Origin of the sequence: Plantactinospora sp. CA-294935 (assembly GCF_050936445.1) — a bacterium.
Lineage (GTDB): Bacteria > Actinomycetota > Actinomycetes > Mycobacteriales > Micromonosporaceae > Plantactinospora.
The window spans coordinates 4,969,797-5,025,568 of the sequence record NZ_JBNJMU010000001.1; the positions used below are offsets into that span (position 1 = coordinate 4,969,797).

Consider the following 55,772-nt stretch of genomic DNA (forward strand, 5'->3'; position numbering starts at 1 on the left):
GTAGGCGACGAGCAGCACGAGCCGTGCCGGTTGGCACGGCCACTTCGCGCCGCACTCGCGGCACAGGAACAGCGGCCGGGTGTGCGTGTGCGCGCGGAACCGGGGGCATGCGGCCGGAACATGAGTACCCGGGCGGGGCGGCCGGTCACGCCCGCTCGACCTGCCGGGCGCGGTGCCGTCGCGCGGGGGTCAGCGCGTCCACCCGGCCGATCTCGTACCGTCCGGCCGTCGAGTTCCCCGACGCATGCCGCTCGTTACGCGGATGCCTGTCGTTACGGGCCCAGTGCCGGACGGCTGGGGGAGGAGGCTGTGGGGCGCCCGGGTACGAGGGCTCGGAAACGACGGCCGTGCGGTGGGCGGTGCGGTCGAGCGGCGGCACCGTCGGCGCGTACGGCATCGGCACGAGGTCGATCGAGTCGGGGCAGCGCCAGCGCCACCCGCATCGGCAGTGCCGCCAGAGTCGGCGCCAGTCGCGGCGGTGGCGTGGCGTGTCTCGCCGGGGAAGCCATGCGGGCGGTAGCCCTGCCCACCGGGCAGACCCTCAGCTTGATTAAGGAAGTAGCGGCGACATGGCAGACCTGAGTGGTGCCATCTGGCGGAAGTCGACCCGCAGCGGTAATGGCGGATCCACCTGCGTCGAGGTGGCGAAGAACCTTCCCGAAATCGTCGGCGTACGGGACAGCAAGGACCCGGCCGGACCGGTGTTGACCTTCGGCCCGGCCGCCTGGCGCGCGTTCGTCCAGGACGTCACGACCCGCTGACCCGACTACGCACAGCGCCCCGTAACCCTCGCGGGTATACGGGGCGCTTCGCCTTCGGTCAGTCGTTGAGTACGTGCGCCAGCTCGTCGCGGAAGCGTCGCTCCGACTCGGTCACCTCGTCGCCGCCGAGGCCGAGTACCCCGCCGGTCGACGCGGCGGTCACCACCTGCTCGGCGATGGTCAGCAGCCAGTGCCGGTACGCCCCGGCCTCGCCTTCGGAGACCCTGCCGGCGAGCAGCTTCGACGCGCTCTGCGCCCGGCTCAGTACGTCGGCGATCAGTGCCTTCGGGTCGTCCGGTTCGATCGCCGGCAGTTCCTCGCCCACCTCCGGGTCGCCGACCCGGGTGATCAGCTCCCCGGCGACGGCGGCGACCAGCGGGCTGGCCGACTCCCGTCCGGCGGCGATGCTCTCCAGCCCGGCGGCGTTCTCCGTCCGGGTCCGGCGGCCGCCGTCCGACTCCGCGGCACTGGCCGCGGTCAGCACCGACTGCGGCAGGCCCACGAGCAGCCCCCACTCGTCGTCGGAGAATCCGAACTCGCTCGCGTATAGCGGTTGCTCGGTCACGGCAACCTCCCTCCACTGAGAACAAACCATCACATCCCACGGCACGGCGTGGCCGAGGGCAAACCGAATCGCCGTACGGCGTCCTGTGACCCGTACCCCGGGACACCGTAGATCAGTCGTCTACCGGCTCCAGCAGGCCCTGCTCGCTGACCACCGGTACCGAGAGGGTCTTGTAGCCGACATCGTCGAAGAGCACCGTCATCCGGTCGTCCTCGTAACCGAGCACCATCCCGGAACCCCACTCGGTGTGTCGGACCGTGCTGTGCACGGGAAAGGGCTCGTCGGCCTTTGGCCCGTTACGGCGACCTTGCCGACCGGAGCCGCCGCCCCGGGTCGTACCGGTGCCGGTCGACGGCGCGGCGGCGTCCAGTCCGGCGTGGCAGTTGTCGCAGTGCCCGCAGGGTTTCGGCAGCCGCTCGCCGAAGTACGCCAGCAGGGTCTGCCCCCGGCAGCTCCGGGTCTCGGCGAACGCCCGCATCATGTCGGTGCGGGATCGCTGCACGGTCTGCTGCCGTTCCGCCTCGGCCAGCGCGGCGGTGGCCGCGTCGACGGGCTTCGGGGCGTACCGGGGGCTGCCGAGCCGGTTGTCCGGTCGGGTGTCGGCGGCGCCGACCCGTTCCAGCAGGGCGAGGAGTTGGCCGAGCTTGCGGGCGCCGAGCCCGGTCCGCTCGCGCAGCGCGGTCCGGGTGGTCGGCCCGTCCCGGAGCAGCGCGGCGAGGTCGCGCAACTCCTCGGGGTCCGGGGCGCCGCCGGTGAAGTAGCGGCGCAGCCCGACGTCCTCGGCCCGCCACAGCAGCAGCGCGCGGGCCGGTTCGCCGTCCCGGCCGGCCCGGCCGATCTCCTGGAGGTAGCTGTCCGGCGCGTCCGGCAGCGCCATGTGCGCCACCCAGCGGATGTTCGACTTGTCGATGCCCATCCCGAACGCCGAGGTGGCGACCATGATCGGTACCCGGTTGGCGAGGAAGTCCTCGTGCAGTTCCTCGCGGGCACCGGATGGCATCCCGCCGTGGTAGTGCTTCGCCGGGAAGTCGGCCGCGGTCAGCCGTTCGGCGAGTTCTTCGGCGGCCCGCCGGGTCGGCACGTAGACGATCCCGGGGCGGGACTCGGCGCGGAGCAGCGCGAGCAGCCGCCGCCACCGGTAGTCCTCGGTGGCGCAGTTCGCCACTTCCAGGAACAGGTTTGCCCGGTCCAGCCCGGCGACCACCACTCGGGGCCTGCGCAGGCCGAGCCGGCCGACGATGTCGTCCCGGACCGGCGGCGACGCGGTGGCGGTCAGCGCGACCACCGGCGGGCGGCCCAACTCGCGGATCAGGTGTCCCAGTGCCAGGTAGTCGGGGCGGAAGTCGTGCCCCCAGGCGGAGATGCAGTGCGCCTCGTCGACCGCGACCAGAGCAGGGCGCAGCGCGCGTACCTCGGCCAGCCGTTCCGGGTTGCTGAGCTGTTCGGGGGTGGTGAAGAGGAATCGGGCCCGGCCGGACCGGATCTCGTCCAGGGCGGTGGCCTGCTGCCCGGGGCTCTCCGCCGAACTGATCCGTACCGCGCGCAGTTCCGGTCGGCCACGGTCGTTGAGCGCGGCGACCTGGTCCTGCTGGAGGGCCAGCAGCGGCGAGATCACCACCGTCGGTCCGGTCAGCAGCGTCGCCGGTACCTGGTAGACAGCCGATTTTCCGGCCCCGGTCGGCAGTACGACGAGAGCGTCCCGGCGGCGCATCACCGCACGCATCGCCGTGAGTTGGTCGGGGCGCAACGATCGCCAGCCGAATCGGTGCCGGGCGGTACGGCGGAGCCGAGTGGCGTGCAGGGGTGGCAGCTTCATCGGTCGCCGGAGGTACCCCGTGGGGCCCACCCCGAAACGGCGGCGCGCGCGGCGCGAGCGGGTCGAGGTCGAGCCGGCGTACCCCGTGCCGGGCGACCAGGCCGGCCAGGCCATCCCGGCTGGTGACCACGGTCCGGCACCGACCGGTTCCGGGCAGCAGCGGGCGTACCTGGTCCACCGAGCCGGCGTTGTCCAGCACCACCAGCATCCGCCGGTCGGCGAGCAGGGCGCGGAACCGGGCGGCCCGGCCGGCCAGCCCGGGCGGCAGGGTCGCGGCGTCCTCGCCGAGCGCGCCGAGCAGTCCGGCGAGCGCGTCGGTCGGCCGGGTCGGCGGTTCCGGGGGGTGGCCGCGCAGGTCCAGATAGAGCTGTCCGTCCGGAAACCGGTCGGCGACCCGGTGCGCCCAGTGCACGGCGAGCACGGTCTTGCCGACCCCGGACGGCCCGGTCAGAACCATGATCATCGTTGTGCCGGATCCCTCGCTGGCGCCGAGCACCGCGTCGAGTTCGGCCAGTTGCCGCTCGCGGCCGGAGAACGTCCGCAGGTCCGCCGGCAACTCGCGCGGCAGCGGGCCGCCCGATCGGTCTGCCGGGCCGCGTCCGGCCGCCGGCCCCGATCCACCAACCATTTTCGGGTACGCCCCGAGCACCGTCCCCGGCAGCACGTCCGCGCTCAACTCCCGGTGCCGGGCCTGCTGCCACAGCTCCGCGAACTCGCCCACGTCACCGTCGAGCAGCCGAACGATTTCGCTGACCACGTCCCACCGCGCCAGCCGTGGCCGGGCGAATGCGGCGTGGATCGAGGTCGCGTTGATCCCCCGGGGGCGGGTGGCGGTGCGGGTGCCATGGTGCAGGGCGCGCATGCTGGGTTGGCCCGCCACCTGGTGCAGTGCGTGCAGCCGTTCGTAGAACTCCTGGATCGGCCCCTCCGGCAGGGAGGGAATGCTGAGCCTCCCCATCAACGCTCCAATGCAGCTCGACGAACGCACGGTCAGACTGGCGTCACTCGCCGTCGCCGTCTTGGAATTCTCGACTCCTGGAGTGGGCGGGGTCAACCATCGGCTCGGCGCGGCATCTCATGCCACCATCTCTGGCGCTGAAGTGGTCGTGAGCTGCGACGTCGCCTGCTGATGCCACGATGATTGTCGATGTTAGTGTGCGCAGCGGAACCGCGCTTATCGGAAATCCGACCGGTCGAGACGGCCTTGGTTGCCCGCGCCCGTACTACCTCCCGACGAGACTGTCGAGCTGCCCCGTTCCTGCACCCACCCCGCATGGTCCAGCCATCCCCGCCTCTGCGCCGTCTCCGCGACACGCATCTGCCGCCCGTTTGCGCTTCGCGTTCGTGCCGCGTGTCTGTGCCGCGTTTGCGCTTCGCGTTCGTGCCGCGTGTCTGTGCCGCGTTTGCGCTTCGCGTTCGTGCCGCGTGTCTGTGTCGCGTGTGCCGCTTCATGTCCGCGTTCGTCGCGCTGATCGCGCTGTGGGGGTCTCGATCCGTGCCCCGTTCGTGCACCCAGCTCGACAGTCCGCCGCACAGGTCATGCCGGGGAGCCCCGGGCGGGCGCGGCGGAGGGGCCGTGCGTCGGCGGCGCCGTGCGTCGGCGGTCGTCCGCCCGACTGCGACCGAAGATCGGCCACCGGATTGCGAGCGAAGATCGACCGCCTAGCGGCGACCGAACATCGACCGGAGGGCGGCGACCAGGAGCACGGTGCCGAGGATGGCGCCGACGATTCGGACGCCCGGAATGTCGAACCAGCTCGTCTCCTCGGCGGCGAGCAGGCGGTGCGGCAGGTCGGTGAGGCGCGACGCGGTCTCCCGGATGCTCGACTGCATTCCAGCACTGTCGCACGTCATCGGCGGCCATGTCGCACGTCCGGGCCCGTTCCGGCTAATAGGAAGGTTTATTGACTATTTGCTGAGGTGGTGTGACCATGGCAGCACCCGCCGCTACCAGGGCGGCGGCTGTCCACTGTAGATGCGGGGGAACCGGCGGGATGAGCGGAACGACGGACAACCTGTCCAGCCTGGCGGCGGCGGTACTCCAGCCCGGGTTCGTCGGCACCACCCGACCGCCGGACTGGGTGCGCCGGTGGCTCGGTGAAGGGCTCGGCGGGGTGGTGCTGTTCGCCCGTAACGTGGTCGACGCCGAGCAGGTCACCGCGCTGACCGACGCGATGCGGGCGGAACGGCCGGACGTGCTGGTGGCGATCGATGAGGAGGCCGGCGACGTCACCCGGCTGGAGTCCCGGCTCGGCAGCTCCCGGCCGGGCAACCTGGCGCTCGGCGCGGTCGACGACCCCGAGCTGACCGAGGCGGTGGCCCGCGACCTCGGTGCCGAGCTGGCCGCCGCCGGCATCGCCCTGAACTACGCCCCGGACGCGGACGTCAACGCCAATCCGGACAACCCGGTGATCGGCGTACGCGCCTTCGGCGCCGATCCGGGGCTGGTCGCCCGGCACACCGCCGCCTGGGTACGCGGTCTCCAGTCGGCCGGGGTCGCCGCCTGCGCCAAGCACTTCCCCGGACACGGGGACACCAGCGTCGACTCGCATCTCGACGTACCCCGGATCGCGGTCTCCCGGGCGCGGCTCGACGCCTGCGAGCTGCCGCCGTTCCGGGCCGCGATCGACGCCGGGGTGCAGGCGGTGATGACCGGCCACCTGCTGGTCCCGGCGGTCGACGAGGAGTGGCCGGCGACGCTGAGCCGGCGGGTGCTGACCGACCTGCTGCGCGAGGAGTTGGGCTTCCAGGGTGTGGTGGTGACCGACGGCATCGAGATGCGCGCGGTCGCCGACCGGTACGGCTTCGCCGGGGCGACCGTCCGGGCCCTGGTCGCCGGGGCCGACGCGATCTGTGTCGGCGGCGAGCACGCCGAGGAGGCGGACGCCCTGCGGCTGCGGGACGCGATCGTCGACGCGGTGCTCGCCGGGGTGTTGCCGGAGGAGCGCCTGGTCGAGGCGGCCAAGCGGGTCGGCCTGCTGGCCGCGTGGAGCGGTGCCGCCCGGGCCCAGCGCGCCGAGTGGACGCCCGCCGGCCCGGACGGCTCCCCGCTGGGCCTGGCCGCCGCACGCCGGGCGGTCCGGCTGACCGACGGTGCCGGCCCGGCCGTACTGCCGTTGACCGGTCCGGCCCACGTGCTGGAGTTCGAGCCGCCTCGCAACATCGCGATCGGCGCCGAGACGCCGTGGGGCGTGGGTGCCCCGCTGGCCGCCCTGCTGCCCGGCACCACGACCGTGCGGCTGGCCGCCGCCGACCTGGCCGCCGACCATGTCCCGCCGGCCGGGGCGCTCGCCGGGGCGGCCGGCCGAGCACTGGTGTTGGTGGTCCGTGACCTGCACCGGCACGACTGGATGGCGGGCGCGGTACGCCGGCTCCTGGCCGACCGCCCGGACGCCGTGGTGGTGGAACTCGGGGTACCATCGATCATCACCGGCCGGGTGCACCTGGCCACCTACGGCGCCACCCGGGCCGCGGGCCGGGCCGCCGCCGAGGTGCTCGCCGGACGGTCCTGATCGGACCATCGGGACGACATCCGATCCGTACCGTGGCTGTCACCAAGGGTGCCCCCACGTTCACGGCGAGTCGCGGTATCGTTCGTCCGGTGACCCCTCGCTGGCAGCGGGCCGCCCTTACCCCGTCCTGGATCAGGTGGCTTCCCTGCGCCTTCGTCTACCTCACCGTCGTACCCGGGGATTCCCGGTTCCGCCGGTCGGCCTGGTCGACGATCGTCCCGTGGGAGGGCTCGGCGTGGTGTGATCCCGGCAGCGTCGACGAGTGGGTGGACCGGGCCCGGCGGCGCCGCACCGGCCGGGACGCCGAGGACGCCGAGCTGAACGCCCGGCAGCACTACGCCTGGATGGTCCGGATCCGCGCCACCCGGATCGAGCTGTTCGCCGAGATGTGCCGGCGGCGCGACGTGCCGGTTCCGCACACCGTCGGCGAGCTGCTGCTCTGCCTGGCGGAGTTCGGCCTCTTCGAGCTGACCGAGGCCGACGGCGACGATCCGTGGGTCACGCCCCGGCTGGACCGCGATCCGCTGGACGTGCTGCCGCTCTCCGAGGCGGAACGGGAGTTGGAGGCCCGGGCACAGCGGGACGACCAGGCCGTGCTGGTGGCCATCGCGATCCGCCGGCTGGCTGCGCGCACCCGGCGGCGATGGCGGCGCCGCGTGGTCAGCACCAGCCTGACCAGCCTGGCCGGCGCGGCCGGCGTCACCGAGGAGCAGGCCCGGCGCTCGCTCGCCGATCTCGGTCAGATCGCCGAGCTGGGCGTCGACGCCGGCCGCGGTGGCGACTGGCTCAGGCTCAGCGTGCCCTGGCCCGACTTCCGGCTCCGCTTCCCGTTCACCGAACTACCCGCACCGGAACACGCGATCTAGGCCCGCCGGTAGCCGGGTCCGCCGGGCCGGTCAGGGGAGCAGCCGGAGGATGCGGTCGTCGTCGTCCTCCGGCGAGCCGCGCCCGTCGCGGTTCGAGGTGAGCACCCACAGCGACCCGTCCGGCGCCGGGGCGACGAGCCGGAGCCGGCCGTACTCGCCGGTCAGCAGCGCCTCGGCGCCCTGCCCGTCGATGCCGATCCGATAGAGCCGCTGCCCGCGCAGGCAGGCGAGCCAGACCCGGTCGCCGACCACCGCCAGCCCGCTCGGGGACGCCTCGGCGGTACCCCAGGTGGCGACCGGGGTGACGAACCGGGAGTCGTCGGAGTCGCCCTCGACCTCCGGCCAGCCGTAGTTGCCGCCCGACGTGATCCGGTTGAGTTCGTCGTAGTGGTTCTGGCCGAACTCGGCCGCGTACATGGTCCCGTCGGCGTGCCAGCCGAGCCCCTGCACATTGCGGTGGCCGTAGCTGTAGACCAGGGTGTCGCCGAACGGGTTGCCCGGAGCGGGCCGGCCGTCCGGGGTCAGCCGCAGGATCTTGCCCGCCAGGCTGTTCCGGTCCTGCGCGGCGTCGCGGTTCCCGGCGTCCCCGGTGCCGACGTAGAGCATGCCGTCCGGCCCGAAGGCGATCCGCCCGCCGTTGTGCGTACGCGAGCCGCGCGGGATACCGCTCAGCACGATCTCCCGAGCCGGCTCGCCGAGGCGCAGCCGGGCGACCCGGTTGTCGTCGGCGGCGGTGTAGTAGACGTACACCCAGCGGTCGGTGGCGTAGTCCGGGGAGACGGCGAGGCCGAGCAGGCCGCCCTCGCCGGCCGGTGCGGCCTCCTCGATCCGGGCCACCTCCCGGGCTGTACCGCCGGAGACCTGGAGGACCCGCTTGCTGTCCCGCTCGGTCACCAGTGCCGAGCCGTCGGGGAGGAAGGCGAGTCCCCAGGGCGCCTCGAGGTCTGCCACCAGGGTCTGCACGGTGCCGGCCCGGGCCCGGGGTGCGTCCGACACCGACGGGTCGGCGAACCAGCCCCGCCACAGCCCCACGCCGACTCCGGCGGCGGCCAGCGCCACCACCACGACCACCACGGTGATCCACCGACCCGCCCGGCCCGTCGTGCGCACTTCCGGCTCCGCCACGGGTACGACGGTAGCCCGTCGCCGGGCCCCGGCCGACGTACCCCCGGGCGGGAATCAGTCGTCGGCGACCACCGATGCGTACTCGGGATGGCGCTCCAGGAAGGAGAGCAGGAAGGGGCAGGTGACCCTGACCCGCTCGCCCCGGTCGCGGAGCTGGTCGAGGGTGCCCCGGGCCAGCGCGCTGCCGACCCCCTTGCCCTCGAACTGCTTGTCGACCTCGGTGTGCACCAGCACCATCGTCCCGGACTCGACCCGGTAGCCGATGAAGCCGGCCAGGGCGTCGTCGACCAGGATCTCGAAGCGGCGGCGGGCGGGATTTTCTTCGACGAGTGAGCTCACCGGAGCAATTCTCCACTCACCAGCCCGGCGCTGTCGGTGACCCCGCCCACCACCAGCCGGTCGAGTTCGGCGAGCAGCCGGTCGACCTCGTCGGCAGTGTTGTAGTGGTAGACGCTGGCCCGGACCGCCCCGCCACTGTCCCGCAGGCCCAGCGCGGAGAAGTACTCGTACGCGTAGTAGTCGCCGGCCGAGACGCAGACCCCGCGCTCGCCGAGCGCGGCGGCGGTCTGCTGCGGGGTCTGGCCGGCGAGCCGGAACGAGACGGTCGGGCAGCGGTGCCGGGGCGAGCCGTAGACGGTCACCCCGGGCAGTTCGGCGAGCCCCCGGTGCAGGCGGGCGAAGAGCTGGTTCTCGTGCTCCAGTGCGGCGGCGAGACCGGCCCGTACCCGGGCTCCGCGGTCGCCGGTGGCGTCCGGGTCCAACCCGGCCAGGTGGTCGACGGCGGCCCGGATCCCGGCGAGCAGCGGAAAGCTCGGCGTGCCGAGTTCGAACCGCTCCGGCGCCCGGTCGGGCGAGGGCAGCAGCTTGGCCGGGCGCAGTTCCGCCCAGCGGGCCGGGTCGGCGACGACGGCGGCCACGTGCGGGCCGGACCACTTGTACGCGCTGGTCACATAGAAGTCGGCGCCGAGCGCGGCGACGTCGGTGGGCCCGTGCGGGGTGGCGTGCACCCCGTCCACGTAGACCAGCGCACCGGCCGCGTGCGCGGTCGCGGCGATCCCGGCCACCTCCGGCACGGTGCCGATCGCGTTGCTGCCGGCGGTGAGCGCCACCACCCGGGTGCGCGGGCCGACCAGGTCGGCGTACTGCCCGGCCGGCAGTTCGCCGGTCTGCGGATCGAACTCGGCCCACCGGACGACCGCGCCGGCCGCCTCGGCAACCTGCACCCAGGGCCGCACGTTGGAGTCGTGGTCGAGCCGGGAGACCACCACCTCGTCGCCGGGGCGCCACGCCTGACCCAGAGTCCGGGCCACCTGGTAGGTCAGCGCGGTCGCGCTCGGCCCGAAGACCACCCCGTCCGGGGCCGCCCCGACCAGGTCGGCGACCGCCGCCCGGGCCGCCGCCACCAGCTCGCCGGAGCGCTGCCCGGGGACGTGTGCGCTGCTCAGGTTGGCGACCGCGGTCCGCATGGTGCCGGCCACCGCGTCGGCGACCGGGGCGGCCACCTGGGTGCCGGCGGCCCCGTCGAAGTGCGCGAATCCCTCGGCGAGGGCGGGGTAGGCGGCCCGGACCCGGGCGATCTCGAACGGCATGGCAGGCACGATATCGGCCGTTGCCGGAAACCCGGCCAGGCCGTTGCCTGGATCACTCCAGGTATCCTTGGTGGGGTGACGAATCCCCCGTACCGCCAAAAGACCACTGTCCGTCGTGCCGCCGGTCTCCTCGCCGGCCTGGCCCTCGGTGTGGCCGTCCTGGCCGGCTGTAGTTCCGAGGGCGCCACCACAGACTGCGGGCTGGACGCCTGCACCGTGACCTTCGACCGGGGCGTCGACGCCAAGGCCAGCATCCTCGGCGTCGAGGCCAAACTGATCGGCGTCGACGGAGACAAGGTGACCCTCGAAGTCGCCGGTGAGCAGTTGGCGCTGACCGTCGGCCAGCAGGCCACCGAGGTCGGCGGCCTGTACGCCACCGTGCAGAGCGCCGACCAGGAGCAGGTCGTGGTGCGGATCGGCCGCAACGCCGGCTGAGCGGTGACCCGGGGCGGCGGTGGCGGGGCGACCCGCCACCGCCGGCCACCGCCCCGGTGGAGCCGCCTCCGGGACCCGGACGTTTGGAGATCTTCCCGTTCGGTCATTGACACGCCCATGTCAGCGACTTCTACCGCCGGAGCGAGCGCGGCCCGTGCCGCCAACAGCAAGCCCCTGGAAATCCTCGCCCGGGCCGGCTTCGTCGGTTACGGGCTCGTCCACCTGCTCTTCGCCTGGCTGGCATTGCAGATCGCCTTCGGTCGGCCGGCCGACGACGGCGACCAGTCCGGCGCACTGCGCACCCTGGCCGCGCAGCCGCTCGGCGGGTTCCTGGTCGGTGCGATCGGTGTCGGCCTGCTCGCGATGGCGATCTGGCAGGCGTTCGAGGCGGCGATCGGCCATCGGGAATACCGGGGTCGGGAGCGGGTCTTCGAGCGGCTCACCTCGCTCGGCCGGACCCTCGTCTATTTCTACTTCGCCTGGACCGCCTATCAGGTGGTGCAGCAGGCGAACTCGTCCAGTGCGGACAAGCAGCAGGCGCTGACCGAGGAGCTGATGGCCTCGTCCGGGGGCCGGTTGCTGGTCGGGTTGATCGGCCTCGCCCTGGCCGCCCTCGGTGTCGGGCTGGTCTGGTACGGCGCGGTCAAGAAGTTCGAGCGGCACCTGAAGACCGGTGAGATGAGCCCGCAGACCCGCAAGCTGGCCCGCCGGCTCGGTGTCGCCGGTTACGTCGCCAAGGGCGTCGCGTACGGCATCGCCGGGCTGCTCGTGGTGACGGCCGCGGTGAACTACGACCCGGACCAGGCCCGGGGCCTGGACGCCGCCCTGCATACGCTGCGGGAGCAGGCGTACGGGTCGATCCTGCTTACGCTGGTGGCGCTCGGCATCGCCGCGTTCGCCGTGTTCTGCCTGGTGCAGGCGAGGTACCGGAAGGTCTGACCTGGATTCATCGGGCTCTCTGGGGCATTCTACGTATTTGGCCCCGCGCGTTCGTGGCCCCGCCGGGTGCGGCTCGGGAGACATCCCGCAGCGGCACCCGGCTTCGGCGTGGAAGGAAGAACATTGGTGGACAGCTATCTGTGGACGGTCATCGCGACGGTGGGCGCGGCGCTGCTCGCGCTCGCCGTGGTGGAGGTGGTGCACCGGACCGTACGCCGGCTCGGCCGACGGTCCGTGCTGCTCAGCGAGCTGTCCGAGCACTCGCACCGGCCCTTCCAGGTGGCCGCGACCGTGCTGGCGATCCAGTTCGGCGTGCGGTTCAGCACCGGCTACGGCATCGGTACGCCGTGGCGGCGGACCCTGCTGCACCTGCTCGTCCTGGCGGTCATCGGCACCACCGCCTGGCTGGTCGCCTCGCTGCTGCTGGTCAGCGAGGACACCGCGCTGGCCCGGTTCCGGCTCGACGTGCCGGACAACCGGCAGGCCCGGCGGATCAAGACCCAGATCGTCATGCTGCGCCGGGTCACCATCGCGGTCATCGTGGTGCTGGCCGCCGGGGTGATGCTGATGACCTTCCCGAGCGTGCGCGGGGTCGGCGCCAGCGTGCTCGCCTCGGCCGGGGTGATCGGGGTGGTCGCCGCGCTGGCCGCGCAGAGCGTGCTCGGCAACGTCTTCGCCGGGCTGCAACTGGCGTTCAGCGACGCGGTCCGGCTGGACGACGTGGTGGTGGTCGAGGGGGAGTGGGGCCGGATCGAGGAGCTGACCCTCAGCTACGTGGTGGTGCAGATCTGGGACGACCGGCGGCTGATCCTGCCGACGTCGTACTTCACCACCAAGCCGTTCCAGAACTGGACCCGTACCCAGGCCGCCGTGCTGGGCACCGCGGAGTTCGAGGTGGACTGGTCGGTGCCGGTGCAGGCGATGCGGGAGGAACTGCGCCGGCTGGTGGAGGGGACCGAGCTGTGGGACGGGCGGACCTGCGTACTCCAGGTCACCGACGCGGTCGGCGGGATGGTCCGGCTGCGCGCCCTGGTCAGCGCCGCCGATGCGCCGAGGCTCTGGGACCTGCGCTGCCTGGTCCGGGAGCACCTGGTCGGCTGGGTGCGGGACCAGCGGCCGACCGCGCTGCCCCGGCTGCGAGCAGAGGTCGGCGACGCCTCCGGCCGGCTGCCCTGGCAGTGGGTCGAGCCGAGCGGGCCGGTGCCCGGTGCCGCTGCCGACGGCCGGCCGACCGAGCACGAGCCGCCGGACGACGCCCGGCTCTTCGGCGGTACCGACGACGGCGAGGCCCGGAGCAGTGCCTTCGTCGGCCCCGACGAGCCGGCCGAGGCGCCGCCCCGCTGAGTGCCGCGAGCCGGGCCGCTGACCTGCCGGATCGGCCGCCATCGGGGCGCCCGGTGGCGGACACTAACCACAGCGGGGGCGGGACGCCTCTCCGCCTCCGCCGCACCGGCCAGCCGTCCGCCCGGCCCGGGACGGGCGCGACGAACGGACACCGGGCGCGAACGGACCGTCGGCAGGATTGAACCACCGGCGACCGGGGCATACAGCCCAGGAACCGGGATAGGAGGACAGCATGGCCGATGTCGTACGCGACTCCGCTCGACCGGTCGCGGAGCAGTCCACCGCGGAGCTGGTGCAGCGCGCCACCGAGCAGGTGTCGCGGCTGGTACGCGACGAGCTGGCGCTGGCCCGGATCGAGCTGGCCGAGAAGGGCAAGCACGCCGGTATCGGGGTGGGCCTCTTCGGCGGCGGCGGCGCGCTGGCGCTCTGCGGACTCGGCGTCCTGGTGGCCGCCGCGGTGCTGGGACTGGCAGTGGTGATTCCGGCCTGGGCCGCCGCGCTGGTGGTGGCCGGGACACTGTTCATCCTGGCCGGGATCTTCGCGATGGTCGGCCGGGGGCAGGTACGCCGGGCGGTGCCGCCGATGCCGAAGGCGACGGCGGACAGCCTGCGCGCGGACGTGCGTACGGTGGCCTCGGCGGTCCGGGACAGGGGACAGGGATGACCCGCAGCAACGGCTTCGGCAACCCGGAGGCGCTCCGGGCGGAGATCCGGCAGACCCGGGCCGAGTTGGGCGAGACGGTGCAGGCCCTGGCGGCCAAGGCGGACGTGAAGGCCCGGATCAAGGGCTCGGCGGCGCAGACCCGGGACCGGGTGAAGCAGCGCGCCGGGCAGACCACCGCGAACGTCCGGTCCTCCGTGCACGATGCCGGTTCGGTAGCGTTGCGCCATCCGGTGTCCTGGGCCGTGTTCGCGGCCGGAGCGTTGGCGCTGGCGGTCGTGGTGCTGGTGGCACGAGGGAGACGTGGGTGAGCAGGACAGTCAGCAAGGTGGCCTACCGACCGGTGGGCATACTTCTGGGCATGGCCGCCGGGGTGGCCGCCGGCGCGGTCTTCCGGCAGGTCTGGAAGTTGACCGCCGGTGACGGCGAGGCGCCGGACGCCATCGACGAGGACCGGGGCTGGGGCGAGATCCTGGCCGCCGCCGCGTTGCAGGGAGCCATCTTCGCGGTCGTCCGGGCCGCCGTGGACCGGGGCGGCGCGATCGGCGTACGCCGGCTCACCGGGCGCTGGCCCGACTGAACCGGTGGAATCCGGCGCCTGAGTCGGCGGACTCCGGCGCCGTCCGGGGCGGATCGCCGTCGACGGCCCACCGGTCGTGAGTACGCTTCGGGTCATGCGTCGATCCCTCGTGCTCGCCGGTGCGCTGAGCCTGCTGCTGGCCGTCTCCGCAGGCTGTACCGACCGGGGCGCCGATGACCCGGCCGGGGGCGCGGAGAACTCCGCGACCCTGCCCGAGGCGGCCGAACTCCTCAAGGGTGCGGCGACCGAGCTGGGCACGGTGCAGACCGCCCGGTTCGCGATCGCCACCGAGGGCGCGGCCGACAGCCTCGGCATCAGCGCCGCCGAGGGCGTGATCACCGCGGCCGGCGAGGCACAGGGGACCGCCAAGATTGAGCAGGGCGGGCTGCCGCTGGAGCTGTCCTTCGTGGTCAAGGACGAGACCCTGCACGTCAACGGGCTGACCGGCGGCTGGCAGCGGCTGCCGCTGGCGACCGCTGCGGCGATCTACGACCCGACCGCGATCCTCTCCCCGGACCGTGGCGTCGCCAACCTGGTCGGCAGGGCCACCGGCACCACCGAGGGCCGGGAGAAGGTCGACGGGGTCGACACGTACCGGATCGAGGGGACGCTGCCCGGCGCCGCGCTCGGCAACCTGGTGCCGGGCGTCAGCACGGACGTCATTGGCACGCTCTGGATCGGTGCCGACCGGCGGCTGCTGCACCGGGCCCGGTTCCCGGTGCCCGGCCAGACCGGGACCGTGACGGTGACCTTCTCGGAGTACGACGCTCCGGTCACCATCCGTGTCCCCTGATCCCGTGGCGCGGGCCGGTCGCCGGCTCGCGATCGGGGTGGGCACCGCGGCGGTGCTGCTCGCCGCGCTCGACGCGTACGTCGTGGTGACCCTGCTGGTCGAGATCCTCGGCGACCTGCGGGTCCCGGTCAACCGGCTGGAACGGGCCACTCCGGTGGTCACCGGCTACCTGCTCGGCTACGTCGCCGGGATGCCGCTGCTCGCCCGGCTCTCCGACCGGTACGGCCGGCGCGTGGTCATCGAATGCTGCCTGGCCGGCTTCGCCGCCGGTTCGGTGCTGGCGGCCCTCGCCGACAGCCTGCCGCTGCTGGTCGCCGGGCGAGGGCTACAGGGCCTGGCCGGTGGCGCACTGCTGCCGGTGACGATGGCGCTGGTCTCCGACCTCGGCTCGGCCCGGCGCCGGGCACTGTCGCTGGGGCTGGTCGGCGCGGCCCAGGAGTTGGGCAGCGTGCTCGGTCCGCTCTACGGCGCCGGGCTCGCCGCGCTGGTCGGCTGGCGCGGTGTCTTCTGGGTGAACCTGCCGCTCGCGGTGCTGGCGATCGCGGTGGTCCGGCTGACGCTGCCGGGCCGGGACGTCCGGTCGGACGCGGCCCGGCAGCGGGTCGACGTCGTCGGCGGGCTGCTGCTGGCGGTGGCGCTCGGGCTGCTGGTGGTCGGCCTCTACAACCCCGATCCGGCGCGTTCGCTGCTGCCGCCGTGGGGTCCGGTCACCGTCGGGGCCGGGGTGGTGGTGTTCGGCGCGTTCCTGCTCTGGCAGGCCCGGGCCCGGACCCGGCTGTTGGATCCGACCGGGGTACGGATGCGGCCCTTCCTGGTCGCCCTCGGGGTGAGCGCCCTGGCCGGTGCCGCGTTACTGGTGACCCTGGTCGACGTCCAACTCTTCGCGCAGACCGTACTCGGGCGCGACGCGGTGCAGGCAGCGCTGCTGCTCACCCGGTTCCTGGTGGCGCTGCCGGTCGGCGCGGTACTCGGCGGGCTGCTCGCCCGGCGCCTCGGCGACCGTGCCGTCACCGTCGGCGGCCTGACGCTGGCCGTACTCGGCTATCTGCTGATCGCCGGCTGGCCGGTCGACCCGCTGGCGGCCCGGTACCCGATCGGGCCGGTCGGGCTGCCCCGGCTCGACACCGATCTGGTACTGGCCGGTTTCGGTCTCGGGCTGGTCATCGCACCGCTGAGTTCCGCCGTACTCCGCGCGGTGCCGGCGGCACAGCACGGCGTCGCCTCCGCCGCTCTGGTGGTGGCGCGGATGGTGGGCATGCTGCTCGGGGTCGCCGGCGTAACCGCATGGGGGCTGCACCGGTTCCAGCAACTCACCGCCGACCTGGTGACCCCGTTGCCGTTCGGTGTGGACCGCGCCGTCTACCAGCAGCGGGTCGCCGACTACACGGCCGCGGTACGCGACGCGCTCCGGGTCGAGTACGCCGAGATGTTCACCGGTGCGGCACTGTTCTGCCTGTTCGGCGCCGTCCTGGCGGTCGCCCTGGGCGGCCGGGACGGTGCTGTCGAACCGTCGGCGACGGTGCGCGACGAGTCCGCGGAGAGTTCCCGGGCTGATCCGGTTTCGTCCGGTTAGCGGGAGCTGTCGCCGGCCCGTACCGTCGATGTCTCCGGGCCGTCGGACGCGTTCTCAGGTCACATGTCGGAGAATTTCGTCGGGTAGGCTATGCGAAGTTTTTGCGTACGTGGTTTGCTGTTCCACGCTGTTGAGAGATGGCGTGGTCGAGGGAAGTCCTCCTTCGTGGGGGCCGACTCAAGGCGCCGCTGCTCGAAAACGGCCAACCGGCCGCACGGCGTGCTCGGCCGCCAGTTTTAGAAGGAGATACACATGGCGCAGGGAACCGTGAAGTGGTTCAACGCAGACAAGGGCTTCGGCTTCATCACCGTCGACGGCGGGGGTGCTGACGTGTTCGTCCACTTCTCGGCCATCCAGACCAGCGGCTACCGCACGCTGGAGGAGAACCAGCGGGTGGAGTTCGAGATCGCTCAGGGCCAGAAGGGGCCGCAGGCGGAGCAGGTTCGCCCCCTCTGATTCCGTGACGGCCGGCCCCCGCCGGCCCGAGTTCCGATTGCTTTGGGATCCACGTCGAGCCCCGCGCCCCGCGGGGCTCGACGCGTATCCGGTGCGACCCGGCGGCACCGGTCCGCCGGTCAGGAGGGCCTGCCCCGGCCGCGGGCGCGCAGGCCCAGCACCACCAGCACCAGCCCGGCGACCACCACCACCGGCCCGATCACGGCCCAGAGTGGTTCGCCGGTCATCACACTGCCGCCGAGCCGACCCAGCCCCTGCAATGTCCACACGGCGCCGACGACGACGGCCAGTAGCCCGAGCGTGAGCGGTAGCCACCCCTTCATCAAGAGCCGCCCGAGAAACCCCTGGCTTCGGCCATGGGGAGGGGAGGGCGGTCGGGCGTGGTGGTGGTTGTCGGCATGGCGTCGCCTCCTCTGTCTGGGCGGAACTGTCGGACGCGGCTGGGATGGTTGCGGGTGTGGGCGAGACGGTGCGGCACACCTTCCGGTTGCGTCCCTCGTTGCTCCTCGCCGCCGCCGCGGCGAACCGGGCACGTCCGCTGCGTGACGGCCCCGTCGCAGTCAGCCAACCGCACGACGGGCCGGAACGCACGTCGCCACGCTCCGGCAGATCGTGTTACCAGCGGTCGTGCACCTGCGGGCGGACCAGTTCGGCGTAGACCGCGTCCACCGTGGCGGTCGCCTCGGCCGACAGCGGCGCGAGCGCGGCGGCGGCGACGTTCGAGTGGGCCTGTTCGGCGTTGCGGGCGCCGGGGATGACCACCGTGACGCCGGGCTGGTCGAGGATCCAGCGGAGCGCGAACTGCGCCATCGTTGCCCCCGGCGGCACCGCCGGACGCAGCCGCCGTACCGCCTCCAGCCCGGTCTTGTAGTCGACCCCGGAGAACGTCTCCCCGACGTCGAACGACTCCCCGTGCCGGTTGTAGTTGCGGTGGTCGTCGCTGGGGAACGTGGTGTGCTCGTCGTAGCGGCCGGAGAGCAGGCCGCTGGCGAGCGGCACCCGGGCGATGATGCCGACCCCGGCGGCGTGGGCGGCCGGGAGCACCCGCTCGACCGGCTTGTGCCGCAGCGCGTTGAGGATGATCTGCACGCTGGCCACCCCGGGGCGGGCGATCGCGGCCAGCGCCTCGTCGCAGGTCTCCACGCTGACTCCGTACGCCGCGATGCGTTCCTCCGCGACCAGGGTGTCCAGGGCGTCGTAGACGGCGTCGGCGGAGAAGACCGGTGTGGGCGGGCAGTGCAACTGCACCAGGTCGAGCACGTCGACCCCGAGGTTCGCCCGGGACCGGTCCGTCCAGGCCCGGAAGTTCTCCAGCACGTACGCGTCCGGCGTCTGTGGCACCCGGCGCCCCATCTTGGTGGCGACGGTGAGCCCGGCATCCGGCCGCTCGCGCAGGAACCGGCCGATCAGTTGCTCGCTGCGCCCGTCGCCGTAGACGTCGGCGGTGTCCAGAAAGGTGACTCCGTCCTCGACGGCGGCGGTCAGCACCGCCAGGGCCTCGGACTCGCTGACCTGGCCCCAGTCGGCGCCGAGCTGCCAGGCGCCGAGCCCGACCACGCCGACCTCGCGGTTCAACCGCGGGAATCTCCGCTTTTCCACGCCGGCGAGCCTATCCCGCGCCGAATTCGGGCCCACCGGGGCGGCACTGTGCCGGTATGGTAAACAAGACGTACGTACGGTTTTGGAGGAGAGTCATGTGGGACCCGGCCAGCTATCTCCGGTACGGCGACGAACGCTCGCGGCCCTTTCACGACCTGCTCGCCCGGGTCGCCGCCGAGCGACCCCGGACAGTGGTCGACCTGGGCTGCGGTCCCGGTCACCTCACCGCAACCCTGCCGGCCCGCTGGCCGACCGCCCGGGTCGTCGGGCTCGACTCGTCACCGGAGATGATCGCCGCCGCGACCGGCGCCGATCCGCCGGCCGGGACCGGTCCTGACGGCCGTTCCCGGGTCGGGTTCGCGGTGGCCGACGCCCGGACCTGGTCGCCCGGGCCCGAGGTCGACGTGGTGGTCTCCAACGCCGTGTTGCAGTGGGTGCCCGGGCACGAGGAGCTGCTGCTGCGCTGGGCCCGCGAGCTGACCCCCGGATGCTGGCTCGCGGTCCAGGTGCCGGGCAACTTCGACGCCGCCTCGCACCGCGCGCTGCGGGAGGTGGCCGAAGCCCCGCGTTGGCGGCACCTGGTCGCCGACCTGCTCCGGGCCGCGCCGGTCTCCGACGCGGCCGGCTACGCCGACCTGCTGACCGGTGCGAACTGCGCCGTCGACGCCTGGGAAACTACCTACGTGCACCAGCTCCCGGCCACCTCCGGCGCCGCCGACCATCCGGTGCTGAGCTGGATGGAGGGGACGGCGCTGCGTCCGGTCCGGTCCGCGCTGCGCGGCGCGGGTACGGCCTGGGACGACTTCCGGGCCGCGCTGAACGAGCGACTGGTCGAGGCGTACCCGGTCCGGCACGGGTTGGTGCAGTTTCCGTTCCACCGCGTCTTCTTCGTCGCCCGTACCGGCGCACGTCAGTAGGGAGTTTCCGTGACCGACCTTTCGACCTTCATCGCCGGACTGCCCAAGGTGGAGCTGCACGTGCACCACGTCGGCTCCGCGCTGCCGCGCATCGTCGCGGAGTTGGCCGCCCGGCACGAGGGCCGGAGTCGGGTACCGGCGGATCCGGAGGCACTCGCCGCCTACTTCGAGTTCCGCGACTTCGCCCACTTCGTCGAGATCTACCTGAGCGTGGTCGACCTGATCCGGGACCCGGAGGACGTCCGGCTGCTCACCTTCGAGGTGGCCCGGGAACTCGCCCGCCAGCAGGTCCGGTACGCGGAGCTGACGGTCACGCCGTACTCGCACGTGCACCGGGGGATCCCCGCCCCGGCGTTCTGCGAGGCGATCGAGGACGCCCGGCGGGCCGCCGAGACCGAACTCGGTATCTCGCTGCGCTGGTGCTTCGACATCCCCGGCGAGGCCGGGCTGCCGGCGGCCGAGCAGACCCTGCGGATCGCCCTCGACGAGCGGCCGGACGGGCTGGTCAGCTTCGGGCTCGGCGGTCCGGAGGTGGGCGTGCCGCGGCCGCAGTTCAAGCCGTACTTCGACCAGGCCCGGGCGGCCGGGCTGCGCTCCGTACCGCACGCCGGCGAGACCACCGGGCCGGGGACCGTCTGGGACGCGCTGCGCGAACTGGGCGCGGAGCGGATCGGGCACGGCATCTCGGCGGCCCAGGACCCGGCGCTGCTGGAGCACCTGGCGCAGCGGCAGATCCCGATGGAGGTCTGCCCGACCTCCAATGTCCGGACCCGGGCGGTCGGCTCGATCGAGGAGCACCCGCTGCCCCGGCTCGTCGAGGCCGGCCTGTTGGTGACGGTCAACTCCGACGACCCGCCGATGTTCGGCACCACCCTCAACGACGAGTACGCGGTCGCCGCCCGACTGCTCGACCTCGACGCCGCCGGGCTGGCCGGGCTGGCCCGCAACGCCGTCACCGCCTCGTTCCTGGCGCCGCCGGAGCGGGACAAGCTGATCGCCGAGATCGATGCCTATCTGGCCGCACACCGGTCCTGACCCGAATGGCCGGTCGGCGGAGACAGGCTGACCCGGCGCGGGGTGCTGCGGGCGGCCGCGCCGGGTCAGCGATCATGGGGCCGCGATCGACCGGTACGTCCCGCGCGCATCGCGGCGGTACGCCGGCCCGACCTCAGCCGTTCTGATCGGCGCGCGGCGGAAACCAGGTGTGGGGGACCGTGCTTCCGCCGCGCGCCAGGCTCCACGGGCCGGGGTTGGGGCAAACATCTGTGGGTAGTGGCCCGGTGGAGCGGGATGGGATCGCGTTTGATGTTGCCACCGCCGCAGGGCACTCGGACGGGCGTTAATCCAGACCTAAGGAAGACTTGCGCGGAACCAGAAACTCGTTGCGGGCACGCCGGATCCGGCCGGGAGAGCGGGTCCCGGCCGGGTGACCGTGCAGCTTTCGGCGGGCTGCCGGTCAGCGCCGGGCGGGTGCCGGTCAGTCGCCGGAGGAGCGCGGCCGGGACCAGCGACGGCGGGTGACCGCGTCCTTCTCCCGGGCCAGCCGGCCGACCAGCCCGAACCGGCTCACCTGCCGGGGCGCCGCGTCCGGATCGGCCAGCAGCATGACCACGCTCGCCCCGCCGAGCCGGGCCCGGTCGATGCTGACCGAGCCGTTCGCCTGCTGGGCCACCCGGCGGGCGATGTCCAGGCCGAGCCCGGTGGAGCCGCGGTCGCTGGCCCCCCGGCGCAGCGCCCGGTCCGGGTCGGCGATGCCGGGCCCGGCGTCGTCCACCCGGACCGCGATGTAGCCGTCCCGGCGGGTGACCGCGACCTCGAACGCGGTGCCCTGCGGGGTGTACCGGAAGACGTTGCCCAGCACCGCGTCCAGCGCGGCGGCCAGCTCCGCCCGGGGCACCGGCACCGGGATCCGGGTGTGCGCGCCGATGACCCGGTGCGACCGGTTCTGGTCGCCGGCCAGCGCCGACCAGAAGACCATCCGGTCCCGGACCACCTCGCTGACGTCACAGCTCCCCGGCGCCGCCTCCTGGGCGACAGTCTTCCGGGTCGTGTTGATCAGTACGTCGATCTCGCCTTCCAGCGTCACGATCGCCTGCCGGATCCGCCGGATGGTCCGGCGCCGGTCCAGCTCGGCCGCGCTGAACGATCCGACGCTGGTGTCGTCGGAGTCGAGCGCGTCGGCGTCGAGCCGCAGCACGGTCAGCGGGGTACGCAGCCGGTGCGACAGGTCGGCGACGAGTTCCCGTTCGTCGGTGCGGGAGGTGACCAGCCGGTCCGCCATCCGGTTGAAGGCGTACCCGGCCTCGGCCAGTTCGCGGGGCCCGCTCGGCTGGATCCGCACCTCCAGGTCGCCGTCGCCGACGGCCAGCGCCGCCTGCACCAGCCCCCGGGCCGAGGCGACGGCCTTGCCCGCGAGCCGGTCCACCACGATCACCGAGGCGATCACCAGGCCGATCGCCACCAGGATCAGCATCAGCCAGGTGCCGCCGGTACCGGCGCTCAGCGCCGCCTCGGAGACGAAGACCTCGACCACCAGCACCCGGCCGGCGACCGGTACCGGTTCGAGCCGGACCACGCCACCGGAGACCTCGGCGACGACCGGCGTGCCGGTCCGGATCGCCCGGTCGACGTCACCGGCGGCGGCCCGGGGGTCGCCGCCGAGCGACAGGCCGTGCACGACCGGTGCACTGCCGGTGTTGCCGGCGGTCGACTCGACGACTCGGCGCAGCGCCGCCGGATCGGCGGTGACCGCCAGCGCGCCGGTGACCACCGCGCTGCGCCGGGCGGCCTCGCCGAGTGCGTCCTCGCGGGCGTCGCGTTGCAGTGCCGTGCCGAGCGGGATCAGGAAGGCGAGCGCGACGATGGTGGTCATGCCGGCCCCGAGGTAGGCCAGCGCCAACCTCAGTCCGGTACCACCAACCGGAACCCGACCCCCCGCACGGTGCGCAGGTAGCGGGGCTTCGCCGCGGACTCGCCCATTTTGCGGCGGAGCCAATACAGATGTACGTCGATGGTCTGATCCTCGCCGACCGATGGCTGCCGCCATACCTCCTCCAACAGTTCCCGGCGGGACACTACCCGGCCGGGCCGCGCCGCGAGATAGGCCAGCAGGTCGAACTCCTTGCGGGTCAGCGCCAGGGGCACCCCGTCGAGCAGGGCACTCCGTTCGCCGACGTCGATCCGCAGCCCGCCGACGGAGTGTACGGCCGGCTCGACCGTCCGGCTCGCCCGGCCGACCCGGCGGAGCACCGTGGTGATCCGGGCGTCCAGATGGGCGCCGGTGAACGGTTTGACCATGTAGTCGTCGGCGCCGGCCCGGAGCAGCCGGACGATCGCCTGCTCGTCGTCCCGGGCGGTGGCGATGATGATCGGTACGTCGGTGATGCCGCGCAGCATCCGCAGCGCGTCGGCGCCGTCCAGGTCCGGCAGCCCGAGGTCGAGTACGACCAGGTCGGGGGTTTCCGCGGCGACCCGGCGGAGGGCATCGAGCGCCGTACCGACCGCGTGCACCGCGTGCCCGCGGTCGGCCAGGGAGCGCAGCATGGCGCCGCGTACGACATGGTCGTCTTCGACCAGGAGGACGGTGGCCACGTGATGACCGTACTGCCCATGGCAAGTCGGGTGAATCGGTGGTTGGTGCGGCGGTCCGCCCGGATTGCGAACCTCCAGCTCAGGCGTAACCGAGTCCGTAGCCGTACCGGAAGAGGGGCGTCTTGCCGTCGCCGTCGTTGATCGGCTGCTGGCTGGCGCCGCTCATCCAGCTCACCGGCAGCCTGCCGGTGGGTGGGCGTACCCCGAACAGTACGTCGGCCACCCCGGCGCCCTCGGTGCCGGGCAGCCAGGCGGCGAGCAGGGCGCGCCAGTTCGGCAACTGGGCGGCGATGTCCAGCGGCCGGCCGGAGACCAGGACCACGATCACCGGTACCCCGGAGGCGCGCAGCCGGTCCAGGGTGGCCAGGTCGGTGGCGTCCAGTCCCATCCCGCTCGGCCGGTCCCCGCGCCCCTCCGCGTACGGCGTCTCGCCGACCACCGCGATCGCGGCCCGGTACGTGCTGTCGATGCCGGTGCCGCTCGCGTCGTAGGTAACCGTGCTGGAGGAGGCCACCGCGTTCCGGATCCCCTGCAGGATGGTGGTGCCGGGGGTGATCGCCCCGCTGCCGCCCTGCCAGGAGACGGTCCAGCCGCCGCTGGCGTACCCGATGTTGTCGGCGCTCTTGCCGGCCACGAAGATCCGGTTGTTCGCGGTGGCCAGCGGCAGGATGCCTCCGTCGTTCTTGAGCAGCACCTGCGAGGCGGCCACCGCCTCCCGGGCCAGCGCCCGGTGCGTCGCGCTGCCCACGGTCGAGGTGTACGACCGGTCGGCCAGCGGCCGCTCGAAGAGACCCAGCTCGAACTTCCTGGTCAGGATCCGCCGGTTGGCGTCGTCGATCCGGGCCTGGCTCACCCGGCCGCCCTGCACCTCGGCGCGCAGGTGGCCGATGAACTGCCGCCAGCCGGTCGGGACCATCACCATGTCGATGCCGGCGTTGACCGCCTGGCCTACCTCGGCCGCGGTGAACCCGGTGGCGCCGTCGAGCTGGTCGATGCCGTTCCAGTCCGAGACCACGAAGCCGTCGAAGCCGAGTTCGCCCTTGAGCAGGCCGTTGATCAGGTAGTCGTGCCCGTGCAGCTTCTGCCCATTCCAACTGCTGTACGAGATCATCACCGAGCCGACACCCCGGCGGACCGCCTCGGCGAACGGCGGCAGGTGCACGGCCCGCAACTCGGTCTCGGAGAGCTGGGTGTTGCCCTGGTCGGTGCCGTTCGTGGTGCCGCCGTCGCCGAGGTAGTGCTTGGCGGTGGCCAGTACCGATGCCGGGCCGGCCAGCGAGTCGCCCTGGAGGCCGTCGATCACGCTGGTCATCGAGCTGACCAGCGCCGGGTCCTCGCCGAACGACTCGTAGGAGCGGCCCCAGCGGTCGTTGCGGACCACACAGAGGCAGGGGGCGAAGGTCCAGTTCACCCCGGTGCCGGCGACCTCCTCGGCGGTGGCCCGGCCGATCCGCCGGACCAGTTCCGGGTCGCGGGTGGCGCCGAGCCCGATGTTGTGCGGGAAGATCGTCGCGCCGACCACGTTGTTGTGCCCGTGCACGGCGTCGGAGCCGTAGATCATCGGGATGCCCAGCGGGGTGCCGAGGGCGGCGTTGGCGAACCGGTCGTACATGTCGGCCCAGCTCGTGGCGTTGTTCGGGGTCGGCGCGGAGCCGCCGCCGGAGAGTACCGAGCCGAGCCGGTAGCCGGTGACGTCGGCCGGGGTGACCGAGGCGCGCTCGGCCTGGGTCATCTGGCCGATCTTCTCGTCCAGGCTCATCCGGGCGAGCAGGTCGTCGACCCGGGTGGCGACCGGCAGCGCCGGATCCTGGTAGGGCAGCGCGGCGGCGCTCGCGGCCGGCGGGGCGGGGACGCCGACACCGACGCCGACCAGGATCAGCAGGGCGGCGGTGAGCAGTGCGGCGGTGGGTCGGGTACGCACGGGAGGTCCTTCCGGCGGCAGGTTCCGCACGTCCGGCGCCGCTCCCCGCCGTACGGTGACCGCGGTGATCGATGACCGTCGTTACCGGCTCCTGCCCGACCCTATTCGGGAGCGCTCCCACGGGCACCCGGACTGCGATAACGATCCGATAACGGACCGAGGGTCGACCCCCGTCCGACCCCGGCTCAGCGAGCCGGCGGCAGTTGCAGCACCCAGCGGTACGCCTGGACCATCCCGGTGTCGAAGCCGGCCGCCGAACCCCAGAGGAAGAGCCGGAACCGCCGGTACAGCGGCTCGCCCCAGCGGCGCACGATCTCGTCCCGGGCGCCGTCCAGCCGGCGGGCCCACTCCCGGCAGGTCAGGTAGTAGTTGTGCCGGTCGTCGACCAGGTTGAGCAGTTCGAACGGCGAGTGCGCCACGTGCCGCAGGTACTGGTGCAGCAGCAGCGGGGCCGAGCCACCCGGATAGACGTACCGCTTCATGAAGGTGGAGACGATGTGCTTGCGGCGCATCGCCAGCGCGTCCAGGTAGACCCGACCGCCCGGGCGGAGCAGTTCGGCGTACTTGCGCAGCGTCGTCCGGTAGTCGGGCAGGTGCTCGGTGACCCCCATGTTGACGATCGCGTCGAAGCGCTCGCCGGGTGAGTAGCCGAAGATGTGCTCCCGGACCACCCGCACCGGCAGCCGCTCGCGGTCGAACAGCTCGGTGAGGAAGCGCTCCGACTCCACCGACAGCGTGGTGGTGGTGACCCGTACCCCCTTGCGGGCGGCGTGCTCGCTGAACGCGCCCCAGCCGCCGCCGACCTCCAGCACGTGGTCGCCGGGGCCGACCCCGATCGCCTCCAGCGCCAGGTCCATCTTGCGGGTCATCGCGTCTTCCAGCGGCTCGTCGTCGGAGGCGAAGACCCCCTCGGTGTAGCAGCGGTGCCGGTGGTCGAGGAAGGTCAGGAAGAAGTCGGAGTCCTCGTCGTAGTGGTGCGAGATGGCGCGCCGGTCGTCCTCCCGCCGCCCGCGCAGCAGCGCCGGCACGAACCGGCCGAGGAAGGCGATCGGATGCCGGTCGGTGAAGAACGACCGCATCCGCAGCGCCGCGGCCAGGTCGCCCTCGACGTCCAGCGACCCCTGCAGGTAGGCCACGGCGACGGCGAACTGGTCGAGCGCGGCCAGGGCCTTGGCGCCCCGATCGTCCTTGACCACGATGGTGAACTGCGGTTCGCCGGTGCCGAAGGTCCGCACCGACCCACCGGCCGGGGCCACCGCGAACGGTACGCCCGGCCCGGTGCCGAAGAAGGTCTGGTATCTACGCTGTAGTGCGCTCACGGCGTCCACGGGTGCCACGGCGTCAATCTAACGCCGAGGTAGCGGCGCCGGCAGGAGGAAAACGCAGGACCGATAGCATCTGGGCAAGCCGATCCCGTCGGGACGTCCGATTCGTCCAAGATCGTAAGGAGCCACCGTGTCCCAACCCCGTACCCCCGTCGGTGCCGACCCCGTCGTCGTCCCGGCCGGGACGACGGTGGCCGCGGCGGTGGCCGCGGCGGGTCTGCCGCACGCCGGCCCCGGGGCGATCGTGGTGGTCCGCGACCCGGAGGGCCAGCTCCGCGACCTGGACTGGGCGCCCGAGGTGGAGACCGTGGTCGAGCCGGTACGGCTGGACTCGCCGGACGGGCTGAACGTGCTGCGCCACTCGACCGCGCACGTGCTGGCCCAGGCCGTCCAGGACACCTTCCCGGAGGCGAAGCTCGGGATCGGCCCGCCGATCGACAACGGCTTCTACTACGACTTCGACGTCGACCGCCCGTTCCAGCCGGAGGATCTCGACCGGCTGGAGAAGCGGATGCAGGAGATCGTCAAGTCCGGCCAGCGGTTCCGGCGGCGCCGCTTCGACAGCCTGGACGCGGCCCGCGCCGAACTGGCCGACGAGCCGTTCAAACTGGAGTTGATCGAGGTCAAAGGCGCGGGGACCGAGGGTGGCGGAACCGGTCTCGACGCGGGCGAGGTGATGGAGGTCGGCGCAGGCGACCTCACCATCTACGACAACCTCGACGCCGAGAGCGGCAAGGTCTGCTGGTCCGACCTGTGCCGGGGGCCGCACCTGCCCAGCACCCGGCTGATCGGCGCGTTCAAGCTGATGCGCTCGGCCGCCGCGTACTGGCGGGGCAACGAGCGCAACCCGCAACTCCAGCGGGTGTACGGCACCGCCTGGCCGACCCGGGACGCGCTGAAGGCGTACCTGAAGGTGCTGGAGGAGGCGGCCCGGCGCGACCACCGCAAGCTCGGCGCCGAGCTGGACCTGTTCAGCTTCCCCGACGAGATCGGCTCCGGCCTGGCGGTCTTCCACCCCAAGGGCGGGATCATCCGGCGGGAGCTGGAGGACTACTCGCGGCGGCGGCACGAGGCGGCCGGCTACGAGTTCGTGAACAGCCCGCACATCACCAAGGCGCAGCTCTTCGAGACCTCCGGACACCTGCCGTACTACGCCGACACCATGTTCCCGCCGATGCGGTTCGAGGGCGCGGAATATTACCTCAAGGCGATGAACTGCCCGATGCACAACCTGATCTTCCGGGCGCGCGGGCGGTCGTACCGGGAGCTGCCGCTGCGGCTCTTCGAGTTCGGCACCGTCTACCGGTACGAGAAGTCCGGCGTGGTGCACGGGCTGACCCGGGTACGCGGGCTGACCCAGGACGACTCGCACATCTACTGCACCCGCGAGCAGATGCCGGGCGAGCTGACCACGCTGCTGGCGTTCGTCCTCGACCTGCTCCGCGACTACGGCCTGGACGACTTCTACCTGGAGCTGTCGACCCGGGACGACTCGCCGAAGTTCATCGGCTCGGCCGAGGACTGGGCGGAGGCGACCGAGGCGCTGCGTACCGCCGCCGAGGCGTCCGGGCTCGACCTGGTGCCGGATCCGGGAGGCGCGGCCTTCTACGGGCCGAAGATCAGCGTGCAGGCCAAGGACGCCATCGGGCGTACCTGGCAGATGTCCACCATCCAGGTCGACTTCAACCAGCCCGAGCGGTTCGGCCTGGAGTACCAGGCCGCGGACGGCACCCGGCAGCGGCCGGTGATGATCCACCGGGCGCTCTTCGGCTCGATCGAGCGGTTCTTCGGGGTGCTGACCGAGCACTACGCCGGGGCCTTCCCGGCCTGGCTGGCCCCGGTGCAGGTGGTCGGCATCCCGATCCGGGAGGAGCACGCCACCCACCTGCACGGGTTCGTCGCCGCGCTGCGCGCCGAGGGGATCCGCGCCGAGGTGGACACCTCGGACGACCGGATGCAGAAGAAGATCCGTACCGCCCAGCAGCAGAAGATCCCGTTCATGGCGATCGCCGGGGACGCCGACGTGGACGCCGGGGCGGTCTCGTTCCGCTACCGGGACGGTTCGCAGCGCAACGGCGTACCGCTCGCCGAGGCGGTGGCGCACGTCGTGGAGGTGGTCCGGTCCCGGGTCAACACCGGGCCCAGCGCGGAACCGGTCGCCTAGCGGCACCCACGGCCGGTCCGGGTCGGTCCCGCCGGTCGCGCTGGTCGTAGGATCGTCGGCGTGACAGGCGCGGCGCCCCACGCGGAACTCGGTATGCCCGACGGGCTCGATCGGCTCTGGACCCCGCACCGGATGACCTACATCTCCGGTCCGGACCGGCCGGGGGAGGGGCACGAGAAGCCGGCCGGCTGCCCGTTCTGCCTCGCCCCGGAGCGGGAGGGCGAGGAGAATCTCGTGGTGCACCGGGGCGAGCTGGTCTTCGTGGTGCTCAACCTCTATCCGTACAACCCCGGGCACCTGCTGGTCTGCCCGTATAGGCACGTCGCCGACTACACGGAGCTGGACGCCGGGGAGACGGCCGAGCTGGCCGACTGCACCCAGGCGGCGATGCGGGTGGTCCGGCGGGTCAGCAACGCGCACGGCTTCAACATCGGGATGAACCAGGGCGGGGTGGCCGGCGCCGGCATCGCCGCCCACCTGCACCAGCACGTGGTGCCGAGGTGGGGCGGGGACGCCAACTTCATGCCGGTGATCGCCCAGACCAAGGTGCTGCCCCAGTTGCTCGCCGACACCCGTACCCTGCTCGCCACCGCCTGGTCCGCGCCGGTCGGCTGAGACGCGGACGGCCGGCGGACCCGTCAGGTCCGCCGGCCGTCTCCCCCGAGGAGTACGTCGAGGTCAGCGCCGCTTGAAGACCGCCTTCTCGCTACCGAGCCGGAGGAAGACCGTCTCGCCCGTGGCGTCCTGCACGGCGTCGTTGTCGGTGATCGCGTAGACCTGGCCGTCGCCGGCCACGGTCAGTCCCTCCAGCTTCTCCTGCGTCCAGCCGTTGCTGGCGCGCAGGTCGGGCAGCACGTCGTAGGCCAGGGTCTTCGGCAGCACCCGCAGCGGGCCCGGCCCGGCGGCGCCGCCCGGCAGCTCCACGGTGTAGATCCGCTTCAGCTTCGCGGCCGGGCCGTTCAGCTTGTCCCGCTCGATCACCGCGAGCCGGTCGCCGACCACGGTGATCTCGGAGAGCCCGATCCAGTCCCCCGGGGTGCTGGTGCTGCCGAGCCGGTAGCCGAACCAGCTCCAGGTGCCCGCCGCGACGTCGTACCGGCCGAGCCGGACCAGCCCGGCCGGGTCGCCGGCCACCTCGCGTTGCAGCGCCGCCCAGACGACCTCCCGGCCGCGCCGGTCGGTGCTGGCGGTGACCCCCTCGAAGCCCTGCTTGGCCAGGCCCGCCGCCACATCGGCCGGCACCGGCACGACCTGCCGGGTCACCCCGGCCGCGTCGAGGCGGACGAGCTGGTTGCCGGCCCCGGTGGCCCCCTCGACGGCGAGCCAGAACCCGCCCTGCGGCCGGGCGAAGATCCCCTCGGCGTCGTAGCCGATCGGGCTGCCGTCGGCGCCCCGCACGGTCAACGATCCGCTGACCACCGCCGGCGCCGAGGTCGGGTCGACGCTCAGGATCCGGCTCGGCGAGTACGCCGCGTCGGTCACGCTGTAGAGCAGGTGCGGCTTTTCGGGTACCGCCGACAGCGCGCCGAGCGCACCCCAGCCGATCGGCTCGGCACCCCGGCGGGACGGCTCGGAGACGATGCTCGGGAAGGCCGGGGTGCCCCGACCCAGCCGGTAGAGGGTCACCGAGGCGCGTACCCCGACCGAGGCGTCGTCCTCCTCGCTGGAGATCGCCAGCAGGTCACGGCCGGGGATCGGCAGCAGCCCCTCCGGCCCGTTGGTCGCCGGCAGCACCTGCCGGAACTGCGGCGAGGTGGGCCGGCTCAGGTCGTAGACGGCGACGAAGTTGCTCCGCTCGGAGCCGACGAAGGCGTACCGGGTGCCGTGGTACTCGGCGATCGCCACGCCCTCCGGCTCGGTGCCCTTGTTGTCGGCCCGGTCCTCGTTGGCCAGGCCGTGGGCGATGGCGAGCTGCTCGAAGCCGTTGCCGGCGTCCCAGGCCACCCTGCCGGTCCGGCTGTCGAGGATTGACCAGCCACGGGTGCCGCCCCGCCAGTCGCCCTCGTTGGCGGTCGCCAGGTAGCGGTCGTCGATCCAGGCGACCGCGTCCGGCTCCCGGGGCAGTTCCTCGATCGAACCGGCCGGGTCGATCGCGCCGTCGTTGTCGGTGTCGATGCCGGTCACCGACGCGGTGCCGGCACCGAACACCCGGTCGATCCGGCCGGTCGGCAGGTCCACCAGGACGATCCCGTTGTTCTCCTGGAGCGTCACCGCGAGCTGGTTGCGCCGGTTGATCGAGACGTACTCCGGCTCGGGGTCGGTCGGCTCGGTCAGACCGGCCGCCACCAGGGCCGGCAGCGCGGTGCCGCCCGGACCGGTCAGGGCCACCTTCCGGGTACGCCACCCGGACGGTGACGTCCCCGCCAGGTCGACGAGCTGCACGAAGCCGGCGGGCGCCTGCGGCAGGTCACCCTCCTCGCCACCGGCCGGGGTCGCCTCCTCGTCCCGCTCGTTCTCGATCGCGATCGCCGCGTACCGCTGGTCCGCGCTGATCGCGATCGAGTCGGGCTGGCCGCCGAGGTCGAAACTGGCCACCCGGTGCCGGTCAGCCAGCCGGATCACGTCGAGCCGGCCGGACGGATCGGTGTGGCTGGCGCTGGTGTTCACCACCACCAGCACGTACCCGTCGACCACCGAGACCGAGGTCGGTTCGTCCTCCGCGTCGCCCAACTCGGTCAGCGACAACGTGCCCAGCCCGCGTGGTCGGCCGGCGTCGCCGATGTTCAGGAAACCGATCCGCCGGGCCAGCGCGTCGGTGTAGACCAGGGTCCGGCCGTCCGCGCTGACCGCCGAGATCTCCGCCACGGTCGGGGTGGCCGGGTCCTCGCCTGCCGGCCGGTTCTGGAACACCGGGTAGGTGGCGGTCCGGTCGAACGCCAGGCGCGGCTCCGGCCGGTGCCGACCGGTGGTCGCCGTGCCCGCGCCGGCCACACCGCTACCGGTGACGGCGATGGTGCCGGCGGCGACGGCCACCGCGGCCAGCGTCGCGTATGTCTTCTTCGAGGGCATCGTCTCTCCGTTGCTGTCTGACCTGCCGGCTCGGAAGGTTGCACGGGTGGACGAGCGGCAGCCGGCGCCCAGGTGAACGCGGGGCGAAGAGCCGCCGTTGCCCCGGCGATCACCGCGTCGTTGACCTGCGCCCCGATGGGTCCGTCGGTGAGCTGTGGCGTCTTCCTGGGCTGCGGAGTCTCGGTTGGCCGCGGGGTCTCGGTTGGCTGCGGGGTCTCGGTTGGCTGCGGGGTCTCGGTTGGCTGCGGTGGCGTCGGTAGGCTGCGGTGGTGGCCGGTCGGCGGAAGCGGAGGATCCGGGTCGACGGCGTCGACTACCTGTGGGTGGTGGCCGGGGCGGACCCGGAGCATGTCGTGGTGCGGATCTGGCGGACAGGGTCCGGTCGCGGCCGCCCGCTGGAGGTCCGGGTCCCCTTCGAGGACGGCTGGCTCCGGCTCGGTTCGACCGACGGCGCGCCCACAGAACCGGCGCTGACACCGGTCCGACCCGGCCTGGTCGAGCGGCTGGTCAGAGCCGGCCTCGCCCGTGGCTGGCACCCTGACGCCACCGACCCGGTCCGGCTCGCCCTGGACCGGTCCCATCGGCTGCTCGTCCCGCCCTCGCCGGGCTGACTGACCCGACGGGGGCGTTCCGCTGCCGGCCGTCGACCCCGGCCGTCCCGTCGTTCGCCGCCGGCCAGGGCGGGAGCGGCCCAGGTGGCCGGCGGGAAGGTAGCCGCTGCGCAGACTGTCGAGCTGGGTGCACGGACGGGGCACAAAGCTTCGGAAGGAGCGACGTCGCCGGTCCGGCTGGGTCGCGGTTCCTGCCGAGCATGCAGCGCGACGACTGGGATGGTGCCGGACAGCGGAGTGGGCGCACGAGCGGGGCAGCTCGACAGTCTTCCCGGCAGACATTTGCCGGCCGCCGACGGACAGCCGATCGGGCTGTGCGCCCGGCGGGCGGGGCGCGGTCGGGCCAGGCGTTCCGGTCGGGCCGGGGTGGCCGGCCGGCAGCGGTGCTAGGCGGCGAGGCCGTGCCGGGGATGCCGGTGGCCGGTACGCAGCCCGGACCGGATCGTCCGGGCGGTCTCGTACCGGCCGAGTCCGCTGCGGGCAGCGGCGTCAGCCAGTACCACGGTGATGTCGTGATCGTCGAGCAGATCCAGCGCGGCGAGCTGCCCGAGGTGGTACGCCGCCCGGTAGAGCGTGGTGTTGCGGGTACCGGTCACCGCACCGGCGACGGTGCTGGCCTCGGCGGCGAGCGCGGCGCTGGCATACCGGTCGGGGTGGCGTACCCGGTCGGCGCCGCCGGTCACGGCACGGGGCGGAGGCGCCGGTGGAAAGAGCAGTCCGGTCAGCTCCGGTGGGCAGTCGACGAGTGGGACGTCCGGCGGGCGGAACCAGCGGTAGTCCCGGCCGCTGGCGTGCCGGGACGGCGGGGCGACGACGTAGCCGCCGGCTCCGCGCCAGTCCACGCCGGGCAGCAGGCCGGTCCGGTTGCCGGCGCCGGTCGGGCGCAGGTAGAGGTGCCAGCCGCCGGAGCCGGTCCGGACCACCGGCCCGGTGATCCGGCGCTCCCGGACCAGGGCGCGCAGCGCGGCGACCCCGTCCGGCGGGTCGACGTCGCAGACGTCGAACCGGTCACCGGTGCGCAGTGCCAGGTTGGCCCCCGGCCAGCGGGTCCACCACTGCCGGATCACCTCCGGCCGGGTGCTCGCGTCGTGCAGGCCGTGCCGGAGCAGGCTGCGGTGCCAGCGGGGATGCTTGCCCGGGCGGTCGCAGTCGGGCCGGCGGCACGTGCAGCCGGTCGCGGTCGGGGAGTGCAGGGGCAGCACGGGTACGCCGGCGGCGGCGTACTCCAGGGCGGCGCGCAGCAGCGGTGTCATCCCGACCTCCTCACCGGCCGGATACCCACCGTCAGGATATTCGAACACCTGTCTGATCGGCACCGCCGATCAGTGCCATCAGTTCCGGCCAGGACTCGACCCGGCGAACCGCCGCCAGGTGGGAGCGGTGGCTGCGTACCTCGGGTTCCCTGGGTCGGAAGAGGTAGCGGTGCGGCACGGTCTCCAGATAGGAGAGCACCTCCAGCCGGTCGTCGACGAAGTGCGTCAGACCCAGCGCGGCGGCGATCGGCGCCTTGCCCTGCCGGGTACGGCAGAAGTGCACATTCTCGGGCCGGACCCCGGTACGCGGATAGAAGTCGTGGTGGTCCAGCCACAGCCGGGTACGCCGTTCGACCCGTTCACCGCACTTGGACACCAGGTACACGTGCTCGCCGAACATCTCGGCCACCAGCGCGGCCACCGCCTCGAACGCCCCCGGCATCGGCGGCGTACGCCGGAAGTCCGCGAGCAGCGCGGTGTCCTCGGTCTCCGGGCCTCCCGGCGGGTCGGCGGATATCGGCTCCGGGCCGGTCGTCTGGTCCGCCGGATAGAGCCGGTCCACCTGCTGGACGACGACTCCACCGATGTCTATTCCGATCTTCATGCACCGATGATCGGCAGCGTCCTGGGTGGAGTCCAGCGGATTGTCGGCGGCTCCACCCGTCCGGCCCGATGTGGAACCCTTGCCGTCATGAATGCGAACACGCGCGTGTTGGGGCGCAGTGGCATCGAGGTGAGCGCGCTCGGCCTCGGCTGCTGGGCCATCGGGGGCGTATGGCACCAGGGTGACCAGCCGCTCGGCTGGGGGCAGGTGGACGACGACGAGTCGGTCCGGGCGATCCGGCGCGGCCTCGAACTCGGCGTCACGTTCTTCGACACCGCCGACGTCTACGGCACCGGGCACAGCGAACGGATCCTGGCCCGCGCCCTGGCCGGGCACCGGGACGAGGTGGTGATCGCCACGAAGTGGGGCAACACCTACGACGAGGCGAGCCGGCAGCTCACCGGGGCGGACGGGTCGGCGGGCTACCTGCGCCGGGCGGTGGCGGCCTCGCTGCGCCGGTTGGAGACCGACCGGATCGACCTGTACCAGTTGCACCTCGGCGACCTCCCGGTCGACCGGGCGGCGGAGCTGCTCGGCACCCTGGAGGAACTGGTCGCCGAGGGTCGGATCCGGTCGTACGGCTGGAGCACCGACCTGCCCGACCGGGCCGCCTCCTGGGGCGCCGACGGCACCCACTGCACCGCCGTGCAGCACTCCTGCTCGGTGCTACAGGACTCGCCCGAGGTGCTCGCCGTCTGCGAGCGGTACGACCTGGCCAGCGTCAACCGGGGGCCGCTGGCGATGGGCCTGCTCTCCGGCAAGTTCACCGAGTCGTCCACACTGGCCGCCGACGACGTACGCGGGATCGCCCCGGCCTGGCTGGACTGGTTCCGGGACGGGCGGCCGGCACCGGAGTTCCTGGCCCGGGTGGCCGCCGTCCGGGACGTGCTCGCCTCGGACGGCCGTACCCTGGCCCAGGGCGCGCTGGGCTGGCTCTGGGCGCGCAGCGACCGGACCGTGCCGATCCCCGGCTTCCGGACCGTCGCCCAGGTGGAGGAGAACGCCGGCGCGCTGGCACACGGGCCGCTCCCGGTCGACCAGGTCGCCGAGGTGGAGCGCCTGCTCGGCACGCTGTGACGCGGAGGTGCCCTCCCCGGCGACCCGGGGAGGGCACCTGGGGCGGTCACCGGCCGGACGCGCTGTGCTCCTTGCGGATCTGGTCGGCCAGGTGTGCCGGCATCGGCTCATAGCGCGCGAAGGAGCGCCGGAAGGTGCCCCCGCCGGCGGTCATCGAGCGGAGTTCCACGGCGTACCGGATCAGTTCGGTCGCCGGCACCTCGGCCCGGACCAGGGTGTGGTCGCTGCCGGCCGGGTCCGGCTCGGTGCCGAGCACCCGGCCCCGCCGACCGGACATGTCGCTCATCACCGCGCCGACGTTGGAGTCGGGCACCCGTACCACCACCTCGTCCACCGGCTCCAGGAGCGTGACCTGCCCCTTCTCCGCCGCGTCGCGCAGCGCCAGCGAGCCGGCGGTCTGGAAGGCGGCGTCGGACGAGTCGACGCTGTGTGCCTTGCCGTCCACCAGGGTCACCTTCAGGTCCACCACCGGATAGCCGGCGACGATGCCCCGGCCCATCTGGGTGCGTACACCCTTCTCCACCGACGGGATGTAGTTGTGCGGCACGGCGCCGCCGACCACCCGGTCGGCGAACTCGAACCCCTCGCCCCGGGGCAGCGGTTCCACCTCGATGTCGCAGACCGCGTACTGGCCGTGCCCGCCGGACTGCTTCACATGCCGGCCGTGCCCCTTCGAGGCCACCGCGAAGGTCTCGCGCAGCGCCACCCGTACCGGCTCGGTCTCCAGGTCCACCCCGCCGCCGCGGAGCCGGTCGAGCACCACCTCGGCGTGCGCCTCGCCCATGCACCAGAGCACCAGTTGGTGGGTCTCCGGGTTGCGTTCCAGCCGCATCGTCGGGTCACCGGCGACCAGCCGGGCCAGGTTCTTGGCCAGCGCGTCCTCGTCGGCCCGGCTCTTGGCGACGATCGCCACCGGCAGCAGCGGCTCGGGCATCTCCCACGGCTCGATCAGCAGCGGGTGGTCCTTGGCCGAGATGGTGTCGCCGGTCTCCGCCGTACCCGACTTGGTGATCGCGCAGATGTCACCGGCCACGCAGTACGGCACCTCGCGCAGCGCGGCGCCGAGCGGGGAGTAGATGTGCGCGATCCGCTCGTCGGCGTCGTGGTCCGGATGGCCGCGCTCGGCCATGCCGTGCCCGGAGACGTGCACCACCAGGTCGGGTCGGAGCGTGCCGGAGAAGACCCGGACCAGGGAGACCCGGCCGACGTGCCGGTCGATGGTGGTCTTGACCACCTCGGCCACCAGCGGGCCGTCCGGATCGCAGCTCAGCGGCGGCTGCGGTGCGCCGTCGACGCCGGTGACGGTGGGCAGGTCGTGCTCCAGCGGGGTCGGGAACGCCGAGGTCAGCAACTCCAGCAGGGCGTCGATGCCGAGCCCGGTCTCGGCGCAGACCGGCACCACGGGATAGAAGTGCCCCCGGGCGACGGCCTTCTCCAGGTCGTCGATCAGGACCTGCACCTCGATCTCCTCGCCGCCGAGGTAGCGGTCCAGCAGGGTCTCGTCCTCGCTCTCCGCGATGATGCCCTCGATCAGCTCGTTGCGGGCGTCGCCGATCGCCGGCAGGTGCTCCGGATCCGGGTCGCGGACGGCCGCCGGCAGTCCGGCGGAGTAGTCGAAGACCCGGCGGGTGATCAGACCCATCAGGCCGACCACGTCGACGCCCTCGTCGTCGAGCATCGGCAGGTAGAGCGGGAGTACGTTGTCGCCGAAGACCCGCTGGCAGAGCGCCACCGTCTCGTCGAGGTCGGCCCGCTGGTGGTCCAGCCGGGTGACCGCGACGGCCCGGGGCATCCCGACGGCGGCGCACTCCTGCCAGAGCGCGGCGGTCGCCCCGTCCATCCCGTCGACCGCCGAGACGACGAAGAGCGCGGCGTCCGCCGCGCGCAGCCCGGCGCGGAGTTCGCCGACGAAGTCCGCGTAGCCGGGGGTGTCCAGCAGGTTGATCTTGACGTTGTCGTACTGGAGCGGCGCGCAGGCCAGGCTGATCGAGCGCTGCTGGCGTACCGCCGCCGGGTCGTGGTCGCACACCGTGGTGCCCTCGGTCACCGCACCGGACCGCGAGATCGTGCCGGTCGCCGCCAGCAGGGCGTCGACCAGGGTCGTCTTCCCCGCCCCGGAGTGGCCGACGAGCACCACGTTGCGAACCCTGCCGGGCTCGTCCACCACCGGCGCCGGGCCGGTGACCCCTTTCTCCTGACTCTTCTGCGCCATCGGGGCGCACCTCCCTAAGCCGGTGGTTGGTGGCGACCGCCGCGCGCGACGGGGGAGCTGCCCTGGCGACTCCGCGGCGATATCCTCGGGTGGCCTGCCGTGCTGCCGGAGACGTGCCGGGTGACAGGTGAGCGACGTCACGTCCCCTGCACCGATCTCACACCCGTACAAGTCGTGACACAAGCCTGCGACGTGAACTAGGCGCCACCGGGCGTACCGCCGCCGTTCGCGGCCCGTTATGGTGGGACGGCCATGGCGAAGATCTTCCAGGTGTCGGCCCGGGCCGGCATGACCCGAATCGTCGAACCGATCGCCCGGACCCTGCTACGGGTCGGGGTGACGCCCAACGCCGTCACCGTGACCGGGACGCTCGGCGTGGTGGTCGGATCGGTCGTGCTCGGCGCCCGGGGTTACCTGGTGGCCGGGGCGCTCGTGGTGACCTTCTTCGCCCTCACCGACCTGCTCGACGGCACGATGGCCCGGATGCGCGGCGGGTCGAGCCGGTTCGGTGCCTTCCTCGACTCGAGCATGGACCGGGTCTCCGACGGCGCGGTATTCGGCGCCGTCGCGTACTGGCTCGCCACCCAGGACGACCGCGTCGGGGTCGCCGCCGCGCTGATCTGCCTGGTCGCCGGTAGCCTCGTCTCGTACGTCAAGGCCCGGGCCGAGGGGCTCGGGATGACCTGCAACGTCGGGATCGCCGAGCGGACCGAGCGGCTGCTCATCGTCGGGGTCGGCGGGCTGCTCACCGGCCTCGGGCTGGACTGGGCGCTGGTCACCGCGCTCTGGCTGCTCGCCGCCGTCTCGGTCTTCACCGTCGGGCAGCGGATGACGCACGTCTGGCGGCAGGCGCAGCGCGCCGAGACGGGCGTGGACGCGTGACCCGGCCCGGGCGTGCCGGAGCAGTGTGCCGGCCCGGACGCGCGGGCGTGCCCGGGCGGGTGGCCGCGTGAGAGTGCGGCGGGCCGGCCGGTGACCCCGGTCGAGTTCGCCTACCTCGCCGGCTGGCGGGCGGTACGCGCGCTGCCCCGGCCGGCCGCGGCGGCGCTGTTCCGGGTCGCCGCCGACCAGGCGTACCGCCGGGGTGGCCCGGGGACCGTCCGGCTCGCCGGCAACCTGCGCCGGGTGGTCGGCCCCGAGCTGCCGGAGCCCGCCCTGGCGGAACTGGTCCGCCGGGGCATGCGCTCGTACGCCCGCTACTGGCTCGACGTGTTCCGGCTGCCGTCCCGCAGCCGGGAGCAGCTCCGCGACGACTTCCGGCTCGACGGCGAGGAACTGCTCGCCGCCGACATGGCGGCCGGCCGGGGCGCGGTGGTGGCGCTGCCACACTCCGGCAACTGGGACGCCGCCGGTGCCTGGGTGGCCGCGAACGGCTGGCCGATCGCCACCGTGATGGAGCGGCTCAAGCCGGAGGGCGTGTTCGAGCGCTTCGTCGACTTCCGGCGCCGGCTCGGCATGGAGATCCTGCCGACCCACGGCGGCGCCCGGGCACCCTTCGACGTGCTGGTCGAGCGGGTCACCGCCGGCTACCTGGTCCCACTGCTCGCCGACCGGGACCTGTCGGCGCGCGGCGTGGAGGTGCGGTTCTTCGGCGGCCGGGCCCGGATGCCGGCCGGCCCGGCACTGCTGGCCGTCCGCACCGGCGCCCCGCTCTACGTGGCGGCGCTCTGGTACGACGAGGCCGGTCCACGGGGCCGGCTGACCGGGCCGCTGGAGGTGCCGGCACCGGACACCGGCCCGCTCGACCAGCGGGTCCGGGCGCTGACCCAGCGGATCGCCGATCACCTGGCCGAGGGCATCGCGCAGCGTCCGGAAGACTGGCACATGCTGCAACGGGTGTGGATCGACGAGCCGGCCAGGGGCGCCGGGTCGGCGGGTCCGGCCGGGGTGGGACCGGGGACAGCGGAGAATACCCCGTCGATCTCCGAGCCGGCCTGAGGGGGAGGCGCAGTGCGGATCGGCATCGTGTGTCCGTACTCCTTCGACGTCCCCGGCGGGGTGCAGAACCACGTGATCGACCTCGCCGAGGCGCTGATCGGGCTCGGCCACGAGGTGAGCGTGCTGGCACCGGCGGACGAGGACTCGCCGCTGCCGCCGTACGTGGTGTCGGCCGGTCGGTCGGTGCCGCTGCCGTACAACGGGTCGGTCGCCCGGATCAGCTTCGGGCCGGTCTCCACCGCCCGGGTGCGGCGCTGGCTGGCCCGGGGCCGGTTCGACGTGTTGCACGTGCACGAACCGTTCACGCTCAGCCTCTCGCTGCTCGCCGTGCTCTCCGCCCAGGGGCCGGTGGTCGCCACCTTCCACACCGCGATGACCCGGTCCCGGGCGTTGGCCGCCGCGCAGGGGGTGTTGCAGTTCGCCGTGGAGCGGATCACCGCCCGGATCGCGGTGAGCGCACTGGCCCGCAAGGTCCAGGTCGAGCATCTCGGCGGCGGCGCGGTGGAGATCCCCAACGGGGTGGCGGTGGCGAAGTTCGCCGACGCGGAGCCGCTGCCCGGGTGGCCGGGGCCGTGCGGGCCGGGCGAGGGCGGCACGCTGGGCTTCCTCGGCCGGTTCACCGAGCCCCGGAAGGGCTTCGCGGTGCTCCGGGAGGCGTTCGTCGGGCTGGCGTCCGAGCGCCCGGGGCTGCGGCTGCTGGTCGCCGGCCCGGGAGACGTGGCTGAGCTGCACGAGGGCGTACCGGAGGGGCTGCGGGACCGGATCACCTTTCTCGGCCAGGTCTCCGAACCGGACAAGGCGCGCATGCTTCGGAGCGTGCACCTCTACGTCGCGCCGAACACCGGCGGCGAATCCTTCGGGATGATCCTGACCGAGGCGATGGCCGCCGGGACGACGGTGGTGGCGAGCGACCTGGACGCCTTCCGCCGGGTGCTGGACGGGGGGCGGGCCGGAGAGCTCTTTCCGACCGGGGACGCTGCGGCGCTGCGGCGTACCCTGGCCCGTCTGCTCGACGACCCGGTGCGCCGGACCGAGCTGTCGGCCTGCGCCCGGGAGGTGGTCGAGGGCTTCGACTGGCCGACGGTCGCCCGCCGGGTCCTCGAGGTGTACGCCACGGCGATCGAGGCAACCGACGGTCGGGTGCTGGACGAGGAGTGGATCGGGCCGGCCTGAGCCGGAACCGGTCGCGCCGAGCCGGTCGGGTGCGGTAACGGGGCGGACGCGCGGTTCGGCACCGCCGGGCCGGATCGTCCCGGGTCGCGCGGGATCGTGCCCGTCGCGCCGGAACGTACCGGTCGGGCGGGATCGCCCCCGGCCGGGGCCGGTTGGCCGGATCACGCGCGGCCCGGGGCGGTTGGCCGGATCGCGAGCCGGCCGGGGGACAGTGACGTGCAGGGGGAGACGGAAGTGGGGCCGCACTACGATGCCGGGCATGTGGTGGGTGGTGGGCGTCGCCGTGGCGGTCGTCCTGGTGACGGCGTACCTGATCTGGATCGCGGCCCGGGTCGACCGGATGCACGTCCGGGTGCGGTCGGCGACCCGCGCGCTGGACGCGCACCTGCTCCGCCGGGCAGCGGCCGCCGCGGTGCTGGCCGAGGAGCGGTACGCGCTGGAGCTGTACGCGGCGTCCCGGATCGCCCTGGACGCCGAGGGTGACGAGCGGGAGGCCGCCGAGAACGACCTGACCCGGCAACTGCGGTCCAGCCCGCTGGATCCGGAGGAGCCGGTCGCGGCGGCGGTGATCGGCGCCAGCCGGCGGCTCGCGCTGGCCCGTCAGGTGCACACCGACCTGGTACGCGACGCGCTGTCCCTGCGACGCCGCCCCGTCGTACGCCTGTTCCGGATGGCCCGCAAGCACGAGCTGCCGCGCTATTTCGACATCGACGACCCGACCCTGAGCAGCCGACCGGAGCTCTCGGTCGGCTGACCTCCACGCCGGCAGTGCCTTCGGCGGGGGCGTGAGCCGGGCCACAGGGCAGGCCACCCGGGGCCTGATTGGCTGTCGGCCCGGCGTTGAACTCCGCGTAGCATCGGGGGCGAATTCACCCGCCCGAACCACTGTCGAGGAGCGAGAACGCCGTGTCCGAATCCACCGCCCAGTCCGGTTCCGACCAGTCGACCGCAGCCGGGGAGCAGACTGTCAGCGCCACCGGAGTGGTCGGCACCGCGCGGGTCAAGCGGGGTATGGCCGAGATGCTCAAGGGTGGCGTGATCATGGATGTGGTCACCCCCGAGCAGGCGAAGATCGCCGAGGACGCCGGTGCGGTCGCGGTGATGGCGCTGGAGCGGGTACCGGCCGACATCCGGGCCCAGGGCGGCGTCTCCCGGATGAGCGACCCGGACATGATCGACGGCATCATCGACGCGGTCTCCATCCCGGTGATGGCCAAGGCCCGGATCGGGCACTTCGTCGAGGCGCAGGTGCTCCAGGCGCTGGGCGTGGACTACGTGGACGAGTCCGAGGTGCTGACCCCGGCGGACTACGCCAACCACATCGACAAGTGGGCCTTCACCGTGCCGTTCGTCTGCGGCGCCACCAACCTGGGCGAGGCGCTGCGCCGGATCACCGAGGGAGCGGCGATGATCCGCTCCAAGGGCGAGGCCGGCACCGGCGACGTCTCCAACGCCACCACGCACATGCGCAAGATCCGTGACGAGATCCGCCGCCTCGGCTCGCTGCCCACCGACGAGCTGTACGTCGCCGCCAAGGAGTTGCAGGCGCCGTACGAGCTGGTCCGGGAGGTGGCCGAGACCGGGAAGCTGCCGGTGGTGCTCTTCACCGCGGGCGGCATCGCCACCCCGGCGGACGCGGCGATGATGATGCAGCTCGGCGCGGAGGGGGTCTTCGTCGGCTCCGGGATCTTCAAGTCCGGTAACCCGGCGCAGCGGGCCGCCGCGATCGTCAAGGCCACCACCTTCTACGACGACCCGGACGTGCTGGCCAAGGTGTCGCGCGGGCTCGGCGAGGCGATGGTCGGGATCAACGTGGACGACATCCCGGTGCCGCACCGCCTGGCGGAGCGGGGTTGGTGAGTGCGAGGAGTGAGCCGGGTTTGCGAGCCCCGCAGTCACGAACGAAAGGCGGGTTGGTGAGTGCGAGGAGTGAGCCGGGTTTGCGAGCCCCGCAGTCACGAACGAAAGGCGGGTTGGTGAGTGCGAGGAGTGAGCCGGGTTTGCGAGCCCCGCAGTCGCGAGCGGACGGCGGGTTGGTGAGTACGGCGGGGGTGACGGTCGGTGTCCTGGCGCTGCAGGGCGACGTACGCGAGCATCTGGCCGCGCTGACCGCCTCGGGTGCGGCGGCACGGCCGGTCCGCCGGCCGGAGGAGCTGGAACAGGTCGACGGCCTCGTGGTTCCGGGTGGCGAGTCGACCACCATCAGCAAGCTGGCCGAGACGTTCGACCTGCTCGACCCGATCCGCAAGCGCGTCGGCGCGGGCATGCCGGTCTACGGCTCCTGCGCCGGGATGATCATGTTGGCGACCGAGGTGCTGGACGGCCGCCCCGACCAGCAGAGCTTCGGCGGCATCGAGATGACCGTCCGGCGCAATGCGTTCGGCCGGCAGGTCGACTCCTTCGAGGCGCCGGTGGAAATCGCCGGCATTCCGGGCCCGAGTTTCCACGCCGTCTTCATCCGGGCGCCCTGGGTCGAGCGGGTCGCCGACGGGGTGGAGGTGCTCGGGCGGGTGAGCGACGGCCCGGCGGCCGGCCGGATCGTCGCGGTCCGGCAGGGGAACGCGGTCGCCACCGCCTTCCATCCGGAACTGACCGGCGACCGGCGCCTGCACCAGTGGTTCGTCGACCTGGTGCGCCGTACGGCTGCCTGACGCCCCGGGAGGCGACCGCCAGACCGGCGCCGGCGTCATCGGCCCGTCGGGTGGTGCACCGACCCGTCCGGGTGGGTCGCGCCTCGGAATGTGGAGTACCAGCCAGGGGTGCCAACAACCCCGATCGGGTCCGTACGCCGGCACCTGGCGGAGCTGCTGGCCGACGTACCGGAGTGGTTCGTCCCCGCCGAGGTCGCCGGCGGCGCTGCCGGCCCGGCAGCCGGAACCGGACGCGCCGGGACGCGGTGCCGGTGGGACCTGACAGCGACCGGTCCGGCGCCGGTAGGATTGCCGGGTTCGGCCGGGACAGTCTGCTCGTGATCGCCTGCCACCCCAGAGCCAACCGACCGAGGTCGTGCTGGTTGTCGTCCTCTGGGTGATACGCAGGGTTGGTCGGGATCATCGGGAAGATGAGCGGGCGGTCGTGTATCGAGGCGTGTTGACGACGGAGGTTACAGATGTCCGGCCACTCAAAGTGGGCGACGACGAAGCACAAGAAGGCGGTCATCGACGCCAAGCGCGGCAAGATGTTCGCCAAGCTCATCAAGAACGTCGAGGTCGCGGCACGCACCGGCGGTGGTGACCCGGCCGGTAACCCGACCCTCTTCGACGCCATCCAGAAGGCGAAGAAGAACTCGGTGCCGAACGACAACATCGACCGCGCCGTCAAGCGCGGCTCCGGCCTGGAGGCCGGGGGCGCCGACTGGCAGACGGTGATGTACGAGGGGTACGCCCCGGGCGGCGTCGCGCTGTTGATCGAGTGTCTGACCGACAACCGCAACCGCGCCGCGACCGAGGTACGCACCGCGCTGACCCGCAACGGCGGTTCGCTGGCGGACGCGGGCTCGGTGTCGTACATGTTCTCCCGCAAGGGCGTCGTGATCGTGCCGAAGGCGGGGCTCTCCGAGGACGACGTGCTGCTCGCCGTACTCGACGCCGGGGCCGAGGAGGTCAACGACCTGGACGAGGCGTTCGAGGTGGTCTCCGAGCCCAGTGACCTGATCGCCGTACGGACCGCGTTGCAGGACGCCGGCATCGACTACGAGTCGGCCGAGTCGTCCCTGGTGCCCAGCGTCACCGTCCCGCTGGACGAGGAGGGCGCCCGCAAGGTCTTCAAGCTGATCGACGCGCTGGAGGACTCCGACGACGTGCAGAACGTCTACGGCAACTTCGACGTCTCCGACGAGGTCATGGCGGCGGTCGGCTGAGCCGGCGGCCACGGTGACCATCGCCGGAGTGGTACGCGAGTTCGACGCCGACCGGGGGTGGGGGGTGCTGGACGCCCCCGAGACGCCGGGCGGCTGCTGGGTGCACTTCTCCGCCATCGCCGCCCCGGGTTACCGCAGCCTGGCGGCCGGGCAGCGGGTCTCCTTCCGGGCCGAGGCGCCGGGGCAGGACGGCTACCCGTACCGGGCCACGAAGGTCTGGAGCGGCGGACCGGTGGAGCCGCCGGACCGGGGGCCGGACGGGGACGCGTCGGGGGCCTACCGCAGCACGATGACGATCGCCTACGACGATCCGCCCGACGGGGCCACTGCGACCGGTTAGCGCCGCCCTGTGCCGTCAGCGTTCGGTGTCGCGGTCGAGTACCGGCTTCACGTCCAGGATCGGGGTGCCGTCCAGCGCCTCCAGGTCGCGTACCCGGTCGCTTCGTGTGCGGTTACCGCCCCTCCAGGGGTCCTGACAGCACACAGAGCAGCGCCGGCTCAGGCGTCCTGGTCGGAGTGGAGGAAGGTGGGGCGGTCCCTGCGCCAGTCCGGCAGGTCCAGGGAGTTGAGCACGGAGACGAGCTTCCTCTCCTCGTACGTGAAGTGTGTCTCCATGATCGCCGACAGCCCCTCCAGTTCGGCGCGTACCCGGGTCGCGGTGGCCGGATCGGGTTCGGCCGGCAACTCGCGCAGCAGCTTCTCCAGGTTGCCCAGGATCCAGTCGATCCGGTTGTGGTCGGTCTTCAGTTCGGTGATCACCTGGCGCAGTTCGGGGAACTCGTCGGCGATCACCGGGAACGCCCCGCCGTCCTCGCCGGTGTGGTGCCGGGTGAGCGCCGTGCAGAAGGAGAGGCAGTGCACGCGCAGGTCGCGGGGCGGCGGACCGTCGCCGGCGAAATACCCGTCGACGTTGTCCCGCAGCTCCGCCAGCAGCTCGCGGAGCCAGATGTGTACCTCGATCAATTGGTTGCCGAAGGCGGTGAGGCGACTGCTCGCCTCGTCACCGGTTGCCATGCTCCTCCAGGGGTCGTCCGTCCGCGTGCCGCCGGCCGCACGGACGGACGACCAGTATGCCTGCTCCGCCCCGGCGACGTTCTCACGGCCGGCGCGGGGTCTACCGGCAGCCGGGGATCGGGGAAGGGCTCTCGGCGAGGTCGGTGCAGTGCGCGAGAGTGGCATCGTCGGCGGCCACCGCCTGGCGGGCCTCGGCCTGCCGGACGCGGCGGATGATCGCGGCGGGTCCGCTCGACGCGAGGATCGCCAGCACCTCCGGCCAGTCGGCGAGCTGGAACCGGTCGACGATCCGGCTGGCTCCGTTGCTGAGCAGGACGGCACCGGTCAGTTCGGAGACGGGGCGGCTTCCGACGACCGCCTCGGCCGCCGCCCGGGGGTCGTCCTTGGCCACCCAGTAGCCGCCCGGCTGGTTGCGGTTGGCGCGCAGCACGGCGATGCCGTCGCGGCGGACCTGTTCGTACTCGGCGCTGCCCTCGGCCGCGGCTTCCAGCGCGGACCGGTACGGCCGGGCCATCGCCACCTCCCGGGGATCGGAGACGACGATCGGCGCGCCGGCTCGGTCGAGAACGAGGACCGAGTCGCCGAGCACGAGGTAGTCGGCCCGGCCGTCGCGGAGGCGCAGGATCGCCACGGTCGCCCAGGGGCTGCGGGGATCGGCGAGGTCGCAGGTGCCCCGGTGGGCGTCCGTCACCCGCTCGATCGCCTCGGCCAGCAGCGCCGGTACGGGCCGGTCGCCGTCGGGCGACAACAGACCGAGGAGTTCCACCCCCAACCGGCGGGCATACCAGGCCGCGCCGTGTCGGCAGACCAGTTCGCTGCCGGAAACCCCACCGGCACCGTCGACCAGCACGGCCGCCGTGGGTACGGCGCCGACGAAGTCCTCGTTGCCGCGGCCGGTCCGGGCCGCGGCACTTGCCATCGTCACCCGCACGTCCCGCCGCCCTCCCGTCGGAGCCGTCGACCGTCGAGATGCACGGGCCGTGCGGAGCGGTCCGTCTGAAGAAGCCACACGAGACAAGCGTCCACGAGGACGGCGGTACACGCTGGTGTGGGGGTCTTCGTGATCGCGGAACGTCCGGTCCGCCCAGGCCTGCCGAACGCCCCGGGATCACGGCTGCCCGCGGCCGTGCGGCGGTTCAGCGGAAGTCGGCGGCGTGGTCGTGTGCCCACTGGGCGAACGTACGGGCGGGGCGCCCGGTCACCGCTTCCGCCGTGGGCAGCGGCCCGTACGCCCCGAGGTCCAGCTCCGCCATGGACGCCGGATCGGAGTCGTTGCCCGAGTAGTCCTCGAAGCCGAGCAGGAAGTCGGCGTTGTCGGCGGCGAAGCCGCCCTGTGCCCGGTAGATCTCCCTGGCCCGCTCCGGCGTCACCACCGCCAGCCGGACGTCCCGGCCGATCGCCGTGGCGATCGCCCGCACCTGCTCCCGTCGGGTGATCAGCTCCGGCCCGTTCAGGTCGTACGCCCGGCCCCGGTGTCCGTCGGCCAGCAGGGCGGTGACCGCGACCTCGGCGATGTCGCGTTCGTGCACCGGGCACCAGGCCACGTCCGGGAAGGGCTCGCGAACCACGCTCTCGGCACGGATCGACGGTCCCCAGAGCCAGACCTTGTTGAGCATGAACTCGCCCGGCCGGACGTGCGTCCACTCCAGCCCCGACTCCTCGACGGCCCGCTCCACGGGCAGGTGGAAATCGGTGTCGAAGCCGCCGGTGACCGCGCCGGAGGAGAGGACGACGATCCGGCGTACCCCGGCGAGCTTCGCCTGGGCGACCACCTCGCGGGCGGTCCGGGCGACCGGGAAGAGATACATCCGCTCGACGTCGTCGAATGTGGACCGCAACGTCGTCGGGTCGGCGAGGTCGCCGCGTACCACCTCGACGCCGTCGGGGAAGCTGGCCGATCCAGGGTCGCGGGTGAGCGCGCGTACCCGTACCCCCGTCTCGACCAACTGGGCGACCACGAGTCGGCCCACGCTGCCGGTGGCGCCGGTGACCAGGATCGTCACGGATCCTCCCTCTGTTCGTTCTGGGTGTCGGCGGGCACGCCGGACCGCGCGTCGTCAGGACGCGTCACGACGTGAATTGGAGTCGGTCGATCCCGCGGCGGGGCTCGAAGACGACTCATCTTTACCTGCCCGATGCAGGCATGGCAAACGCGAACACTGCGTTCACGTTTGCTCTGACCTGCGGATACGTCATCGGGGGCAGGTGCCGGTGCTGAGGATTTACGCCTGACCCGGACCGGTCCGCACCGCCGTCGAGGCGCCGATTCCGCAGGTGTTCCAGTCGGTGTCCAGTCCTCGTCCAGTGCTCGTGGCGATGCTGAGCTCAGGCGTACCGGAAAGGGGCGGCCCGATGACGACCTCTCGCTCGGACGGGTTCGGTGCGGTGATGGTGGCGGCGGGCCTGGCCATGGCCGGCACGCTGGTCGCCGGCCCCACCGCCACCGCCGTGACCACCGCTCGGCCGGACCGCGAGGTGGGTGGCGGGAGCACGGGCGGGGCAGCTCGACAGGAACCGGCCCCGGCCGCCTCCGCCGCACCGGACACCCCCGAACCCCGGCCCGCCGGTTCGGGAGCCGGATCGGGTCGGGGTGACCCGATCGGGTCGGATGACCGGATCAGACGGTGACGCCACCGTCGACGTTGATCGTCGCTCCGGTGACGTACGAGCTGCTCTTTGCCGAAATAACCTCGCTCATGCCAACCATCGTGATCGGACGCCGGGCCGTCGTCCGGCGGCGATCGGGCGCTCCGTTCCGGCGTCTCGGCGTCGGCCGCGCGCGATCCGGGCGTGCAGCAGCAGCGTCCCGGCGGTGAGCAGGGCCAGCGCGGCGGTGCCGAGCCCGGAGCCGAGCAGCGTGCCGGCGGCACCGAACGCGGTGACCAGTGGACCGCCGAGCGCGGCGCCGAGCGGTGTCGCGGCGGTGGTGACCGCGCCCCGGGCGGCGAGTACCGCCGGCAGGTCCGCCGGGTCGGCCGCGTTCTGGAACAGGGCGAGGCTGAACGCCGGAAACGGCCCGTAGACCAGGCCGCCGACGGCGAAGCAGCCCAGGGTGAGCCAGACCGGGGCGTCCAGGCCGAACGGCACCAGCAGCAGTCCCCAGCCGGCGATCACCGCGATGGTCACCGGCCACTGCCGGGCCCGGGTCAGCATCCCGCCGAGCAGGCCACCGACGACCGCGCCGACGCCGAACGCCGTCCAGTAGCCGCCGAGCAGCCCGGCGGCGGCGGTCAGCTCGTCGGCGACGTACAGCGGAAGGGCCACCTCCACCGGGCCGTAGAGGAAATAGAAGACGGCGGTGACCGCGATCAGTCCGATCAGTTCCGGGCGGCGGGCGAGGATCCGGAAACCCGTGCCGGTCCGGCGGCCGTCGCCGGTCCGGCTGGCGGCGGCCGGTGGGCGCAGTCGGCCGGCCTGCACCGCCAGCAGCAGGTAGCTGAGCGCGTCGAGGCCGAGCACCAGCGCCGGGTGGACGGCGGCGACCAGCAGGCCGGCCACTGCCGGCCCGACCACGAAGGCGGCCTGCTGGCTCGTCCCGACCAGGGCGTTCGCCGGCAGCCGGCGCTCCGCCGGAAAGATCTCACTGATCAGCGTGTACGTCCCGGCGGTGCCCCACGCCGCGAGCAGCGACGAGACCGCCAGCAGGGCGACGTACCGCCCGGCGGTGAGCTGGCCGAGCAGGTGCAGTACGACCACCGCGCCCAGCGCACCGGCCCGGAGTACCGAGTTCGCCAGCACCAGGCGGCGGGCGGCGGCCCGGCTCAGCCAGCGGGCGAGCAGCAGGGCGCCGGCGGCGGCCGGCAGCGCGTACGCGGCCACGGCAGCGCCGACGACCAGCCCGGCCCGGTCCGGCGGGGCGAGCCGCAGCGCGAGCCAGGCGATCGCCACCACGCTCATCCCGTCGCCGAGGTGCGAGACCACCAGCCCGGAGAGCAGCCGCCGGAAGGCCGGCTCGGCGAGCGCGGCCCGGTAGCTGGCCGGCACCAGCCGGGTCGCACGGGTCATCCGGGCAATATCCCAGTTGAAGCCTGGTTGAGGTCAACGCGGCCTGAGGGCTGACCGGATCGGTGAGCCGCCCGGCAGCCGCGCCCGGGCCACGGCGGAGGCCGGGGTGAGGCGAGTCACATTACGATACGGAACGGTGCCGTTTCGGTTCTGAGCTGACTATCGTCGGTGCGGTCAAGAAACTTCCCCGCAGCCAAATCCGGCGATGTGGGGTCTCGGGGGGACACCAAGGCATGGAGTTAACGGAAAACACCGGGCACCCGAGGCGCTGGGCCATTCTCGGCGTGCTCGTGGTCAGCCTGCTGGTGATCGTGCTGGACAACACGGTCCTGAACGTCGCGCTGCGCACCCTGGCCGACCCGGTGCACGGCCTCGGCGCCAGCCAGGGCCAACTGGAATGGTCGATCAACTCGTACACCCTGGTCTTCGCCGGGCTGCTGTTCACCTTCGGTGTGCTCGGCGACCGGTACGGGCGGAAGTGGTTCCTGCTGGTCGGCCTGGCGGTCTTCGGACTCGCCTCGCTGCTGTCGGCGTACGCGCAGAGCCCGGGTCAACTGATCGGGGCCCGCGCGCTGATGGGCTTCGGGGCCGCCGCCGTGATGCCGGTGACCCTGTCGATCATCTCGAACGTCTTCGACCCCCGGGAGCGCGGTCGCGCGATCGGGGTCTGGGCCGGTGCGATCGGCCTCGGCGTGGCGATCGGCCCGGTGCTGGGCGGCCTGCTGCTGGAAAACTACTGGTGGGGTTCGGTCTTCCTGATCAACGTGCCGGTGGTGCTGATCGGGCTGGTCGCGGTCGCCATGCTGGTGCCCGACTCGCGGGACCCGAAGCCGGGCAAGATCGACGTGATCGGCGTACTGCTCTCGGTGATCGGTCTGGTCGCGCTCTCGTACGGGATCATCGACGGTGGCGAGCACGGCTTCGGCCGGCCGCTGATCTGGGCGTCGATCATCGGTGGCCTGGCCGTACTGGCCGGGTTCGTGGCCTGGGAGCGCCGGATCGAGTTCCCGTCCCTGGACGTACGGCTGTTCCGGGTACCCCGGTTCGCCGCTCCGGTCGCGGTGATCGGCCTGGTCTTCTTCGCCGCCATGGGCGTGATGTTCTTCAGCGCGTTCTACCTCCAGCTCGTCCGGGGCTACAGCCCGCTGGAGACCGGCCTGCTGATGCTGCCGTTCGCCGTCGCCCAACTGGTCTTCGCACCGCGCAGCGCCACCATGGTCAAGCGGTACGGCGGCAAGGCCGTGGCGGTGACCGGGCTGGCGCTGACCTCGGCGGCGCTGGTGGCGTTCGCCTTCGCCACCGCGACCACCCCGATCTGGTTCATCGGGCTGATCTTCTTCGTCCAGGGCGTCGGGATGGCCAACATCATGCCGCCGGCCACCGAGTCGATCATGTCGGCGCTGCCCAGGGAGAAGGCCGGGGTCGGCTCGGCGGTCAGCAACACCGTTCGCCAGGTGGCCGGCGCGCTCGGCGTCGCGGTGCTCGGCTCGGTGCTCTCCGGGGTCTACCGGGACCAGATCGAGCCGACGGCCCGCGCGCTGCCGGCACCGGTCCGGGACGCCGCGTCCGAGTCGGTCTCCGGGGCGTACGCGGTCGCGGAGCGGCTCGGGGGTCCGGCCGGCTCGGCGGTGACCAGCGCGGCCAACGACGCCTTCGTCTCGGCCATGCACTGGGCCAGCGGGCTGTCGGCGGTGATCGCCGCCCTCGGCATCCTGGTGGTGCTCCGCTGGCTGCCCGGCCGCACGGCCGAGGAGCAGCTTCTGCCGCCGGAGCCGGTGGCGGATCCCGAACTGGTCGCCGCCTGAGCAACAGGGGACAATGGTTAACGTGACCGAAACGATGGATGCTCCGCGGGCGCCAGGACGCCCGCGGAGCATCCGCGCGGACGAGGCGATCCTGGAGGCGGCGCTCGACCTGCTCGCCGAGGGCAGCAGCATCGAGACGCTGTCGATCGAGGCGATCGCCGCGCGGGCCGGCGTGGGCAAGGCGACCATCTACCGGCGCTGGACCGGCAAGGAGGCCCTGCTCCAGGACGCGCTGCGCCGGCTGAAGCCGCCACCGCCGCCACCGCCCGGCCGGTCCGTCCGCGAGGACCTGATCGCGCTGGTCGGCAACACCGGGCACAACCCGGATCCCCGGATGCGGCAGATCATGCCCTGCCTGATGCCCACGATCAGCCGCAGCCCGGAGCAGTACCGGCTCTACCAGGAGCTGGTCGAGCCGCGGCGGCGGATGATCCGCGAGGTGCTGCGCCGGGGGATCGACCTCGGCGAGCTGCGCGCCGACCTCGACGTCGAGCTCACCCTCTCGCTGCTCACCGCCCCGCTGCTGATGCAGCGGCTGCTCCGTGCCCAGCCCGAGCTGGACGAGCGCGACCTGCCGGCGCGGGTCGTCGACGCGGTTATCGCCGGCATCGCCGCCCGCTGAGTCACCGGTCCGGTCGGCGTCCGCCCGTCGCCCGGCGGGTCCGCCGGGCGAGCCACCCGCTGGACAGCAGCGCGCCGGGCGGCGCCGTCAGGGTAGTTCGGGCCGGCCGTCCGCCGTGCCCTGGCCGGACGAGGCGCGCAGCCGGTGCAGCCGCAGCGCGAGCTGCACCTCCAGTGCCCGTTCGGGTTTCTGCCACTGCGGCCCCAGTAGCTGCCCGACCCGGTCCAGCCGCTGGGTCACCGTGTTGACGTGCACGTGCAGCACCTCCGCCGCCCGGGCCAGGCTGCCACCGGCCCCGAAGTACGCCTCCAGGGTCTTCACCAGCGCGGTCCCCCGGCGGGCGTCGTAGTCCACCACCGGGCCGACGGTGTCGACCAGGAACCGGGCCACCTCCCGGTCGCCGCCCTCCTCGACCGCGCCCAGCAGCAGCCCGACGAAGCCGAGTTCGGCGCTGCTGGCACCCTCGCCGGCCCGGCCCAGCGCGCGCAGCGCGGTCAGGCAGCGCTCCGCCTCCCGGGCCGCACCGGCCAGCGAGGCAGGTCCGGTCGCCGGCCCGCCCGCTCCGGCGGTGACCGGCCGGCCCAGCGCCCGGGACAGGTCCCGGAGCACGGTCCGGGCCGCCGCACCGGCGTCGCCGCCCGGCAACATCAGCACCGCCCGGCCGTCCCGGGCCGCCGCCAGGCCGCCGTGGGCCGAGGCGTACGTGCTGGCCCACGAGGTGACCCGCTGCCGCACCGAGGTACTGCCGGCCATCGCGTCGTCGCCGACCGCGACGAGCACGTGTGGGGCGTCCAGGTCCACGCCGAGCCGGCGGGCCCGGCCGCGCAGCGCGTCGACGTCGAGTACCGGCCGGGCGATCAGGTCGTCGAGCAGTTCGCCCCGGACCCGTCCCTCCGCCTCGGCGACCGTCTGCCGGAACAGCAGCAGCAGCGCGGTGACCAGCGCCGCCCGCTCCAGGATCCGCTGGTCGGCGTCGACCAGCTCCTCCTCCGGGCGGGAGACCAGGGCGCCGAGGTTCTCCGTACCGGCGACCACGGCGGCGTACCAGAGGTCGCCCCGGCGCACGCTGCGCCCCTCGGTACGCGACGCCACCACCGCCTCGGAAAGCGCGGCCCGGTCCGGCTCGCCGATCTCGCCGACCCGGGCCAGGGTCCGGCCCTCGGCGTCCAGCGCCAGCAGTGCCCCGCCGAGCACCTCGGTCACCGCCGCCGCCACGTCCTCCACCCCGCCGCCGCGCAGCACCAGCGAGGTCATCCGGTCGTGCGCGGCGGCGGCCCGTTCCACCGACGCGCTGTGCGCCTGGATCGTGGAGTTGGCTGCCGACAGTTCCGCCAGCGCGGCCCGGGTCTCGGCGAGCAGCCGGGCGGTGTCGATCGCCACCGCGGCGTGCGCGGCCAGGGAGAGCAGCAACGACACCTCCTCCCGGGCGAACGGCCGGGCCGACCGGTTGGCGGCGTAGAGCACCCCGATCACCCGGGAGCCGAGCCGCAGCGGCACCCCGAGGATGGCGACCAGCCCCTCCTCGCCGACCCCGGCGTCGATCTCCCCGGTGTGGTGGAACCGGGCGTCCTCCGGATAGTTCGCGGTCGCGTACGGGCTGCCGGTCTGCGCCACCAGCCCGCCGAGTCCGGCGCCCATCGGCAGCCGCAGCCCCTGGAACCGCGCCGAGATCGAGCCGTCGGTGACCCGCATGTACGTGTCGCCCCGGTCGTCGTCGACCAGCGTCATGTACGCCACGTCGGTGCCGAGCAGGTGCCGGGCCCGGTGCACGATCGCCCGCAGTACGTCGTCCGAGTCGCGCAGCCCGGCGAGGTCGCTGGCGGTGTCGTACAGGCCGGAGAGTTCCGCCTCGCGGCGCCGCCGCCGCTCCAGCAGGGCGCGTACCCGCAGCGCCACCACCTTGGCCGCCTCCAGTTCGGCGAGCCGGTCGGCGGGGACCCCGGCCGCCCGGGCGGCCACCAGCGGCCCCTCGAACTCGACCGGAGCGGCCTCCCGGGCGAGGAGCTCCAGAAACTCGATCGGCGAGGACACGGGGTTCATTCTGCGGGAGGCACCGGGTCAGTTCGCCGTCCAGCCCCCGTCGAGGGGGATCGAGGCGCCGGTGAGGAAGGACGCGGCGGGGGAGCAGAGATAGGCGACCAGTTCGGCGACCTCCTCCGGCTCGATCAACCGCTTGATCGCCGCCCGGGCCAGCATGATCCGCTCCACCACCTCGGTCTCGGCGATGCCGTGCGCGCTCGCCTGCGCGGCGATCTGCCCCTCGACCAGCGGTGTCCGGACGTACGCCGGGTTGACGCAGTTGGCCGTCACGCCGTGCGCCGCCCCCTCCAGGGCGACCACCTTCGACAGCCCCTCCAGGGCGTGCTTCGCGGAGACGTACGCCGACTTGAACGGCGAGGCGAGCAGCCCGTGCACCGAGGAGATGTTGACGATCCGGCCCCACCGGCGGGCGTACATGTGCGGCAGCGCGCGCCGGACGATCAGGAAGGGCGCCGTCACCATCACCCGGTGCAGGTGGTCGAAGCGTTCCGGCGGAAACTCGTCGACCGGCGCCACGTGTTGCAGCCCGGCGTTGTTGACCACGATGTCCAGCTCGGGATCGATCCGGTCGGCGGCGCCGGGATCGGCGAGGTCCAGCCCGAGCGCCCGACCGCCGATCTCGGCGGCGACCGCCTCGGCCCGGTCGGCGTCCCGGTCCAGCACGGTCACCGTCGCGCCGGCCGCGGCGAGCCGGACGGCGCAGGCCCGGCCGATGCCGCTGGCACCGCCGGTGACCAGGGCGGTCCGCCCGGACAGGTCGAGCCGGACGACCTGCGGAAGGCTCCGACCGGCGCCGGTCGCGCCCGGCGCCCCGGCCTCCTGCTGCCGCCGTCGCGCGGCCTGGTCGTCCCGACCGGGTTCTACCGTCATGGCCGAAAAAGCTACGAGCCAACCGGGCGGCGGCACATGGGCGGCGGCCACATACTCCGGTACCGGCCTATGTGGCGGGCTGCGGCACCCGGACGGCGCCGGCCGGGCCCGGGGTCTGATGATCGGGTACGGGCGTGTCGACGTTTCCGGCTCCGGCCCAGGCCAGTAGGGTGTCGAACACACGTACGTGCTGCGGCACGGGGAGGGGGCGGCGTGCGGGTGCTGGGCGTCGACCCGGGGCTGACCCGGTGCGGGGTCGGCGTGGTCGAGGGCGTGCCCGGCCGGCCGTGCACCCTGGTGGCCTACTACGTCGTCTACACCGACCCGGCCGACGAGCTGCCGCTGCGCCTGCTGCGCCTGGACACCGAGCTGACCCGGCTGGTGGCCGAGCACCAGCCGCAGAGTGTGGCGGTGGAACGGGTCTTCAGCCAGCACAACGTGCGGACGGTGATGGGCACCGCGCAGGCCAGCGCGGTGGCGGTGCTGGCCGGGGCCCGGGCCGGGCTGCCGGTGCAGACGTACACCCCGAGCGAGGTCAAGGCGGCGGTCACGGGTTCCGGCCAGGCGGACAAGGCGCAGATGATGTCGATGGTCACCCGGCTGCTGCGGCTGGCCGAGCCGCCCCGGCCGGCCGACGCCGCCGATGCGCTGGCGCTGGCGATCTGCCACATCTGGCGCGGCGGCACCCGGGCGAGGATCGCGGAGGCGGCCAGCGCGGCCCGGCAGCGCACGGCGGCGGCCACGTCCCGGGACGGCGCCCGTCCCGGTGCGCCCCGGCGGGCCGCCCGGCCGGGCGCGAAGCGACAGGGAGGAACGGGATGATCGCGAGCGTCCGGGGCGTGGTCGCCGGGCTGTCCCCGGACGGCGCGGTGATCGAGGTCGGCGGGGTGGGGCTGGCGGTGCAGTGCGCGCCGGGCACCCTGGCCGGACTGCGGGTCGGCTCGCCGGCCCGGCTCGCCACCAGCCTGGTGGTCCGGGAGGACTCGCTGACCCTCTACGGCTTCGCGGACGACGACGAGAAGCAGCTCTTCGAGTTGCTCCAGACCGCCAGCGGGGTCGGCCCCCGGCTCGCCCAGGCGGTCCTCGCCGTGCACGCCCCCGACGTGGTGCGCAAGGCGATCGCGAGCGGCGACACCGGCACCCTGACC

54 protein-coding genes and 1 pseudogene (2 of these 55 cut by a window edge) are annotated in these 55,772 nt (G+C 73.1%); 31 read left to right on the forward strand and 24 right to left on the reverse strand.

Annotated features, from left to right (window positions below):
• Positions 1–18, reverse strand: partial view of a hypothetical protein gene (locus ACQEVC_RS22260; RefSeq protein WP_432880598.1) — the 5' portion only. Its footprint begins 129 nt before the window's first position; 18 of the gene's 147 nt are visible here — the first part of the coding sequence; it begins with the start codon at positions 16–18; its stop codon lies off the left edge, out of view.
• Between the two features lie 551 nt (positions 19–569).
• Here ACQEVC_RS22260 and ACQEVC_RS22265 point away from each other — a divergent pair.
• The gene (locus tag ACQEVC_RS22265; RefSeq protein ID WP_432880600.1) at positions 570–761 is read left to right on the forward strand and encodes a DUF397 domain-containing protein; all 192 of its coding nucleotides are present in this window, start codon (positions 570–572) and stop codon (positions 759–761) included.
• A 58-nt stretch (positions 762–819) separates the two neighbouring features.
• Here ACQEVC_RS22265 and ACQEVC_RS22270 read toward each other — a convergent pair whose 3' ends face one another.
• The 4 genes and pseudogenes from ACQEVC_RS22270 to ACQEVC_RS22285 form a co-directional block, all read right to left on the reverse strand.
• Positions 820–1,326: a hypothetical protein gene (locus tag ACQEVC_RS22270; RefSeq protein ID WP_318397289.1), complete on the reverse strand. Its 507-nt coding sequence runs from the start codon at positions 1,324–1,326 to the stop codon at positions 820–822.
• Between the two features lie 112 nt (positions 1,327–1,438).
• A complete protein-coding gene (locus ACQEVC_RS22275; RefSeq protein ID WP_432880602.1) occupies positions 1,439–3,142 on the reverse strand; it encodes a RecQ family ATP-dependent DNA helicase in 1,704 nt (567 codons plus the stop codon).
• 274 nt (positions 3,143–3,416) lie between these two features.
• Positions 3,417–4,100, reverse strand: a pseudogene (locus tag ACQEVC_RS22280) (AAA family ATPase); the annotation flags it as partial.
• 704 nt (positions 4,101–4,804) lie between these two features.
• Complete coding sequence (locus ACQEVC_RS22285) at positions 4,805–4,975, reverse strand: hypothetical protein (protein WP_432880604.1); 171 nt, start codon at positions 4,973–4,975, stop codon at positions 4,805–4,807.
• A gap of 161 nt (positions 4,976–5,136) precedes the next feature.
• On the opposite strand from ACQEVC_RS22285, the gene ACQEVC_RS22290 reads away from it, so the two are divergent.
• Both ACQEVC_RS22290 and ACQEVC_RS22295 read left to right on the forward strand, forming a co-directional pair.
• The gene (locus ACQEVC_RS22290) at positions 5,137–6,654 is read left to right on the forward strand and encodes a glycoside hydrolase family 3 protein (RefSeq protein WP_432880607.1); all 1,518 of its coding nucleotides are present in this window, start codon (positions 5,137–5,139) and stop codon (positions 6,652–6,654) included.
• 89 nt (positions 6,655–6,743) lie between these two features.
• Entirely contained in the window at positions 6,744–7,520 is a 777-nt protein-coding gene (locus tag ACQEVC_RS22295) for a DUF6042 family protein (protein WP_432880609.1), read from the forward strand.
• A gap of 30 nt (positions 7,521–7,550) precedes the next feature.
• Here ACQEVC_RS22295 and ACQEVC_RS22300 read toward each other — a convergent pair whose 3' ends face one another.
• The 3 genes from ACQEVC_RS22300 to ACQEVC_RS22310 all read right to left on the reverse strand — a co-directional run bounded on the left by ACQEVC_RS22300 (position 7,551) and on the right by ACQEVC_RS22310 (position 10,234).
• Positions 7,551–8,591, reverse strand: a complete 1,041-nt coding sequence (locus tag ACQEVC_RS22300) for a PQQ-dependent sugar dehydrogenase (RefSeq protein WP_432891633.1) — start codon at positions 8,589–8,591, stop codon at positions 7,551–7,553.
• A gap of 108 nt (positions 8,592–8,699) precedes the next feature.
• Positions 8,700–8,984: a GNAT family N-acetyltransferase gene (locus ACQEVC_RS22305; protein ID WP_432880611.1), complete on the reverse strand. Its 285-nt coding sequence runs from the start codon at positions 8,982–8,984 to the stop codon at positions 8,700–8,702.
• Positions 8,981–10,234, reverse strand: a complete 1,254-nt coding sequence (locus ACQEVC_RS22310) for a cysteine desulfurase-like protein (protein ID WP_432880614.1) — start codon at positions 10,232–10,234, stop codon at positions 8,981–8,983. Before ACQEVC_RS22310 ends, ACQEVC_RS22305 begins: the two co-directional genes overlap by 4 nt.
• Positions 10,235–10,309: 75 nt before the next feature.
• Between ACQEVC_RS22310 and ACQEVC_RS22315 the strand changes: the two genes are divergently transcribed.
• The 9 genes from ACQEVC_RS22315 to ACQEVC_RS22355 all read left to right on the forward strand — a co-directional run bounded on the left by ACQEVC_RS22315 (position 10,310) and on the right by ACQEVC_RS22355 (position 17,015).
• Positions 10,310–10,669 (forward strand): hypothetical protein, encoded by a 360-nt coding sequence (locus ACQEVC_RS22315; protein ID WP_432880615.1) that lies wholly within the window; start codon positions 10,310–10,312, stop codon positions 10,667–10,669.
• A gap of 117 nt (positions 10,670–10,786) precedes the next feature.
• Entirely contained in the window at positions 10,787–11,608 is an 822-nt protein-coding gene (locus ACQEVC_RS22320) for a DUF1206 domain-containing protein (RefSeq protein WP_432880618.1), read from the forward strand.
• Positions 11,609–11,734: 126 nt separating this feature from the next.
• Positions 11,735–12,952 carry a mechanosensitive ion channel family protein gene (locus ACQEVC_RS22325; RefSeq protein ID WP_432880620.1) on the forward strand — a complete coding sequence of 406 codons (1,218 nt, stop codon included), beginning with the start codon at positions 11,735–11,737 and terminating at the stop codon, positions 12,950–12,952.
• A 232-nt stretch (positions 12,953–13,184) separates the two neighbouring features.
• Positions 13,185–13,616 carry a phage holin family protein gene (locus ACQEVC_RS22330; protein WP_318397302.1) on the forward strand — a complete coding sequence of 144 codons (432 nt, stop codon included), beginning with the start codon at positions 13,185–13,187 and terminating at the stop codon, positions 13,614–13,616.
• Positions 13,613–13,924: a DUF3618 domain-containing protein gene (locus ACQEVC_RS22335; protein WP_432880623.1), complete on the forward strand. Its 312-nt coding sequence runs from the start codon at positions 13,613–13,615 to the stop codon at positions 13,922–13,924. The genes ACQEVC_RS22330 and ACQEVC_RS22335 overlap by 4 nt, the downstream gene beginning before the upstream one ends.
• Positions 13,921–14,193 (forward strand): DUF4235 domain-containing protein, encoded by a 273-nt coding sequence (locus tag ACQEVC_RS22340; RefSeq protein ID WP_318397304.1) that lies wholly within the window; start codon positions 13,921–13,923, stop codon positions 14,191–14,193. Before ACQEVC_RS22335 ends, ACQEVC_RS22340 begins: the two co-directional genes overlap by 4 nt.
• Before the next feature lie 94 nt (positions 14,194–14,287).
• A complete protein-coding gene (locus ACQEVC_RS22345; protein ID WP_432880627.1) occupies positions 14,288–14,986 on the forward strand; it encodes an LppX_LprAFG lipoprotein in 699 nt (232 codons plus the stop codon).
• Entirely contained in the window at positions 14,976–16,559 is a 1,584-nt protein-coding gene (locus tag ACQEVC_RS22350; protein ID WP_432880629.1) for an MFS transporter, read from the forward strand. The genes ACQEVC_RS22345 and ACQEVC_RS22350 overlap by 11 nt, the downstream gene beginning before the upstream one ends.
• Positions 16,560–16,811: 252 nt before the next feature.
• Entirely contained in the window at positions 16,812–17,015 is a 204-nt protein-coding gene (locus ACQEVC_RS22355) for a cold-shock protein (RefSeq protein ID WP_011905669.1), read from the forward strand.
• Between the two features lie 119 nt (positions 17,016–17,134).
• Here ACQEVC_RS22355 and ACQEVC_RS22360 read toward each other — a convergent pair whose 3' ends face one another.
• Both ACQEVC_RS22360 and ACQEVC_RS22365 read right to left on the reverse strand, forming a co-directional pair.
• The gene (locus tag ACQEVC_RS22360) at positions 17,135–17,338 is read right to left on the reverse strand and encodes a hypothetical protein (RefSeq protein ID WP_432880637.1); all 204 of its coding nucleotides are present in this window, start codon (positions 17,336–17,338) and stop codon (positions 17,135–17,137) included.
• A gap of 292 nt (positions 17,339–17,630) precedes the next feature.
• Positions 17,631–18,614 carry an aldo/keto reductase gene (locus ACQEVC_RS22365; RefSeq protein WP_432880640.1) on the reverse strand — a complete coding sequence of 328 codons (984 nt, stop codon included), beginning with the start codon at positions 18,612–18,614 and terminating at the stop codon, positions 17,631–17,633.
• A 95-nt stretch (positions 18,615–18,709) separates the two neighbouring features.
• Between ACQEVC_RS22365 and ACQEVC_RS22370 the strand changes: the two genes are divergently transcribed.
• Positions 18,710–19,531, forward strand: coding sequence for a trans-aconitate 2-methyltransferase (locus ACQEVC_RS22370; RefSeq protein WP_432880643.1), 822 nt, complete (start codon positions 18,710–18,712; stop codon positions 19,529–19,531).
• A 9-nt stretch (positions 19,532–19,540) separates the two neighbouring features.
• Positions 19,541–20,566, forward strand: a complete 1,026-nt coding sequence (locus tag ACQEVC_RS22375; RefSeq protein WP_432880646.1) for an adenosine deaminase — start codon at positions 19,541–19,543, stop codon at positions 20,564–20,566.
• A gap of 442 nt (positions 20,567–21,008) precedes the next feature.
• Here ACQEVC_RS22375 and ACQEVC_RS22380 read toward each other — a convergent pair whose 3' ends face one another.
• The 4 genes from ACQEVC_RS22380 to ACQEVC_RS22395 form a co-directional block, all read right to left on the reverse strand.
• The gene (locus tag ACQEVC_RS22380) at positions 21,009–22,403 is read right to left on the reverse strand and encodes an ATP-binding protein (RefSeq protein WP_432880649.1); all 1,395 of its coding nucleotides are present in this window, start codon (positions 22,401–22,403) and stop codon (positions 21,009–21,011) included.
• 29 nt (positions 22,404–22,432) lie between these two features.
• A complete protein-coding gene (locus tag ACQEVC_RS22385) occupies positions 22,433–23,122 on the reverse strand; it encodes a response regulator transcription factor (protein ID WP_107262887.1) in 690 nt (229 codons plus the stop codon).
• Positions 23,123–23,201: 79 nt separating this feature from the next.
• Complete coding sequence (locus tag ACQEVC_RS22390) at positions 23,202–25,043, reverse strand: glycoside hydrolase family 3 protein (protein ID WP_432880651.1); 1,842 nt, start codon at positions 25,041–25,043, stop codon at positions 23,202–23,204.
• A 185-nt stretch (positions 25,044–25,228) separates the two neighbouring features.
• A complete protein-coding gene (locus tag ACQEVC_RS22395; RefSeq protein ID WP_432880653.1) occupies positions 25,229–26,380 on the reverse strand; it encodes a class I SAM-dependent methyltransferase in 1,152 nt (383 codons plus the stop codon).
• Positions 26,381–26,498: 118 nt separating this feature from the next.
• Between ACQEVC_RS22395 and thrS the strand changes: the two genes are divergently transcribed.
• Positions 26,499–28,532: a threonine--tRNA ligase gene (gene thrS, locus ACQEVC_RS22400; RefSeq protein ID WP_432880655.1), complete on the forward strand. Its 2,034-nt coding sequence runs from the start codon at positions 26,499–26,501 to the stop codon at positions 28,530–28,532.
• Between the two features lie 93 nt (positions 28,533–28,625).
• Entirely contained in the window at positions 28,626–29,147 is a 522-nt protein-coding gene (locus ACQEVC_RS22405) for an HIT family protein (RefSeq protein ID WP_432891636.1), read from the forward strand.
• Positions 29,148–29,210: 63 nt separating this feature from the next.
• On the opposite strand, the gene ACQEVC_RS22410 is transcribed toward ACQEVC_RS22405, so the two are convergent.
• Complete coding sequence (locus ACQEVC_RS22410; protein WP_432880657.1) at positions 29,211–31,541, reverse strand: esterase-like activity of phytase family protein; 2,331 nt, start codon at positions 31,539–31,541, stop codon at positions 29,211–29,213.
• A gap of 269 nt (positions 31,542–31,810) precedes the next feature.
• Here ACQEVC_RS22410 and ACQEVC_RS22415 point away from each other — a divergent pair, with 269 nt between their 5' ends.
• On the forward strand, positions 31,811–32,152 hold the full coding sequence (locus ACQEVC_RS22415; RefSeq protein ID WP_432880660.1) for a hypothetical protein: 342 nt from the start codon (positions 31,811–31,813) through the stop codon (positions 32,150–32,152).
• 386 nt (positions 32,153–32,538) lie between these two features.
• Here ACQEVC_RS22415 and ACQEVC_RS22420 read toward each other — a convergent pair whose 3' ends face one another.
• Together ACQEVC_RS22420 and ACQEVC_RS22425 are read right to left on the reverse strand one after the other, a co-directional pair.
• Positions 32,539–33,405 carry a bifunctional DNA primase/polymerase gene (locus ACQEVC_RS22420; protein WP_432880661.1) on the reverse strand — a complete coding sequence of 289 codons (867 nt, stop codon included), beginning with the start codon at positions 33,403–33,405 and terminating at the stop codon, positions 32,539–32,541.
• A 31-nt stretch (positions 33,406–33,436) separates the two neighbouring features.
• Positions 33,437–34,009: a hypothetical protein gene (locus tag ACQEVC_RS22425; protein WP_432880663.1), complete on the reverse strand. Its 573-nt coding sequence runs from the start codon at positions 34,007–34,009 to the stop codon at positions 33,437–33,439.
• Positions 34,010–34,096: 87 nt separating this feature from the next.
• Here ACQEVC_RS22425 and ACQEVC_RS22430 point away from each other — a divergent pair, with 87 nt between their 5' ends.
• Positions 34,097–35,086 (forward strand): aldo/keto reductase, encoded by a 990-nt coding sequence (locus ACQEVC_RS22430; protein WP_432880666.1) that lies wholly within the window; start codon positions 34,097–34,099, stop codon positions 35,084–35,086.
• Positions 35,087–35,132: 46 nt separating this feature from the next.
• On the opposite strand, the gene ACQEVC_RS22435 is transcribed toward ACQEVC_RS22430, so the two are convergent.
• A complete protein-coding gene (locus ACQEVC_RS22435) occupies positions 35,133–37,298 on the reverse strand; it encodes an elongation factor G-like protein EF-G2 (protein WP_432880668.1) in 2,166 nt (721 codons plus the stop codon).
• Between the two features lie 252 nt (positions 37,299–37,550).
• Between ACQEVC_RS22435 and pgsA the strand changes: the two genes are divergently transcribed.
• The 8 genes from pgsA to ACQEVC_RS22475 all read left to right on the forward strand — a co-directional run bounded on the left by pgsA (position 37,551) and on the right by ACQEVC_RS22475 (position 44,608).
• A complete protein-coding gene (pgsA, locus tag ACQEVC_RS22440) occupies positions 37,551–38,180 on the forward strand; it encodes a phosphatidylinositol phosphate synthase (RefSeq protein WP_432880671.1) in 630 nt (209 codons plus the stop codon).
• A 90-nt stretch (positions 38,181–38,270) separates the two neighbouring features.
• Positions 38,271–39,236 (forward strand): phosphatidylinositol mannoside acyltransferase, encoded by a 966-nt coding sequence (locus ACQEVC_RS22445; RefSeq protein ID WP_432880673.1) that lies wholly within the window; start codon positions 38,271–38,273, stop codon positions 39,234–39,236.
• A 12-nt stretch (positions 39,237–39,248) separates the two neighbouring features.
• A complete protein-coding gene (locus ACQEVC_RS22450; protein WP_432880676.1) occupies positions 39,249–40,409 on the forward strand; it encodes a glycosyltransferase family 4 protein in 1,161 nt (386 codons plus the stop codon).
• 250 nt (positions 40,410–40,659) lie between these two features.
• Positions 40,660–41,163 (forward strand): hypothetical protein, encoded by a 504-nt coding sequence (locus ACQEVC_RS22455; protein WP_432880678.1) that lies wholly within the window; start codon positions 40,660–40,662, stop codon positions 41,161–41,163.
• Between the two features lie 227 nt (positions 41,164–41,390).
• Positions 41,391–42,269, forward strand: coding sequence for a pyridoxal 5'-phosphate synthase lyase subunit PdxS (pdxS, locus tag ACQEVC_RS22460; protein ID WP_432891639.1), 879 nt, complete (start codon positions 41,391–41,393; stop codon positions 42,267–42,269).
• Between the two features lie 176 nt (positions 42,270–42,445).
• Positions 42,446–43,060, forward strand: coding sequence for a pyridoxal 5'-phosphate synthase glutaminase subunit PdxT (gene pdxT, locus ACQEVC_RS22465; protein ID WP_432880680.1), 615 nt, complete (start codon positions 42,446–42,448; stop codon positions 43,058–43,060).
• 458 nt (positions 43,061–43,518) lie between these two features.
• Positions 43,519–44,268 (forward strand): YebC/PmpR family DNA-binding transcriptional regulator, encoded by a 750-nt coding sequence (locus ACQEVC_RS22470; RefSeq protein WP_432880682.1) that lies wholly within the window; start codon positions 43,519–43,521, stop codon positions 44,266–44,268.
• Between the two features lie 13 nt (positions 44,269–44,281).
• Positions 44,282–44,608, forward strand: coding sequence for a cold-shock protein (locus ACQEVC_RS22475; protein WP_432880685.1), 327 nt, complete (start codon positions 44,282–44,284; stop codon positions 44,606–44,608).
• A 158-nt stretch (positions 44,609–44,766) separates the two neighbouring features.
• On the opposite strand, the gene ACQEVC_RS22480 is transcribed toward ACQEVC_RS22475, so the two are convergent.
• The 3 genes from ACQEVC_RS22480 to ACQEVC_RS22490 form a co-directional block, all read right to left on the reverse strand.
• Positions 44,767–45,282 carry a hemerythrin domain-containing protein gene (locus ACQEVC_RS22480; protein ID WP_432880688.1) on the reverse strand — a complete coding sequence of 172 codons (516 nt, stop codon included), beginning with the start codon at positions 45,280–45,282 and terminating at the stop codon, positions 44,767–44,769.
• Between the two features lie 100 nt (positions 45,283–45,382).
• Positions 45,383–46,201, reverse strand: a complete 819-nt coding sequence (locus ACQEVC_RS22485) for a protein phosphatase 2C domain-containing protein (protein WP_432891641.1) — start codon at positions 46,199–46,201, stop codon at positions 45,383–45,385.
• A 217-nt stretch (positions 46,202–46,418) separates the two neighbouring features.
• Complete coding sequence (locus ACQEVC_RS22490; RefSeq protein WP_432880691.1) at positions 46,419–47,285, reverse strand: SDR family oxidoreductase; 867 nt, start codon at positions 47,283–47,285, stop codon at positions 46,419–46,421.
• A 349-nt stretch (positions 47,286–47,634) separates the two neighbouring features.
• On the opposite strand from ACQEVC_RS22490, the gene ACQEVC_RS22495 reads away from it, so the two are divergent.
• On the forward strand, positions 47,635–47,910 hold the full coding sequence (locus ACQEVC_RS22495; RefSeq protein ID WP_432880694.1) for a hypothetical protein: 276 nt from the start codon (positions 47,635–47,637) through the stop codon (positions 47,908–47,910).
• Between the two features lie 66 nt (positions 47,911–47,976).
• Here ACQEVC_RS22495 and ACQEVC_RS22500 read toward each other — a convergent pair whose 3' ends face one another.
• Positions 47,977–49,287, reverse strand: a complete 1,311-nt coding sequence (locus tag ACQEVC_RS22500; protein ID WP_432880696.1) for an MFS transporter — start codon at positions 49,285–49,287, stop codon at positions 47,977–47,979.
• 233 nt (positions 49,288–49,520) lie between these two features.
• Here ACQEVC_RS22500 and ACQEVC_RS22505 point away from each other — a divergent pair, with 233 nt between their 5' ends.
• Complete coding sequence (locus tag ACQEVC_RS22505; protein WP_432880699.1) at positions 49,521–51,092, forward strand: MFS transporter; 1,572 nt, start codon at positions 49,521–49,523, stop codon at positions 51,090–51,092.
• 13 nt (positions 51,093–51,105) lie between these two features.
• Positions 51,106–51,714 (forward strand): TetR/AcrR family transcriptional regulator, encoded by a 609-nt coding sequence (locus tag ACQEVC_RS22510; RefSeq protein WP_346259744.1) that lies wholly within the window; start codon positions 51,106–51,108, stop codon positions 51,712–51,714.
• A gap of 87 nt (positions 51,715–51,801) precedes the next feature.
• Here ACQEVC_RS22510 and ACQEVC_RS22515 read toward each other — a convergent pair whose 3' ends face one another.
• Positions 51,802–53,754, reverse strand: a complete 1,953-nt coding sequence (locus tag ACQEVC_RS22515) for a helix-turn-helix domain-containing protein (protein WP_432880703.1) — start codon at positions 53,752–53,754, stop codon at positions 51,802–51,804.
• An 18-nt stretch (positions 53,755–53,772) separates the two neighbouring features.
• Positions 53,773–54,624, reverse strand: a complete 852-nt coding sequence (locus ACQEVC_RS22520) for a 3-hydroxybutyrate dehydrogenase (protein ID WP_432880706.1) — start codon at positions 54,622–54,624, stop codon at positions 53,773–53,775.
• Between the two features lie 213 nt (positions 54,625–54,837).
• On the opposite strand from ACQEVC_RS22520, the gene ruvC reads away from it, so the two are divergent.
• On the forward strand, positions 54,838–55,446 hold the full coding sequence (gene ruvC / locus ACQEVC_RS22525) for a crossover junction endodeoxyribonuclease RuvC (protein ID WP_432880708.1): 609 nt from the start codon (positions 54,838–54,840) through the stop codon (positions 55,444–55,446).
• On the forward strand, positions 55,443–55,772 hold the 5' portion of the coding sequence (gene ruvA, locus ACQEVC_RS22530; protein WP_432880711.1) for a Holliday junction branch migration protein RuvA. Its footprint extends 273 nt past the window's final position; 330 of the gene's 603 nt are visible here — the first part of the coding sequence; its start codon is at positions 55,443–55,445; the stop codon falls past the right edge of the window. Before ruvC ends, ruvA begins: the two co-directional genes overlap by 4 nt.

Bases quoted from the DNA above. Each gene is read 5' to 3' on its own strand.
- ACQEVC_RS22265 (WP_432880600.1), top strand. From the start codon at position 570: ATGGCAGACCTGAGTGGTGCCATCTGGCGGAAGTCGACCCGCAGCGGT.
- ACQEVC_RS22275 (WP_432880602.1), bottom strand. From the start codon at position 3,142: ATGAAGCTGCCACCCCTGCACGCCACTCGGCTCCGCCGTACCGCCCGG.
- ACQEVC_RS22285 (WP_432880604.1), bottom strand. From the start codon at position 4,975: ATGCAGTCGAGCATCCGGGAGACCGCGTCGCGCCTCACCGACCTGCCG.
- ACQEVC_RS22290 (WP_432880607.1), top strand. From the start codon at position 5,137: ATGAGCGGAACGACGGACAACCTGTCCAGCCTGGCGGCGGCGGTACTC.
- ACQEVC_RS22310 (WP_432880614.1), bottom strand. From the start codon at position 10,234: ATGCCGTTCGAGATCGCCCGGGTCCGGGCCGCCTACCCCGCCCTCGCC.
- ACQEVC_RS22320 (WP_432880618.1), top strand. From the start codon at position 10,787: ATGTCAGCGACTTCTACCGCCGGAGCGAGCGCGGCCCGTGCCGCCAAC.
- ACQEVC_RS22330 (WP_318397302.1), top strand. From the start codon at position 13,185: ATGGCCGATGTCGTACGCGACTCCGCTCGACCGGTCGCGGAGCAGTCC.
- ACQEVC_RS22335 (WP_432880623.1), top strand. From the start codon at position 13,613: ATGACCCGCAGCAACGGCTTCGGCAACCCGGAGGCGCTCCGGGCGGAG.
- ACQEVC_RS22345 (WP_432880627.1), top strand. From the start codon at position 14,288: ATGCGTCGATCCCTCGTGCTCGCCGGTGCGCTGAGCCTGCTGCTGGCC.
- ACQEVC_RS22355 (WP_011905669.1), top strand. From the start codon at position 16,812: ATGGCGCAGGGAACCGTGAAGTGGTTCAACGCAGACAAGGGCTTCGGC.
- ACQEVC_RS22360 (WP_432880637.1), bottom strand. From the start codon at position 17,338: ATGAAGGGGTGGCTACCGCTCACGCTCGGGCTACTGGCCGTCGTCGTC.
- ACQEVC_RS22370 (WP_432880643.1), top strand. From the start codon at position 18,710: ATGTGGGACCCGGCCAGCTATCTCCGGTACGGCGACGAACGCTCGCGG.
- ACQEVC_RS22380 (WP_432880649.1), bottom strand. From the start codon at position 22,403: ATGACCACCATCGTCGCGCTCGCCTTCCTGATCCCGCTCGGCACGGCA.
- ACQEVC_RS22405 (WP_432891636.1), top strand. From the start codon at position 28,626: ATGCCCGACGGGCTCGATCGGCTCTGGACCCCGCACCGGATGACCTAC.
- ACQEVC_RS22410 (WP_432880657.1), bottom strand. From the start codon at position 31,541: ATGCCCTCGAAGAAGACATACGCGACGCTGGCCGCGGTGGCCGTCGCC.
- ACQEVC_RS22420 (WP_432880661.1), bottom strand. From the start codon at position 33,405: ATGACACCGCTGCTGCGCGCCGCCCTGGAGTACGCCGCCGCCGGCGTA.
- ACQEVC_RS22425 (WP_432880663.1), bottom strand. From the start codon at position 34,009: ATGAAGATCGGAATAGACATCGGTGGAGTCGTCGTCCAGCAGGTGGAC.
- ACQEVC_RS22430 (WP_432880666.1), top strand. From the start codon at position 34,097: ATGAATGCGAACACGCGCGTGTTGGGGCGCAGTGGCATCGAGGTGAGC.
- ACQEVC_RS22435 (WP_432880668.1), bottom strand. From the start codon at position 37,298: ATGGCGCAGAAGAGTCAGGAGAAAGGGGTCACCGGCCCGGCGCCGGTG.
- pgsA (WP_432880671.1), top strand. From the start codon at position 37,551: ATGGCGAAGATCTTCCAGGTGTCGGCCCGGGCCGGCATGACCCGAATC.
- ACQEVC_RS22455 (WP_432880678.1), top strand. From the start codon at position 40,660: ATGCCGGGCATGTGGTGGGTGGTGGGCGTCGCCGTGGCGGTCGTCCTG.
- ACQEVC_RS22470 (WP_432880682.1), top strand. From the start codon at position 43,519: ATGTCCGGCCACTCAAAGTGGGCGACGACGAAGCACAAGAAGGCGGTC.
- ACQEVC_RS22480 (WP_432880688.1), bottom strand. From the start codon at position 45,282: ATGGCAACCGGTGACGAGGCGAGCAGTCGCCTCACCGCCTTCGGCAAC.
- ACQEVC_RS22485 (WP_432891641.1), bottom strand. From the start codon at position 46,201: ATGGCAAGTGCCGCGGCCCGGACCGGCCGCGGCAACGAGGACTTCGTC.
- ACQEVC_RS22495 (WP_432880694.1), top strand. From the start codon at position 47,635: ATGACGACCTCTCGCTCGGACGGGTTCGGTGCGGTGATGGTGGCGGCG.
- ACQEVC_RS22500 (WP_432880696.1), bottom strand. From the start codon at position 49,287: ATGACCCGTGCGACCCGGCTGGTGCCGGCCAGCTACCGGGCCGCGCTC.
- ACQEVC_RS22505 (WP_432880699.1), top strand. From the start codon at position 49,521: ATGGAGTTAACGGAAAACACCGGGCACCCGAGGCGCTGGGCCATTCTC.
- ACQEVC_RS22510 (WP_346259744.1), top strand. From the start codon at position 51,106: ATGGTTAACGTGACCGAAACGATGGATGCTCCGCGGGCGCCAGGACGC.
- ACQEVC_RS22515 (WP_432880703.1), bottom strand. From the start codon at position 53,754: ATGAACCCCGTGTCCTCGCCGATCGAGTTTCTGGAGCTCCTCGCCCGG.
- ACQEVC_RS22520 (WP_432880706.1), bottom strand. From the start codon at position 54,624: ATGACGGTAGAACCCGGTCGGGACGACCAGGCCGCGCGACGGCGGCAG.